The sequence below is a fragment of the Rathayibacter sp. AY1F2 genome (assembly GCF_002930885.1).
Taxonomy (GTDB): Bacteria; Actinomycetota; Actinomycetes; order Actinomycetales; family Microbacteriaceae; genus Rathayibacter.
Genome location: NZ_PSVG01000002.1, coordinates 55,287 through 111,446, shown reverse-complemented (window position 1 = coordinate 111,446; position 56,160 = coordinate 55,287). Strand labels below are relative to the sequence as shown.

Sequence of the window (56,160 nt, the reverse complement as noted above, 5' to 3'; positions counted from 1 at the left end):
GGGACGGATCAGGCGGAGGCGATGCCGTCGCGGAGCTTGTCGCAGAGCGCGGTCAGCTGCTTCAGCTCGTCCTCGTCGAGGACGCCGCCGACCTGCTCCGAGATGGTCCTCATGTGGGTGAGCGCGACGCGGCGGAAGAGCGCGTAGCCCTCGTCGGTGATCGCGATGATCGTGCCGCGGGCGTCCGCCGGATCCTCGCTCTTCTCGACGCAGCCGCGGGCGGCGAGCCGGTCGATCAGCCTGCTGACGCTGGGCTGCGTCAGGAGGACGTGCCGGTTCAGGTCGCGCAGCCGTGCGCGCCGACCGGGCTGCCGGGTGAGGTTGAAGAGCACGTCGTACTCGTTCATCGAGATCTCCCGCGAGGGGAACTCGGTGCTCAGGGTGCGCATCACCTGGACCTGGGCGCGGAAGAGCGACTCCCAGGCGGCGACGGCCTCTCTCGACCCCAATGGTCCTCCTTCACGGCACTCAGGAAGCGGTTCCCTGACATCCAGACGCCGTACAGCCTACGCCGGGGTGCTGGGAGGAGGGGAGTCGGAGGAAGGGGGCCGGGGGAACGACAGAAGGCCGGCCGCTGAGGCGAGCGGCCGGCCTTCATTCCCTTGCACCAAGAGTGTCCTGCAATCACTTCTCGCGCTTCCCGCCACAGCAAACGGTCGACGCACTTGAACTATATAACGACCCGGTAACGACGCAACCCTCTCTTTCCTGAATCCTCCCTGAGCCGCCCCGCCCCGCCCGTCGCCGCGCCCGCCCGCGCTCCGCACGACTCTCTCCTGACCCAGGACGCCCCGTCTGCTGCCTCCGACGTCCGCACCGAACCGCAGCCCATCCCTGACCGTCGACGGACACGACGAGCACCCCCTGCCCTCGTCCCCCGCCGACGCGGCCCGGCCCCGTCGTCCTGCCCCGCGAGGCGCGACCCGCCCCGCCACGGCTTCGACCACGCAGCGGGCCGTCGAGCAGCCCTCCAGGTGTGAGGAGCGGTCGCGCGCATCCGTCGAGGTCGAGAGGACGTCCCGCCCTCAAGGCGAACGCGGGAAACGCGTGTCAGCGTTTCCCGCTAGCCGGTCGCGATCCGCTCTCCGAATCGCGACAACGGGTGAAGCCGACCGCGGCGAGGAGAACGCAAGCGTTCTCCTCGCAATTCAGAACAGATCCGGCGACGGCGTCGACGCGTAGCGGATGGCGACGTCGGCGTGGCGGTCGAAGCGGTAGCCGACTCCGCGGACGGTGCGCACGATCTCCTCGTAGCGGCCGAGCTTGGCGCGGAGGCGGCGGACGTGGACGTCGATGGTGCGCTCGTTCGGCGCGTCGTCGTCCGCGGCGCCCCAGAGCGAGGCGATGAGCTCGGCGCGCTCGATGGTGCGGCCCTCGCGGAGCACGAGGTACTGGAGGAGCTCGAACTCCTTGTAGGTGAGGGGGGTGGTCTCCTCGTCGAGGATGACGCGCTTGCGGGAGATGTCGATGACGACGCCGCCGGGTGCACGGTCGGGATCGGGCTCGGCGTCGGAGCGGCGCTTGGCGACGGCGGCCGGGTCCTGCAGCGCGAGGCGGACCACGTCCACGTCGCGGCCGCCGGCGCCCTGCGGGGCGAGGGCGACGGAGGCGTAGGTCTCGGCGTCGGGGGCGAGCTGCGCCGTGACGCGCTTGAGCTCCTCGACCAGGCGGCCGAGGTCGACTCCGGCGGCACGGGCCTTGGCCTCGTCGATGCCGACGTAGAGGGCGAAGCCGCGGGCCTCGGTGCCCTGGGGGACGGCGCGGAGGCGGGGCGCTGCGGGCGCGGCGTCGGCGACCGGCTGGAGGCGGGGCGCCTCGGTGGGGGTGGTGGCGGTGGCGGTGCGGGTGTGGAGGAGGGTCATGACGAGTCCTTGGCTGGTCGGATCCGGGACGAGTGTCCGAGGGAGCGGATCCGGGTGTGCGCGATCGAGCCGGCCCGCGGTGCGCGGTGGCGGCAGAGACGGATGCGGGGCATCCAGGGGATCGTCCGCGCCTCGGACGCTCAGCCGATCGTGACGATCAGCGGGCGGAGGCGGTGCGGGGATCCGGCGAGGTCAGTTCCTCATGCACACATTCGACAGCACATGACGGGGCCACCGGCCATCATCATGCCGGCATTCCCGATGGCCTCGAGGGAGGTCGGGGCGTGCAGGGTGTCAGTCATGTCCGCCAGTAAAGCGGAGGCCGGTGCACGGCGTCAACACTTCCGTGGGGATGGACGGCGCGTCGGGGGTGGTTCCGGTGCTCGGGAGGAGGCGCGCGCCGTGATTGGGGACCTCGATGCGCCCGCTGCGCGGGCTGCTCGATCCGCAGGATGGGCTTTGCCGGACGGTCGCGGTGGGGGCTGTCGAGACCCTCGCTGCGCCGGCCGACCGGCACGGCTCAGCGGGGCTTCCTGTTCCGGGGCGCGACGGAAGGCCCGCTCGTCCGGGGGCCGGCGGGCTCAGCCCGCGAGGCCGTAGAGGCGGTCGCCCGCGTCGCCGAGGCCGGGGACGATGTAGCCGAGCTCGTTGAGCTTCTCGTCGAGGGAGCCGAGGACGATGGTCACGTCGCGGTCGCCGAAGGCCTTCTCGACGGCGGCCAGGCCCTCGGGGGCGGCGAGCAGGCAGACGGCGGTGACGTCGACCGCTCCCCGGTCGAAGAGGAACTGGATGGCCGCGACGAGCGAGCCGCCGGTCGCGAGCATCGGGTCGAGGACGAAGCACTGGCGGTTCGACAGGTCGTCGGGCAGGCGCTCCGCGTACGTGGTCGGCTCGAGCGTCTCCTCGTTGCGTGCCATGCCCAGGAAGCCGACCTCGGCGGTCGGGATGAGCTTGACCATGCCCTCGAGCATCCCGAGGCCGGCCCGGAGGATCGGGACGACCAGCGGCTGCGGGTCGCTGAGCGCGAGGCCGGTGGTCTGCGTCACGGGGGTCTCGATGGTGACGGTGCGGGTGCGGACGCCGCGGGTGGCCTCGTAGGCGAGGAGCGTCATCAGCTCCTCGGCGAGCTGCCGGAAGGTGGGGGAGGGGGTGCGCTTGTCACGCAGCACGGTGAGCTTGTGGGTGATCAGCGGGTGGTCGGCTACGTGGACGCGCATAAGCTCAATCTACTGGCCGGAGCGGCGCCCCACCGGCCGCAGCGGGCCGCCGCAGGAGGGGGAGCGATGCGCGACAGCGATCTCCGCGTCCCCCGCCGCTCCGAGGAGTGGATGGGCCTGGCGCTCGACGAGGCGCGGCGGGCCGCGGGCTGGGGCGACGTCCCCGTGGGCGCGGTGGTCCTCGACTCGGAGGGTGCGGTGCTCGGGCTGGGGCGCAACGAGCGCGAGCTGCGGCGGGATCCGACGGCGCACGCCGAGGTGGTCGCGATCCGCGCGGCGGCCGAGGCCCGCGGCGACTGGCATCTCGAGGGCTGCACGCTGGTGGTCACGCTCGAGCCGTGCGTGCTCTGCGCCGGAGCGATCCTGGCGGCGCGGATCGACCGCGTCGTCTTCGGTGCGTGGGACGAGAAGGCGGGCGCCTCCGGATCCGTGCACGACCTCCTCCGCGACCGCCGGCACAACCACGTGGTCGAGGTGTACCCCGGGGTCCGCGCCGCGGAGTGCTCGCGGCTCCTGCTCGACTTCTTCGCCGACCGCCGCTGACGCCGACCGCCGCTGACGCCGACCGCCGCCGAACCCTCAGCTCGGAGCGCCCAGCCACTCCGTCAGCGCGAGCCGCGTCGCCGCGTGCATCCGCTCGAAGCGCTCCGCCGCGACGTCGTCGGCGAGCACGGCGGCGTCGTAGCCCGCCGCTCCTGCCCACTCCCCGTCGCCCTCGAGCCACTGCGCGGCCATCGTGCCGGTCAGCTCGGGGTGGAACTGCACGCCGAGGAGCCAGTCCTCCACGGCGAACGCCTGCACCTCGCCCGCCGGCGACGACGCCAGCAGCGCTGCTCCGCTCGGCAGCGCGAAGGTGTCGCCGTGCCACTGCATCACGTCGACGCCGGCGAGGTGCCGGAGCGGGGAGCCGGCGCCCTCCTCCGTGAGCACGACCGGGCGGAAGCCGACCTCGCGGGCCGATCCGGGATGGACGGACTCGCCCAGGGCGGTCGCGATCAGCTGCGCTCCGAAGCAGACGCCGAGCGTGGGACGGCGGTGGTGCATCCGGTCCTGCAGGAGCGCGATCTCGGGGCTGATGAAGGGGTGCCGCGAGGTCTCGTAGACGCCGGCGCTGGAGCCGAGCGTGACGACGAGGTCGGGGGCGAGGATGTCGATCGCGTCGAGGTCCGTCCCTGCGACGGCGTCGACGGCGAACCCCCGCTCGGTCAGCATCGGCTCGAGCGCGCCGAGCCCGGCACCGCGCTCGTTGACGATCGCCAGGGCCCGGCGCATCTCAGGCGCTCCCCTGCGGCGCGGCCGGCGGGGAGGCGGCGGGCGGAGCGGAGGCGGCCGGAGCGGCCGCGGCGGCCGTCCCTTCCGCCTCCGTCACGGCCGGACGGGCCGCCGCCGATCCTGCGCGTCCACGGTCGACGTCGGGCTCGAGGTAGATCGTGGTGGCGGTGGGGACGGCCTCGCGGATCCGCCTCTCCGCCGCGTCGATCCCGGCGGCCACGTGCTCGAGGGTCTCGGCGGCCGGGAAGGCGAGCTTCGCGGCCACGAGGATCTCGTCCGGTCCGAGGTAGAGGGTGCGCATGTGGATGACGCGCTCGACGTCGCGACCAGCCTCGAGCGAGGCGCGGATCGAGGCGGCGTCGGCGGGAGTCGCCCCCTCGCCGACCAGCAGGCTCTTCGTCTCGACGCCCAGCACGATCGCCACCACGATCAGCAGGGTGCCGATCATGATCGTTCCGATCGCGTCGTAGACCGAGTCGCCGGTGATCACGGTCAGCCCGACTCCGAGCAGCGCGAACGTCAGGCCGGTGAGCGCGGCGACGTCCTCGAGGAGCACGACCGGCAGCTCCGGCGCCTTCGCCCGGCGGATGAACTGGAACCAGGACTGCGAGCCGCGGACCCGGTTCGACTCCTTCACTCCGGTGCGCAGCGAGTAGCCCTCGAGGCAGATCGAGATCACGAGGACCAGGATCGGCAGCCAGGCGTTCTCGAGCTCGTGCGGCTCGGCGATCTTCTCGATGCCCTCGTAGAGCGAGAAGACGCCGCCGACGGAGAACAGGATGATCGACACCACGAAGGCGTAGACGTAGCGCTCGCGCCCGTAGCCGAACGGGTGCTCCTCGTCGGCGGCCTTCCGCGACTTGCGGCCGCCGAGCAGCAGGAGCAGCTGATTGCCGGAGTCGGCGAGCGAGTGCACGCCCTCGGCGAGCATGGAGGCGGATCCGGAGAAGAACCAGGCGACGAACTTCGTCAGGGCGATGCCGAGGTTGGCCGCGAGCGCCGCGATGATCGCGGTGCCGCCTCCGGATGCGCTCACGTGGTCTCCTCGGGCTCGCCGCTGGATGGTCGGGCCATCCTACGAGGCGCCGGACCGCACCCGGACCCCCTTGCCGCGGGCTCTTCGTAGGATGAGCGGCGTGACCGATGCGCCCGTCCTGCTCCCGTCCATCGCCGTCCTCGGCCTCGGCTCGATGGGGGGCGCGATCCTCCAGGGCCTGCTGGCTCCCGGCGTGCGCGTCGAGGGGGGCGTGCGGGTGACCAACCGCGACTCCGCGAAGGCCGCCGCGTGGGACGGCCACCCGGTGGTCACCGCCTTCGCCACCGCGGACGACCCGGAGGCCAACCGGCGTGCGGTCGAGGGCGCGGCGATCGTGCTCGTGGCCGTCAAGCCGCACATGGTGCCGGACCTGCTCGACGAGATCGCCGACGCGCTCGCCCCGGGCGCGGTCGTCGTCTCCGTCGCCGCCGGTGTGACCGCGGCCACGTTCGAGCGGCACCTGCCCGCGTCCGTCGCCGTGCTCCGCTCGATGCCGAACACTCCCGCGGTCGTGGGCCGCGCCGTCACCGGCCTCAGCGCGGGCACGCGGTCCGGCGACGAGGACCTGGCGCTCGTGCGCCGCCTGTTCGAGACGGTCGGCGAGGTGGTCGAGGTGCCGGAGTCGCAGCTCGACGCGCTCTCGACGATCTCCGGCTCGGGGCCCGCCTACGTGTTCCTGCTGATCGAGGAGCTCATCGCGGCCGCTGTCGCGAAGGGCTTCACTCCGGAGCAGGCGTCGACGATGGTGGTCGGCACGTTCCGCGGCGCGGCCGAGCTGCTCGCGGACTCCGGCGAGGAGCCCGCGGAGCTGCGCCGGCGGGTCACGAGCCCGAAGGGCACCACCGAGCGGGCCGTCGCGGTCCTGCAGGAGGCCGACCTCGCCGCCCTCTTCACGCGGGCGACCGACGCCGCGCTGGCCCGCGCCCGCGAGCTCGCCGCCTCCTGACTCCGCCCTCCTCTCCGCGAGACGCCGCTCGGGTACGCGACACGCCGGAGCGGGCGTACCGGAGCGGCATCCCGCAGAGGAGGAGGAGGGAGGGGGCGCGGGTCAGGAGCCGAGGGCCGCGAAGCGCTCGATGTCGCTGGGGGTGCCGCTGACCACGATGAGGTCGTGGTTCGAGACGACGGTCTGCTCGGTCGCGTAGGTGAAGGGCTTGCCCGGGCTCTTGACGCCGACGACGGTCACGCGGTGCTTGCGGCGCACGCCCGACTCCGTGAGCGTCAGCCCCCGGATCGGCTTGGGCGGGTACATCTTCGCGAGCACGAAGTCGTCGTCGAACTCGATGAAGTCGAGCATGCGGCCCGAGACCAGGTGCGCGACGCGCTCGCCCGCCTCCGCCTCGGGGTAGATCACGTGGTTCGCGCCGATCCGCTCGAGGATCTTGCCGTGCGAGCGCGAGATCGCCTTCGCCCAGATCTGCGGGATCTTGAGGTCGACGAGGTTCGCGGTGATCAGCACGGACGCCTCGATGGAGGAGCCGACCGCGACGACGGCGACCTGGAAGTCCTGCGCGCCGATCTGCGCGAGGGCGTCGAGCGAGCGGGCGTCGGCCTGCACCGCGTGGGTGACCCGCTCCGACCACTTCTGCACGAGACCGGCGTCGGCGTCGATGGCGAGGACCTCGCGGTCGAGGCGGTCGAGCTGGCCGGCCGTGGCGGCTCCGAAGCGCCCGAGGCCGATCACCAGCACCGGGGCGTCGTACCTGATGCGGTCAACCAACGATGGGCCTCTCTTCCGGTCGTCTGAACAACTGCCTCCGCTGGCTCGCGGCGAGCGCGGCGGCGAGAGTCACGGTACCAACGCGGCCCATGAACATCGTCAGCGCCAGGATGTAGACCCCGGACGGCGGCAGCTCCGCGGTGAGCCCCGTCGAGAGCCCGGAGGTCGCGAAGGCCGAGATCACGTCGAAGAGCACGTGGTCGAGCGAGGCCTTGGTGATGTGCAGGATCAGGACGCTCGACACGGCGACCGTCGTCGCGCCCCACAGCACGACCGAGACGGCCAGGCGCAGGACGTCGTTCGGGATCCGGCGGCCGAACGCCTCCATGTCGTTGTTGCCTCGGGCCTCGGCGAAGGCGGCCAGGAACAGGATCGCGAGGGTCGTGACCTTGATCCCGCCGGCCGTGGAGGCCGATCCTCCGCCGATGAACATCAGCATGTCCGTCACGAGCAGGCTCGAGCCGTTGAGGTCGGGGACCGAGATCGTCGAGAAGCCGCCCGACCGCGTCATCGTCGAGAGGAAGAAGGACTGGAAGACGGTGTCTCCCGCATCGAGGCTGCCGAAGGTCCTCGGATTGTCGAACTCGAGCACGATGTAGAGGACGGCCCCGGCGACGAGCAGGATCACGGAGGTGACCAGCGTCAGCTTCACGTGCACCGACCACTTGCGCGGGCGCCGCCAGCCGCGGGAGAAGGCGTAGATGACGGGGAAGCCGATCGAGCCGAGGAAGACGCCGAGCATCAGGATGCCGAGGAACCAGTAGTCGTCCTCGAACGGGGTGAGTCCCGCGGCGTTCGGGGCGAAGCCGGTGTTCGTGAACGCCATCGCGGAGTAGTAGAAGGAGTGCCAGACGGCCTCGCCGATCGGGATCCCGTCGATCAGCATCCGCGGGAACAGCAGGAGCGCGACGATGATCTCGATCGCGGCGGCGCTGATCGCGACGGTGGCGAGCAGCCCGCCGATCTCGCCCAGGCGCACGGCCTGGCCCTCGGCGACGGGGCCGGAGTGGATCCGCAGAGGGTTCGAGTCGCTGGCGACCATGAGCTTCGCCCGGAGCCCGAGGCGGCGCGAGATCGCCAGGCCCATGATCGAGGCGAGCGTCAGCACTCCCAGAGCGCCGATGTTCACGCCGACGAAGATGATCGAGTGGCCGAACGCCGACCAGTGCGTCGCCATGTCGACCGTCGCGAGGCCGGTCACGCAGATCACCGACATCGCGGTGAAGAAGGCGTCGTGCAGCGGAGTGACGGTGCCCGTGGTGCTCGACACCGGCAGCGAGAACAGCAGGGTGAACACGAGCACGAGCGCCGAGAAGATGAGGATCGCGAAGCGGGACGGCGAGCGTCCGGCGAAGTCGTCGATGAGGTCGCGGGCCCGCTCGAAACCCGACCAGGGGGAGACGGGCGAGACGCCCACGGGGCTGCGGAACTGCTGCCGAACCACCACGGCGGATCCTCCACTCGATCGCGGCCATGCTACCCGCTCGGTGCCGGGCTCCCGGGGCGCTGACTAGCCTGGGCGCATGGCTGACATCTTCGGGGTGATCGCGGACGGGACCCGCCGGGACATCCTCGCCCTGCTGCTCGAGCAGCGGCGGGACGGCTCGGCCGAGGGCATGAGCGTGTCGCGGATCGTGGCGCGCCTCGAGCTGAGCCAGCCGACCGTCTCGAAGCACCTCAAGGTGCTGCGCGAGACCGGCCTCGTCACGGTGCGCGAGAGCGGACAGCACCGCTTCTACGCGCTCGAGTACGCGCCGCTGGCGGAGGTCGAGGACTGGCTGCTGCCCTTCCTCGCCGAGGACGAGGCGGCCGGCGCCCTGCTCGACGCTCCGACCGCGGCCCGGGCGGAGTCGCTGGGTCGGGCGCTCGCCGAGCGCACCCACCAGGTCAGCACCGTGGTGCAGGACATCCAGCGGGGCGTCAGCGAGGGAGCGACGAAGGTGGCGGAGGCGCTGCGCATCCGCAAGTGAGGGGCGCCGAGGAGCCGGAAACGGTGGAGCCCCGGGTCGTGTAAGCTCGCGGGAGCCAGTTTTTCGTAAGCGGCCGCCCGTCGGGCGGTCGACCCCCTGAACGTTGTGAGGTCTTCGTGGGTTCTGTCATCAAGAAGCGTCGCAAGCGTATGGCGAAGAAGAAGCACCGCAAGCTGCTTCGCAAGACTCGCCACCAGCGTCGCAACAAGAAGTAGGCTCGCGCCTCTTCCCACTCGAGCGTCCGCCCTTCCGGGGTCGGGCGCTCGTCTGCGTTCTCGGATCATCCCGGCGGCGCTCGCCGTCTCGGCGCCCGTCGCCGGGGCCGCCGTACACTGACCGCATGGTGGACGTGGAGCTGACGCTCGTGGGCAAGCCGGGCTGTCATCTCTGCGACGACGCGCGGACCGTGGTCGAGCAGGTGGTCGCCGATCTGGGCGGCGAGGCGTCGGTCGCCGTCTCGGAGGTGTCGATCCTCGACGATCCCGAGCTGCACGAGCGCTTCGTCGAGGAGATCCCGGTGGTGCTGATCGACGGGCGCGTGCACACCTTCTGGCGGGTCGATCCCGCGCGGCTCCGGCGGGCCCTCCTCGATCGCGGGTGAGCTTCGACCGGGCCGTCCGGACGGAAGCACGACCGCGACGTCCCTCTGACGGGGGACGGGACGGCTCGCGAAAGCTCGCCTCTCGCCCTTACCCTCGTGAGGGGGGAGTGCGCTCCTCCGTGCGCGGACGCAGATCGTCGCCCGTGGAGGAAGGAACCGCCATGCCGTCATCCCGCCGACTCGCCCTGCCCGCCGCCGCTCTCGCGGCGCTCGTGCTCGGCCTGGCCCTCCCCGGAGCGGCCGTCGCGGCCCCCTCCGCCTCGACGGTCTCGACCACGGTCGAGCAGCCGGCCGCGACGACCATCCCCGGCGTGCCGGAGGATCCCGAGCAGCCGGGCGACGGCGGCTCCGACCCCGTTCCCGGCGTCCCCGAGGAGCCGTCCGTTCCCGGAGTGCCCGAGGAGCCGGCAGAACCCGAGCAGCCCGCTCCCGTCGACCCCGCGCCCGTCGACCCCGCGCCCGTGGACCCCGCGCCGGTCGATCCGGCACCGGTCGACCCCGCGCCCCAGCAGCCGAGCCAGCCCTCCACCGGCGGCGGATCCACCGGCGGCGGCTCGACCGGCGGCGGCTCGACCGGCGGCGGCTCGACCGGCGGCGGCCAGCAGGGCGGCTCCGGCGGCGGTCAGCCCTCCACCGGCGGCGGATCGTCCTCCGGCGGCTCCGGCTCCGGCGGCGGCACCACCGGCGGAGCGACGTCCGGCGGCACCTCCGGCGGCGGCACCACAACCGGCACCACCACGTCCGGCAGCGCCGGCTCCTCCGGTGCGGGCGCCGTCACTCCGGCGGCGTCGGCCCCCGGACGCACCGAGCTCGGCACCTCGACCGAGGGCGCGAAGCCGGCGGCCGGTGCCGCGACCGCGGACGTCTTCCTCACCCGCGAGCTCGCCGTGCAGCCGGAGGCGCTCACCGTCGAGCTCGCCCGCTTCTACGGCGTCGGCTTCTCGTACACCGGCTTCGCCAGCGGCGAGGCCGTCTCCGCGGTCCTCCGCGACCCGAACGGCACCAAGACCCCGCTGACCCTCGAGGCGGGCAGCGGCACCGCGACCGTGCCGACCGCGCTGATCACCAAGTCGGGCGCCTTCACGGTCGACCTCACGGGCGACCAGGGCTCCGCCGCCAAGGTCGTCTTCCGGCTCGCGCCCTCCACCGGCAACGGCCTCCTGCTCGAGCCGCGCGAGCTCGGCGACGGCAGCACCGAGGCGCCCCGCGGCGCCGTCTGGGGCTTCGACGCCGACGAGGAGGTCGCCGTGGGCGCCTTCGAGACCTCCGGGTCCCGCGCCGACCTGGCCGCCGGCGACGTCGCCGTGCAGTCCGACTCCATCGGCTGGGCCGAGCTGGCGCTGGGCGACGCGGTCATCGCCGACCCCGACCCCTCCGTCTACTGCGTCGTCGCCTTCGGCCGCGAGTCGCACCGCACGGCAGCTGTGACCGTCTCCTACCGTGACAGCGACACCACGGCCGCACCGTGGGAGGCGCAGCAGGTCTGCGGCACCGCGATCAGCGCCGCGCGCACCGCCTTCCTCAGCACGGCCGCCTCGGCGGGACCGGCCGGCATCACGCCGACCACCGCGCTGATGATCGGCGGCGGCGCGGTCGCCGCGTCGCTCGTCGCCTGCGCGGCCGTCCTGGTCGTGATGCGCCGCCGGCGCATGAACACGGACCTCTTCATCGGCGGACCGCTGCCGCGCACGCAGAGCGACTGACGCGTCCGGAGGACGAGGGAAGGCCCGCGGGACGCGATCCCGCGGGCCTTCCCTCGTCCTCTCCCGGCGCTCAGCCGGCCGCGGTGAAGCGGAGGAGGATCGTCCGCGCCTCCGGCCGCAGCTGGAAGTCGGGCCACACGTCCGGACCGCACGCGCGGGAGCCCAGGCCGTGCTGGGCGGCGTCGATCACGAGGACCGCGCGCTCCGACTCCGGCAGCTCGTGCGGGTGCGCGGCTGCCGTGATCTCCTGCGGCGTGTGCCGCGCCAGGGTGAAGCCGGGGAGGCGCCCGTGCAGGTCGCGCGCGGCTTCGATGCGGAGCCGGGGCGAGCCCGCCTCCGTCAGCGTCAGCTCGCGCACGCTGCTGCGGTGACCGCTCTCCTGCGGGCGGGCGTACGGAGTCGTCAGCCGGTCCATGTCCGCCGTGAAGCGCCCCACCCGCGCGGCCCGGAGGCTGTCGGGGTAGGACTCGAGCGGGCCGGTGCCGAACCACTCCGCGCCGTCGATCGACGCGGGCATGTCGATCCGGATGCCCAGCCGCGGCCAGACGGAGTCCCAGCCCCGGGTCGGCACGAGGTCGACGCGGAGGACCGTGCTCTCCCCGTCGACGCTCCAGCGCTCCTCCATCAGGAGTCCCGCGTCGAGGTCCGCGGCCGAGAAGCGGGTCACGCGGCGGAGCCCGGCGGAGGCGTCCACCTCCTGCACGCGGCCGACCAGGCGGTCGAGTCCGGCCTCGCGCCAGCGGGCGGCGGAGGAGGGGGCCGGCATCCCGCGGCCGTCGCCGTCGTACGGGTCGCCGGTGACGTAGCCGGGGAAGCCCGCGCCCTCGTCGTTGTCGGTCGGGGCGCGCCAGAGCTCGGCGCGCGGTCCGTCGACGGGCAGGCCGGCGAGGGAGGCGAGCCGGCCGTCGCGGAACCGCGCGACTCCGAGCGCGCCGCCCTCGAGGGGCGGAGCGGCGCGGACGGCGCGGGTCCACGCGGGCACCGCCGACGGCACGGCGAGGAGGTGCTGACCGGTGGAGAGCACGTGGCCCTCCTCCGCCCAGGCGGTCGAGGCGTCGAGGACCGCGTCGACGGTGAGCCAGGTCTCGCCGCCGGGACGCACCTCGAGCGGGGGGAGCTCGACGTGCACGGCGTCGCCGGCCGCGATGACCGGGGCGTCGAGCACTCCCTCCGCGGTGACCCGCCCGTCCCGCTCGACCCGCCACGCGAAGCGCAGATCGGCGGTGGAGGCGTCGTGCCGGCGGTTCTCGATGACGACGCCGTCGCCGCGGACCGTGAGGCGCACCGGAGCGACGATCTGCTTCCACTCGAACAGGCCCGGGCTGGGCGTGCCGTCGGAGAGCACCATGCCGTCCATCACGAAGTTGCCGTCGTGCACCACCTCGCCGAAGTCGCCGCCGTACGCGTAGTACTCGACGCCCTCCGGCGTGCGCGCCCGCAGGCCGTGGTCGCGCCACTCCCAGACGAAGCCGCCGTGCAGCCGCGGGAAGCGGTCGACGAGGTCCTCGTACTGGTCGATCGCTCCCGGGCCGTTGCCCATCGCGTGCACGTACTCGCAGAGCAGGAAGGGCTTGGAGCGCTGCCGAGCGGACTCGCCGGGGGAGCAGCCGAGCAGCGGAGTGAGCGAGCCGTCGGTGCCGATCCGCTCGGTCTCGGGGATCGAGGAGTACATCCGCGAGTACACGTCGGTGTACGCGCCGGTGTAGTCGCCCTCGTAGTGGACGGGGCGCTCGGGGTCGCGGCCGTGCACCCAGGCGGACATCGCGGCGAGGTTCGCGCCGGTGCCCGCCTCGTTGCCGAGGGACCAGAGCACGATGCTCGGGTGGTTCTTGTCGCGCTCGACGGTCCGCTCGATGCGGTCGAGGTAGGCCTCTCGCCAGGCGGGGTCGTCGCTGGGGTTGCCCGCCCAGCCGACCCGCTCGAAGCCGTGGGTCTCGAGATCGCACTCGAGGACCACCCAGAAGCCGAGCTCGTCGGCGAGGTCGAGCAGACGGGGATGCGGCGGGTAGTGGCTGGTGCGGATGGCGTTCACGTTGAAGCGCTTCATCATCGCGAGGTCCTCGCGGGCGGAGTCCTCGTCGAACGCTCGACCGCGGTCGGGGTGCGTCTCGTGGCGGTTGACTCCATGGAAGACGACGCGCTCGCCGTTGACCAGGAAGCGGTCGCCGCGGATCTCGACCGTGCGGAAGCCGAGCCGCAGCGAGACCGTCTCGCCGGCGGAGGCGAGCGTCGCGTCGTAGAGGCGCGGAGCCTCCGCCGACCACGGCTCGACCTCGGGGACCTCGATCGCGGCGATCTCCTCCGCCGAGGCCCAGACCGTCTCGATCCCGAGCCCGGGCACGCGCAGCGTCAGCGGGAACGCGTCGGCCGCGGCGGTCACCTCCGCCTCGATGCGGCCCGCGCCGCCGGCGAAGGAGGAGCGCAGCCACACGTCCTCGATCCCGCCGACGGGGCGCGCGAGCAGGTGCACCGAGCGGAAGATCCCCGGCAGCCACCACTGGTCCTGGTCCTCCACGTAGCTCGAGGCCGACCACTGGTGCACGCGGACCACGACGAGGTTCTCGCCCGGGCGGACGACGCCGGTGACGTCGAACTCCTGCGCGAGCCGGCTGCCGGAGCCGATCCCGATCTCGACGCCGTTGACCCAGACGCGGTAGCGGGACTCGACCCCGTCGAAGCGCAGGACGACCGCCTCGGCGGAGTCCCACTCCTCCGGGACCACGACAGTGCGGCGGTAGTCGCCCGTCGGGTTCGCGTCCGGCACGAACGGCGGCTCGGTCGGGAACGGGAACTGCACGTTCGTGTAGACCGGCAGTCCGTAGCGCCCGTCGCCCTGCAGCACCCAGTGCGAGGGCACCGGCATCAGGTCCCAGCCGGAGTCGTCGAACGACTCGTCCCCGACGGCGTCCACGCCCTCGCCCTCCGGCAGCACGCCGGCGCCGCCCGGGGTCCCCGGAGCGGCGGGGAGCAGGCGGAAGCGCCACTCCCCGTCCAGCGGGAGCGCCGGGGCGTCGGTGTGCAGCCACGAGCGGGGGGCCCGGCGGCGGCCGGAGCCCGGTCCGGTGTCCGTCAGGTAGTGGGAGGTCGTCGGGGGAGTCGTCACTTCACGGAGCCTTCCGTCAGGCCGCCGCGCCAGAAGCGCTGCAGCACGATCATGGCGATGGCGAGCGGGATGATCGACAGCAGGACGCCGCCGGTCGTCAGCTCGTAGAACTCGGGCAGGCGGTCGACCTGTCCGAGCCAGTTGTTCAGTCCCAGTGTGATCGGGAACAGGTTCGTGTCCGAGAGCATCACCAGGGGCAGGAAGTAGTTGTTCCAGATCCCGACCAGCTGGAAGAGGAACACGGTGACCAGCGCGGGAGTCAGGATGCGCAGCCCGAGCGTGTGGAAGATCCGCAGCTCCCCGGCGCCGTCGATGCGCGCCGCCTCGATGATCGCGGTGTCCACGGTCGCCTGAGCGTAGATCCGGCAGAGGAACAGCCCGAACGGCGAGACGAGCGAGGGGATCAGCACGCTCCAGTAGGTGTTCGCGATGCCCATCTGGCTGAAGAGCAGGAACAGCGGCAGAGCGGTCGCGGTGCCCGGCACCAGGACGCCCGCGAGGATCGTCCCGAACACGAGCCTGCTGCCGCGGAACTCGTACTTGGCCAGCGCGTAGCCGCCGGCCGCGGCGAGGTAGGTCGCGAGCAGGGCGCCCACTCCGGCGTAGAGGACGGAGTTGAGGAACCAGCGGACGAAGATGCCGTCGCCGTAGGTCAGCACCTGCGTCAGGTTGTCCCAGAGCGCGAACGTCGGGGCGAACCAGAAGCCGTAGGTGGCGAAGAGGTCCTCGGTCGTCTTGGTCGCCGCGACGACGACCCAGTAGACGGGGATGAGGAAGTAGACCGCCACGACGACGAGGATCGCGGTGACGATGATGGTCGAGGCGCGGTTGCGGCCGGCCGAGCGGTCGGGCCCGCGTCCGGCCTTCACGGGGCGGTCGGCGGTGACGACTCCGGTGGTCGTGGTCGGCGGGGTCTCGGTGCGGCTCATGACGACCTCCTGTTCGAGATCGAGAGGAACGTGAAGGAGAGCAGGAACGCGACCAGCGCGATCAGGACGGCCTGGGCGGCGGCGACGTTGTAGTCGTTGTAGGCGAAGGCCGTGGTGTACGCGCTGAGGTTCGGCGTGTACTGGCTGTCGATCGCCGGAGCGACCGTCTTCAGCACCTGCGCCTCGGCGAACAGCTGGAGCGTTCCGATGATCGAGAAGATCGTCGTCAGCACCAGCGCGGGGCGGATGAGCGGCAGCTGGATGCTGCGGGCGACGCGCCAGGTGGAGGCGCCGTCGACCTTCGCCGCCTCGTAGAGCTCGACCGGGATCGCCTTCAGCTGGGCGACGATGATCAGCATGTTGTAGCCGGTGTAGCTCCAGAGCGAGATGTTCGCGATCGACCAGAGCACCGTGTCCGCACCGAGGAAGTCGGGCTGGAGCCCGACCACGTTCGCCGCGTCGATGAGCGGGCTGAGGCCGGGCACGTAGAGGAACGACCACAGGATCGTCGCGATCACTCCGGGCACTCCGTAGGGGAGGAAGTAGGCCGCCCGGAAGAAGCCGGGGAACTTCGCCGACGCCGACTCGAGCATCAGCGCGAGGACGGTGCAGAGGGCGATCATCACCGGCACCTGGACGATGCCGAAGAGGAACATCCGCCCGATGGAGGCGATGAAGTTGCCGTCGGCGAGGGCCTGCGCGTAGTTGTCGAAGCCCGCGAACCCGCTGGTGACCCCGGCCTCGCCGAAGAGGCCGGAGCGCGTCACCTTCGTGAAGCTGGAGCCGACGGCGACGACGATCGGGACGATGAACGTGAGGACGAACAGGGCCAGGAAGGGGCCGAGGAGGATCCACGGGGCGCGGGCGACCGCGCGGCTGCGCCGGGGCGCGCCCGGCGTCCGCGTGGTGGCCGCGACCGCGGCGGCGGGGGAGGTCGTGGTGGTCATGCGGAGGCCCTCCTGATGCTCAGGCCCTTGTTCTCGAAGACCGTGATGATCTGCTGCTCCGCCTCGGCGACCGCGTCCACGAGCGAGAGCCCGGACGCCTTCTTCCGGAAGCCGTCGCTGAGGATGTTGAAGGACTGCTGCGTGACGGGCCACCAGGACCAGTCCGGGTTCTGCTCCTTCGATGCGGGCACGAGGACGTCCTCGTTGTAGTTCTGCCCGCTGAAGAAGTCGCTCGGACCCTTGCGGGCCGTGCCGATCTCGCCGACCGCGGGAGACCAGCCGATGCCGCTGTTGGCGATCATCGCGTCGATGCCCTCCTGCGTGGTGGTCATCCAGACGGCGAACTCGATCGCCTCCTCCGGGTGCTTGCTGCTCGAGAACACCGCCGCGGTCGATCCGCCGAGGAAGCTCGAGCCGAAGCCGGTGTCGCCCCAGACCGGCATGGGAGCAGCGCGCCACTTGCCCGCGCCTCCGCTGACCCCCTCGATCAGGGCGTCGCCCCAGCTGCCGGTGGCGCAGGAGGCGATCCCGCCCTTCGCCGCGGCCGCGAACCACGCGGGGGAGTACGCGCCGTAACCGGTCTGCACCAGGTCCTGGTCGATGGCCGTGTCGAAGAAGGAGGCGACGCGCGTCGTGGCGTCGTCGGTCATGTCGATGACCCAGCCGTCCTCCTCCGGGCGCAGCCACTGCGCACCGGCCTGCGTCGCGAACGCGGCGAAGACCGAGGCGTCGGCGAGGGGGAAGCAGTCGATGTAGGAGCCGGCTCCGCGCAGCTCCGTCGCCACCGCGGCCCAGTCGTCCCAGGTCGTCGGCGGCTCCGCACCCACCTTCCCGAACACCTCGGGCTGGTAGAAGAGCGCCATCGGGCCGCTGTCCTGCGGGATGCCGTAGACGCCGCCGGTGTAGCTGACTTGGCCCCAGAGCGTGGGGTCGTACAGGTCGCGGTACTGCTCGACGCCGTACCGGGTGAGGTCGACGAGGCCGTTGACGAGCATGAACTCGGGGACGGAGCGGATCTCCACCTGGCCGAGGTCGGGCCCGCCGCCCGCGGCGAGGGCCGAGTAGAGCTTCTGGTACCCGCCCGCGTTGCCGCCGGGGATCCAGACGGCCTCGACCTGGATCTCGGGGTGCGAGGCGTTCCAGACGTCGCAGACCTTCTGCAGGTCCTTCAGCCAGCCCCAGTACTGCAGGCGGACCGGGCCGGTGGCCGGGGCGATCGTCGGCGCCGTGTTGACCGAGACGGTGCCCGGTGTCGCGCAGGCCGTCAGGCTCCCGAGTGCCGCGGTGCCGAGACCGGCGGCGATGAGCTGTCTCCGGGTGAACGGATGCATCTTCCCTCACTTCGTCGTGGTGGAGAGCCGGGGAGTCTCACCCGGCGATGATCGGGACGCTACCACGAATTCGAGTAGGTACTCGAAATTGGCGGCACTGCTCCTCCGCCGCCGCTACGCTGGCCGTTCGAGGGGCACGGCGAGGCGCCTCCAGTGCTGAGGAGGGGTCGATGGCGGAGGCGACGAGGCGACGCGGCCCGTACGCGAAGTCGGCCGAGCGCCGCCGCGCCATCATCGAGGCCGCCCACCAGGTCTTCGCCGCGCGGGGCTACGCCCGCGGCTCCCTCCAGGAGGTCGCCGACCGCGTCGGGCTCAGCCAGACGAGCCTCCTGCACTACTTCCCGTCGAAGACCGACCTGCTCTTCGCGGTCCTCGAGCACCGCGACCTGATCACGGGCGACGGTTCCTCGCCGCCGGACCCGGAGGAGGGGCTGGTCGCCGGCATCCTGCGGCAGACCCGCTACAACGAGACGGCGCCCGGAGTGATCGAGCTGTACGCCGTGCTCTGCGGCGAGTCGACGACGCAGGAGCACCCGGGGCGCGACTTCTTCGCCGCGCGGTTCCGCCGCCTCCGCAGCGAGTACGCGGCCGAGCTGCGCGAGCTCCAGGCCGCCGGGCGCCTGCGCGAGGGGTCCGATCCGGAGCGGGTGGCGGCGTCGATCATCGCGCTCTGGGACGGCGTGCAGCTGCAGTGGCTGCTCGAGCGCGACGCGGTGGACATGGTGGCGTGCCTGGCCGACTACCTCGACCTCGTGGTGCTGCCGGTTCCCTAGCGGCTGGCGCGAGGGAACCCCGGCGCATCGAGGGGGACCCGCCGTCCGCGGCGGTCTCGATGGTCCGGGGTTCCCGCGACCGGGATCCGCGCCTACGGCAGCAGGCGGGTCGGGCCGCGGAACAGGTAGGTGACCTCGCGGAGGTTCGCCTGGTTCAGCATCAGCATGATCACGCGCGAGAGCCCCATGCCGAAGCCGCCGTGCGGCGGGACGCCGTAGCGGAAGAAGTCGAGGTAGAACTCGAGCTCCTCCGGGTCCAGGCCCTTCTCGCGGGCCTGCTCGACGAGGACGTCGACGCGGTGCTCGCGCTGGGCTCCGGTCGAGATCTCGACGCCGTTGTAGATGAGGTCGTAGCTGTTGGTGATCGTCCCGTCGCCCTCGCGGCGCATGTGGTAGAACGGCCGGATGCTTGACGCGTAGTCGGTGAGGAACACGAAGTCGTGCCCGAACTCCTCCTGCACGTAGGCCGCGATGCGGCGCTCGCCCTCGGGGTCCATGTCGTCGTCGGCCCGGGGCACCTCGTAGCCGCGCTCGGCGACGATGCGCTTGGCCTCGGCGAGCGGGATGCGCGGGAACGGCGTGGTCGGGACGGTCAGGTCGATGTCGAAGAGCGCCTTGACCTCGGCGCCGTGCTTCTCGACGACGGCGGTGAGGCCGGCGACCATCAGCTGCTCGTGCAGCTCCATGACGTCCTCGTGCGAGTCGATCCAGGAGACCTCGGCGTCGACGCTCGTGAACTCGGTCGCGTGACGCGAGGTGAAGCTCGGGTCGGCGCGGAAGGCGGGGCCGACCTCGAAGACCTTGCCGAAGCCGGCGGGCTGCGCCATCTGCTTGAAGAACTGGGGGCTCTGCGCCAGGTAGGCCTTCGTCTCGAAGTACTCGACCTCGAAGAGCTCGGCCCGCGACTCCGAGGCGCTCGCCATGAGCTTCGGGGTGTGGATCTCGATGAAGTCGTGCTCGATCCAGTACGTGCGCAGCGCGTGCTCGAACGTGGTCTGCACACGGGCGATGAGGTTCTGCTCGGGACGGCGCAGGTCGAGGAAGCGCCAGTCCATGCGCTTGTCGATGCCGGAGTCGGGCGCGATCGGCGCCTCCGGGATCGACGCGGCGACGACCTCGAGCGTCTCGAGCTTGACCTCGATGCCGCCGAGCTTCACGCGCTCGTCGTGCTTGAGCGAGCCGGTGACGGTGATGAAGGAGCCCTGGGCGAGGCCGGAGATCTCCTCGGTGATCGCGAGGCGCGCAGCCGACGCGTTGTCGCCCTCGACGGCCTCGCGCACGGCCGGGTTCACCAGCTGCACGGCACCCGACTCGTCGCGCAGGACGACGAACTGCACCTTCTTCTGGTCGCGCACGGTCTCGACCCAGCCGGACACGCGGACGGGTCCGTCCTCGAGCGCGGCGAGCTTCTTGACAGTGGTTCGGGGGAGGCGGGTCTCGTCGGTCACGGTAGGGGAGTCTACTCGGGGGCCGCCGGGCGGGCGCGGAGCAGGAGCACGCGCCGGCCCGAGGCCTCCGGCGCAGCACGAAAGGGGGTGCAGTCGGTCCCCCTGCGTGCTCCGGCGTCGGGCTAGCATCGCGGAGCGAGCGCGCGGCTCGAGAGGATCCGAGGGGGATGTGCCATGGCGGGACCGGGATTCGCGGTCATCGACTTCGAGACGACGGGGGTCCGTCCCGAGCGGGGCGACCGCGTCATCGAGGTCGCTGTCGTCCATCTCGATGCGGAGGGGCGCTTCGAGGCGGCGTTCGAGACGCTCGTGAACCCGGACCGCGATCTCGGTGCGCAGAGGATCCACGGCATCTCGGCGCGCGAGATACTCGACGCACCGTCCTTCGCCGCGATCGCCTCCGATCTGCTGACACATCTCGACGGTCGGGTGGTCGTCGCCCACAACGCGAGCTTCGAGCGGCGGTTCCTGACAGCGGAACTGGCCCGACTCGGCGTCGAGACGACACTCTCGAGCGAGATGCTGCTGTGCACGATGCAGCTCGCACGCGAGTTCCTGCCGGGTGCGGGGCGCTCGCTCGCCGACTGCTGCGCCGCTTTCGACATCCCGCTGGAGAACGCTCACCGAGCGGTCGTCGATGCGACCGCCACGGGCCGCCTGCTCGCGGAGTACATCGCCGTCTCCGGTGGTCGCGACCCCTGGGACGATCACCTGAGAGAGGCACTCGCCTACGGCTGGCCTCCCGTTCCGCGGAGGCGCACACTGTGGACGCCCCGACCCGCGACCGCCGTGGCTCCCGCCTCCTTCCTGGAGCGCGTCGTCCAGCGGATGCCCGACCACTCCGGACCCGTAGAGCACGGCGAGTACCTCGCCCTCCTGGACCGCTGCCTCCTGGACCGCGTCATCTCAGCGCACGAGGAGCGCGAACTGGTCACCGCGGCCGACGACCTCGGAATCGGTCGTGCGGTCGTGCGCGTCCTCCACGACCGCTACTTCGACGACCTGACCGCGGTCGCCTGGTCGGACGGCGTCCTCGCCGACGACGAGCTGATGGACCTCGCCACTGTCGCCGAACTGCTCGGCATCGATCACGAGCGGCTCGTCGCCGCCACGGAGCCGCGGAACGCCGTCGAACAGCCCGCGCCCGTCGTCGACCGCTTCTCGCTCGAGCCGGGCGACCTCGTCGTCCTGACCGGGGAGATGCGCCGGACCCGCCAGGAGTGGACGACCGTCCTCGAGGACTGCGGGCTGATCGCTCACCCCGGAGTGACGAAGAAGGTCAAGCTGGTCGTCGCCGCCGATCCCGACTCCCTGTCCGGCAAGGCGAGGAAGGCCCGCGACTACGGGATCCCCGTCGTGAGCGAGGACGGCCTCGCCGCCCTCCTGAGCGCATGAGCACCGCACTGATCACCGGCGCGTCCTCCGGCAGCGGCCTCGCCTTCGCCCGGGCGTTCGCGCGCCGCGGCTGGAGCCTCGTCCTCGTCGCCCGCAGCGAGCAGCGCCTCCAGGAGGCGGCGGCCGGACTGCGCGGCCTCGGCGCCGCGGCGGTCGAGGTCCTGCCCGCGGACCTCGGCGACCGCGAGCAGGTCGAGCGCGTGCGCGCGCGGCTCGTCGATCCGGCTCGTCCGGTCCGCGTCCTCGTCAACAACGCCGGCTTCGGGATCGACGGGACCTTCGCCGAGCCGGACGTCGCCGCCCAGGACCGTGCCTTCGAGGTGATGGTGCGCTCGGTCGCCGTGCTCTCGGGCGCGGCGGCCGAGGCGATGACCTCCCGCGGCCGCGGCGCGATCCTCACGGTCTCGAGCGTCGCGGGCTTCGTGCACCTCGGCCCCTACTCCGCGGTGAAGGCGTGGGCGACCGCCTTCGCGCAGTCGCTGGCCGTCGAGCTGCGCGGCACCGGCGTCCGCTCGGCCGCGCTCTGCCCGGGCTGGGTGCGCACCGAGTTCCACGAGCGGGCGGCGATGGACACCTCCTCCATCCCCTCCTTCCTCTGGCTCGATGCGGACGCAGTGGTCGAGGAGTTCCTCCGCGACGTCGCGCGCGGTTCCGTCGTCTCGGTGCCGTCGGTGCGCTTCGGAGTCCCGATGGCCGTGGTGCGGCACCTGCCCGGACCGCTCGTGCGGCGGCTGTCGGCGGCGGTCTCGGCGCGGCGCTGAGGCTCCGCTCAGGTTCGGCTCAGGCGACCCTTTTCCCGGCGTTCCCCCACGCCGCGTTCCGTACACTTGACGCTCGTGGTTGCCGATCAGATCCATCTCGTGCGGCACGGCGAGGTGTTCAACCCCGACCGGGTCCTCTACGGGCGACTCCCGAACTTCCGGCTCTCGGATCTGGGCCACCGCATGGCCCGCTCCGCCGCCGACGACCTGCTCGAGCGCCGTCGCCACGTCACGGCGCTGATCGCCTCGCCGCTCCAGCGCACGCAGGAGTCCGCGCAGCCGATCTCGCAGGCGTTCGAGCTCGAGATCCGCACCGATGAGCGGGTGATCGAGCCGAGCAACCGCTTCGAGGGGAAGTCCCTCGCCGCGCGCAGCTCCGCCCTGCGGAACCCCAAGCACTGGCCCTGGCTCCGCAACCCCTTCGAGCCCAGCTGGGGCGAGCCGTACCTCTCCATCTCGGCGCGGATGTACGCGGCGATCGAGTCGGCGTGGGAGAGCACGGAGGAGGGCGACGCCGCGATCGTCAGCCACCAGCTCCCCATCTGGACGGTCCACCGCGCCCTCGCCGGCGAGCGCCTCTTCCACGATCCGCGCAAGCGCCGCTGCGCGCTCTCGAGCATCACGACCCTCGAGCGGCGCGGGGACGGCTTCGTCGAGGTCGGCTACTCCGACCCGGCCGCCGGCCTGCAGGGCCTGGCCACCGACGTGGGAGCGGTCTGATGCGCCGGACGGGGCGGCTCCGCGCAGCGGGCGTCCTCGCGCTGGCCGCCGCGCTCGCGCTGACGGGCTGCTCCGAGGATCCGCTCGCCGACCAGTACCGCAACGGCAGCAACAAGGGCTACATCTCGGGGGACGGCACCGTCACCGAGATCGCCGCCGCCGACCGGGACGACCCCATCGTCTTCTCCGGCACCGACGAGACCGGCGCCACCATCGACTCCGCCGACCTCGCCGGGCAGGTCGTCGTCGTCAACTTCTGGTACGCCAGCTGCGCCCCGTGCCGCGCCGAGGCCGCTGACCTCGAGACGGTGAACACGGAGTTCGCCGACAAGGGCGTGTCGTTCGTCGGCGTCAACGTGCGCGACCAGGCCCCCACCGCGGCCGCCTTCGCCGAGACCTTCGGGCTCGGCTACCCCTCCATCGTCGACACCGACTCGTCGGTGCAGCTCGCCTTCACCGGCACCGTCCCGCCGAACGCCGTGCCCACGACGCTCGTCCTCGACAGGGAGGGGCGCGTCGCGTCGCGCATCCTCGGCCAGCTCCAGGAGGCGTCGATCCTCTCGACCCTCGTGGGCGACACGCTCGCCGAGGGGGAGTAGCGGCGTGGGCGACATCGTCGTCAGCGGTCAGCTCCTGCTGGCCGTGCCGATCGCGCTCCTGGCCGGGCTCGTGTCCTTCGCGTCGCCCTGCGTGCTCCCGCTGGTGCCCGGCTACCTCGCCTACGTCGGCGGATTCACCGACGCCGACGAGCGCGCGGCACGCGGACGCCGCCGGGTCGTGCTGGGCGTCCTCCTCTTCGTGCTCGGATTCTCGCTGGTGTTCGTCCTCTACGGTGCGGCGGCGGGCACGGTCGGCTTCTGGCTGCGCCAGTACACCGACCTGATCACCCGCGTCCTCGGGCTCGTCGTGATCGCGATGGGGCTCGTCTTCATCGGCCAGTTCTCGTTCCTCCAGCGCACGCTCCGGCCCGGGATCCGTCCCGCCACCGGGCTGATCGGAGCGCCGCTGCTCGGCATCGTCTTCGGCGTCGGCTGGACGCCCTGCCTCGGCCCGACGCTGAGCTCGATCCTCGCCCTCAGCTACGGCGTGGGCTCGCCCTGGCGCGGCGCCCTCCTCGCCCTGGTCTACTGCCTCGGACTCGGCATCCCCTTCCTCCTCGTCGCCTTCGGCTTCAGCTGGGTGACCAGCACGCTCGCCTTCGTGAAGCGCCACATCCGCGTGGTCAACATCCTCGGCGGCGCCGCCCTCGTCCTGATCGGAGTCCTGATGGTCACGGGCATCTGGAACACCCTCGTCTACGGATCCCTCTCGGCGGTGATCGATGGCTTCCAGCCGGCGATCTGAGCCCGAGGAGAGCACGCGCCGCCCCGACGAGGCCGCGCAGCGGAGGACGGACGCCTCCTTCCGCCCCGCCGACCACTACGACTCCGACGGCACCGTCACGCAGCCGGCGCTCGGGTTCACCGGCTGGCTCCGCTGGATGTGGCGCCAGCTCACCAGCATGCGCACGGCGCTGTTCCTGCTGCTGCTGCTGGCGATCGCGGCGGTCCCCGGATCGCTCGTGCCGCAGCGCTCCTCCGACCCCAACGGCGTGACCCAGTACTTCGTCGACAACCCCGACCTCGCGCCCCTGCTCGACAAGGTGCAGGCGTTCGACACCTACACCTCCGCCTGGTTCTCGAGCATCTACCTGCTGCTGTTCATCTCCCTGATCGGCTGCATCGTCCCGCGCACGCGCCACCACTTCCAGGCGATGCGGTCGCGGCCGCCGCGCACCCCGGCACGCCTGCAGCGCCTCGCCGGCTACACCGTCCGCGAGGTCGAGGGCGCGACGGAGGAGGAGGCCGTCGCCTCCGCCCACTCCGTCCTGCGCCGGGCGGGCTACCGCGTCGAGCGCTACGACGACCCGCGCGGCCGCTGGTCGAGCGTCTCGGCCGAGCGCGGCTACCTCCGCGAGACCGGCAACCTGGTCTTCCACTCCGCCCTGGTCGGCATCCTCGTCGCCGTCGGAGTGGGCGGCGGGTTCGGCTACAGCGGGCAGCGCGTGCTGGTCGAGGGCTCCCAGGGGTTCGCGAACAACCTCGCGGCCTACGACTCCTTCAACCCCGGCCGCTTCTTCGACAGCAGCCAGCTCGACCCGTACCAGCTGACCCTCGACAGCCTCGACGTGAAGTACGAGGAGCAGAACCAGTCGGCGCTCGGCCAGCCCGTCGATTTCACCGCGAACGTCACGACCTCCGAGCGCGGCGGGGGCACCGAGGACCGCACGATCAAGGTCAACGACCCGCTCGCGATCGGCGGCACGAACGTCTACCTCCTCGGCAACGGCTACGCCCCGACGATCACGGTCCGCGACCCCTCCGGCCGGGCGATCTTCACCGACTCGGTGCCGTTCCTCCCGCAGGACGCGAACCTGACCTCCGTCGGCGTCGTGAAGGTGCCGGACGGGCTCTCGGAGCAGCTGGGCCTCACCGGCTTCTTCTACCCGACGCAGGACACGCTGGCCTCCGGGGCGTCGACCTCGATCTTCCCCGACCTGCAGTACCCCGTGCTCTCGCTGAACGTCTTCGCGGGCGACCTCGGCCTCGACGGGGGAGTGCCCACATCCGTCTACGTGCTCAACACCGACTCGCTGACCCGGCTCACCGGCGGCACCACCGGCGTCGCGCCGATCACCCTCAAGCCCGGCGACACGGCCGAGCTCCCGAACGGGCTCGGCAGCGTGACCTTCGACAACACGGGCGCCGACCCGACGCGGATCGGCACCGACAGCGTCAAGCGCTTCGCCTCGTTCGACATCCACCACGACGCGACCCAGGGCTGGGTGCTGCTCTTCGCGATCCTCGTGCTCGCCGGACTCCTCACCTCGCTGTTCGTCCCGCGGCGCCGCGTGTGGGTGAAGGCGACCGCCCAGGACGACGGCGGCCTCCTCCTCGAGTACGCGGGACTCGCCCGCGGCGAGGACCCCCAGCTGGTGCGCGCCGTGCGGACGATCGCCGACCGGCACGCCCCGCTCGACTGACCCGCCTCCCGGACGCCCCGGAGGCCCCTCCACAGGCGTCGCCCGGCTGGGCAGGGGCCGAGTCTGTGCAAGCGCGAAGGGGCGGGCGGGGCGGCGAGCGATTACCCTGAGGAGGTGATCGCGACCCTCTCGCAGTACTCGGTGCTGTGCCTCTCCTCCGCCATGGGCATCTACGCCATGGCGTTCGTCTTCTTCGCGATCGACCTCGCCCGCCGCGCCTCCCTGGCCGACGGCGAGTCGATCGAGGTCGTGCAGGAGGCGGAGCGCGTCGCCTCCGCGGCCGCCGCCGACCGCGCGGCCAGCGGCAAGGCCACCGTCGCCGCCGCCGGCTCCGGACGCACCGCGACGCTCTCCCGCATCGGCAGCCGCGTCGAGGACGAGGTCTACCGCGCCCCCGCCCGCTCGAAGACCATGCGCATCGGGTTCTCGCTCACGCTCCTCGGCTTCGTGCTCCACCTCGGCGCGACCGTCCTCCGCGGCGTCGCCGCCGGCCGCGTCCCCTGGGCGAACATGTACGAGTTCTCGATGACCGGGACGCTCATCATCATCGGCGTCTTCCTCGCCGTCCAGCTGCGCTGGGACCTCCGCTTCCTCGGAGCGTTCATCACCGGCCTCGTCCTGGTGCTCCTCGGCATCGCGACCGTCAACTACTACGTCGCCGTCGTCCCGCTCCCGCCGGCACTCCAGTCCTACTGGCTGGTCATCCACGTGCTCGTCGCGATCCTCGGCACCGCGTTCTTCGCCCTCGGCTTCGCGCTCTCGGTCACCCAACTCCTCCAGGCCCGCCGCGAATCCTCCGGCGACAGCCCCCGCTCGGTCCTCCGCTTCCTGCGCACCCTGCCCAGCTCCCTCACCCTCGAGAACCTCGCTTACCGCGTCACGATCCTCGGCTTCATCCTCTGGACCTTCACGCTCATCGCCGGCGCCGTCTGGGCCGAGAAGGCCTGGGGCCGCTACTGGGGCTGGGACACCAAGGAGGTCTGGACCTTCATCATCTGGACCATCTACGCCGGCTACATCCACGCCCGCGCCACCCGCGGCTGGCGCGGCACCCCCTCCGCCTGGCTCGCCATCGTCGGCTTCGCCGCCGTCATGTTCAACTTCGGCGTCGTCAACGTGTTCTTCAAGGGACTCCATGCCTACTCCGGCCTCGACACCGGCATGTAATCGGGTCGGCGGGGCCTGGTGGGGCCCCTCGCGGCGTTGTCGGCGACGAACGTAGCTCCGCTACGCCCGACCCCTCCGCCTTGCGATCGGGTCGGCGGGGCCTGGCGGGGCCGCTCGCGGCGTTGTCGGCGACGAACGTAGCTCCGCTACGCCCGACGCCTCCGCCTTGCGATCGACCCCACCAGGCCCCGCCGACCGCTTACCAGGACACGAACGAGGACGGCTCCGCTTCGCGGTCGCCGCGGGAGGCCTCCGCTTCGCGGTCGGGTCTGGCCGGGCTCCGCTATGCGGTCGGGTTCGTTGGGCTCCGCTACGCGGTCGAGTTCGTTGGGCTCCGCTTCGCGGTCGGGTCCGGGTGGGCTCCGCTACGCGGCCGGGTTCTGATGAGCTGGGCTTCGCGGGAAGGCCGGGGTAGACGGCGGTCGACGGAACATGCTGATCGGGTAGCGCGCGCAGCGCGCGTATCGAGATCCCATGGCGCGAACGCGGGGAGCGGGCCGGTCGAGTTTCCGCAGATGGACGCGCAGGGGGGGGGCGGTGCCTGCTGGTCGAGTAGTGCGCGGAGCGGGCGTGTCGCGCACAGGGGGCATGGACGGGCTGCGGGCGGATCCGTGCCTGTCGGGTGGCGGTGGTGGACGCCGGGGGCGACGGCGGACGGGTCAGACGGCGGTGACGATGTCGATGAGGTGGGGGGCGAAAGGGGCGTCGAGGGCGAGGACGATGCGGGTGCGGGCGTCGGAGGGATGGACGCCGCGGTAGATGCCGCGGAGGTCGGCGACGGTCTGGCCGCGGCCGGGGCCGTGGGTGGCGTCGACAGTGACGTGGACGCGCGGGGCGGAGGTGAGGGCGACGGCGTCGACAGCGATCGCGGCGGCCATCGGGTCGTGCATGGCAGCGGTGCGCTCGCCGAAGTGGCCGACGTAGAAGTCGAAGTAGAAGTCGAGCGCCTGCCCGATGGCCTGCGCGAGGGGATCGGGCGACGCGAGCAGGACGGCGCGGTCCTCCTCCGTCAGCAGGTGCCGCATGGTCACGTCCAGGGGCACGAGCGTCAGATCCCAGTCGGCCGCGACGACCTCGGCGGCGGCCGCCGGGTCGTGCCAGATGTTGGCCTCCGCCACGGCGGTCACGTTGCCGGGGACCAGCGCGGCTCCGCCCATCACCGTCACCGAGTGGACGAGGGACGCGATCTCCGGGTGCGCACGGAGGGCGAGCGCGAGATTCGTCAGCGGGCCGATCGCGACCAGCCGCAGCTCGCCCTCGTGCTCGCGGGCGAGACGGAGGAGGAGGTCGGCCGGATCCTCGTCGACCGGCTCGCCGCCCTCGGGCAGCGCGACCCCGCCGATGCCGTCGTCGCCGTGCACGTGCGGGGATCCGCCGGCGTAGTCCTCCTCGAGGAAGTGGTGCGCCCCCACGGCGACCGGCACGTCGTCGCGGCCGGCCAGCGCGAGCAGGCCGAGGCTGTTGACGGCGGCCCGGCGGGCGTCGGTGTTGCCGCTGACCGTGCTGATCCCGACGAGGCGGGCCCGGGGCGAGCGGAGGAGGTACGCCAGGGCGAGCGAGTCGTCGATGCCGGTGTCGCAGTCGAGGAAGACGGGGACGGTCGATGCGCTCACGGGGCTCCGATGCTCGAGGGTGGGGGACGCGTCGGGCACCGGCGGCCGACGCTCCCATTCTGCCGCCCCTCCGACACGGCGCCCGCCGCCGACGATCAGAGCAGCGCGTAGGAGTCGCGGAGCCGCGCCCGCCACCAGGCGAGCCGCTCCGGCGACACGGCGTGACGGGAGAGGAGCTCTTCCGAGACCTCCACGCGGCCGACGGGGATGCCGCCGTCGACCGGCCGCAGCGGCCGCTCCGTGACGTCCGCGGCGAGGAGGGACGCGGTGCCGAGTCCGCAGTCGAAGGGCAGCTCGGGGAGCGCCGCGGCCAGGGCGGCGCCCATGGCGAGTCCGACCGAGCTGTCGATCGCGCTCGAGACCACCGCCGGCAGCCCCGCCTCGGCGACGAGGGCCAGCGCCCGGCGCGTCCCGCCGAGCGGCTGGGCCTTCACGACCAGCAGGTCCGCGGCTCCGGCCCGGGCGACGGCGAGCGGATCGGCGGCCTTGCGGACGCTCTCGTCGGCGGCGATCGGGATGCCCATGTACTTCACCCGGTAGCGCAGCTCCGCCAGCTCGTCGACGCTCGCGCACGGCTGCTCGACGTACTCGAGGTCGGACTCCGCGAGGGCGTGGACGGCGTGCTCGGCCTCGTCGAGGTTCCAGCCGCCGTTCGCGTCCACGCGGATCCGGCCCTCCGGACCGAGCAGGCGGCGGACCTCGACGACCCGGGCCACGTCGTCGGCCAGCGTCTGGCCGCGCTCGGCGACCTTCACCTTCGCCGTGCGGCAGCCGTGGTAGCTCGCGAGCACGGCGGCGACCTCGTGCGGTGCCACGGCCGGGATGGTCGCGTTCACCGGGATGCGGTCGCGCAGCGGTGCCGGCTGCTCGCTCCAGCCGTAGTCGATCGCCGCCCGGAGCCACGCCGCCGACTCCTCTGCGCCGTACTCGAGGAAGGGCGAGAACTCGGTCCAGCCCTCGGGGCCGCGCACGAGCGCGATCTCGCGGTGGTCGACGCCGCGGAAGCGGGTGCGGAGCGGCAGAGCGACGACGCGGAGTCCCGCGTCGATCTCGCCGAGGGAGGGGAGCGGGGAGGCGGGCACGACGTCGTCCATCCGGCCATTGTCCACCGGCCGGGGCCACGCGGCGGCCACCCGCGCGCAGGAGGTCGGCGACGCGCGCGCAAGCCCCCGGGGTCCCTCCTCCGAGCGGCCGCCGAGGTGCCAGACTGACGAGGCTGCCGTTGGAGTCCGGAGGAGTGCGATGAGCCAGATGCCGATGAGCCCGCCGCCCGCGCCCGCCCCGGGCCCGACGCAGGGCTCCGTCCCCTCCCACCGCCCGCTCGGCAGGGGCGCCTGGATCGCGCTGGGCACGAGCCTCCTCGTGGGCGTCGTCTACACCGGCGTGCTCGGCACGCTCGTCGCCGTCGGAGTGGGCGGCGCGCTCGACTCCGCCGCCGGCAGCGCGTCGACGAGCGCTCCGTCCGAGCCGTTCGGCGACCCGACGGACGACCCGTTCGGCAGCGGGGACCCGTCCGATCCGCTCTACGACTACCCCGGCTACCAGGACGGCGACGCCGCGACGATCCTCGGCCAGCCGTCCGCGGAGGACGTGCGCGCGAGTGCCGAGAAGGCCGTCGCGGCCGTCGAGGGCGCCGTCCCCGAGGAGTGGACCTCGGCCGACGACGAGTACTACGAGCAGTCGCAGAACGCCTACGGCGGGCCCTCCCTCCTCTACGACTACATCTCGGCGACCGAGTACGCCGCCGCCGACGTCTCGACCGACGCCGATAGGCAGGCGGCGGTCGACCGCTTCACCGCAGCGCTCTCGCCCCTCGGCTTCGACGACGTCGAGGTGGCCGACACCCCCGAGGAGTGGTCGGAGGCGGGCTACGAGCTCGACGGCGACCTCTCGGACGAGGAGGCCTCGGCCGCGCTCTGGATCGTCACCGCCCGCTCCTCCGCCGACCTCGTGCCCGCGATCGAGCTGGGCCTCGTCGACCTCGACGCCGATCCGACCGGCCTGGTCGCCGACATGCTCGACGGAGTCGGCCTCTCGCCGGACCCGCAGGGCGCGTTCCTCGCCGGGTACGCGAACGGGGTCCTGCAGGACGAGGACCGCGGCGAGTTCACCGACCGCCTCGAGGAGTACGGCGGAGTCGCCGCGACCTGACCGGGCGCTACAAGCAAGCCCGTCCGCCCGCAAGCCCGAATCGGCGCACCGCCCGCGCCCTACGGTGAGGGGATGGCTGCACCCCGCTCGACCAGGCCCCTGCGCGACTACGCCGCGATCGGAGACGGTCGCACGGTCGCCCTGATCGCGAAGGACGGCAGCGTCGACTGGATGCCCGTCCCGGACCTCGGCTCCACCCCCGCCTTCGCCGCCCTGATCGACGCCGAGTCCGGCGGCTGCGTCGAGCTCGCCCCCGAGGAGCCCGCCGAGGTCTCGCGCGCCTACATCCGCGACACGAACGTCCTCGAGACCACCTTCACCACCGAGTCGGGCACCGTCCGCGTGACGGACGCGCTCGTCACCGGGATCGCGGGCCGCCTCCCGTGGGCCGAGCTCGCGCGCCGCGTGGACGGTGTCGACGGCGAGGTGCGGATGCGGTGGGCCGTGCGTCCCGGAACGGGACTCGGCCGGTTCTCCCCGTGGATCCAGAACGCCGACGGCCGCTCGCTCATCCGCGCCGGAGACATCACCATCGGCGTCACCGGGCAGGAGCACGGGCCCGACGGCGACGACGCACCCTCCGGCGCCGGCGACGAGCTGACGGGCTCCTTCGTCGTGACCGCGGGGAAGGACGCCGTGCGGCACGTCCTGGTCGTGTCGGCCACGCACGACGAGCCGCTGCACTTCCCGGTCGCGAAGAACGTCGACCGCGGCATCGACCGCACCATCCGCAGCTGGCAGGACTGGTCGGAGGAGTTCTCCTACGACGGCCCGTGGTCCGAGGCCGTCCAGCGCAGCGCCCTCGCGCTCAAGCTGTTGATCTACTCGCCCACAGGAGCCATCGCCGCGGCCGCGACCACGTCGCTCCCGGAGTCGCCCAACGGCGGCAAGAACTGGGACTACCGCTTCGCCTGGGTGCGCGACGCCGCGTACACGATGCACGCGCTGGTGCGCTTCGGCCTGCGCGAGGAGACGCACGCCGCGCTGTCCTGGCTCCTCCGCACGATCAAGGAGCACGGGCCGGACCTGCACATCTTCTACGGACTCGACGGCTCCATGCCGACCGTCCTGGAGGAGTTCGACGTCCCGGGCTACGCCGGCATCGGCCCGGTCGTCGCCGGCAACGCAGCGCAGAGCCAGCTGCAGCTGGGCGTCTTCGGCGACCTCTTCGACATCTGCCGCATCTACGTCGACGAGGGCAACGTCCTCGACATCCAGACCGGTCGGCTCCTCGCCCGCGTCGCCGACACCACCTGCGACCTGTGGCGGAACCGCGATGCAGGAATGTGGGAGCTGGAGGAGGAGCAGCACTACACCTCCTCGAAGATGGGCTGCTGGCAGGCGCTCGACGCGGCCGTGCACCTGGCGGAGCTCGGCCAGGTCGCGGGCAGCCCCGACCGATGGCGCTTCGAGCGCGACCGCATCCGGGAGTGGATCGAGGAGCACTGCTGGTCCGAGGAGCTCGGCTCCTACGTGATGTACCCGGGCAGCGAGGAGCTGGACGCCTCGGTGCTCCTGCACGCGCCCAGCGGCTACGAGCGCGGTGAGCGGATGATCTCCACCATCGACGCCCTGGTGAAGGAGCTCGGCCGCGGCGCGCTGCTGTTCCGCTACTCCGGCATGGAGGGCGAGGAGCACCCGTTCGTGGCCTGCTCGTTCTGGCTCGCCTCCGCCCTGGCCTGCGTCGGTCGGCACGACGAGTCGGTCGCCCTGATGGACGAGCTCGTCGCCACGGTCCCGAACGACGTCGGGATCATGTCCGAGATGATCGCGGTCGACGACCTGGCCTTCTGGGGCAACCTGCCGCAGGGGCTCAGCCACCTCGCGTTGATCAACGCGGCCATCACCATCGAGGAGCTGGCGCCGGAGAAGGTCGGCCGCGCGTAACCCCGCCGACGGCGTCCGCGCAACCCGTTGAGGGCCGGCTCCAAGGGGCGTAGACCGGTACCACCCCCTCGCACCGCACCCACAAGGAGCACCTCAGCATGGATCTCGGGATCACCGGCCGCACCGCCCTCGTCACCGGAGGCGACTCCGGCATCGGCCTGGCCACGGCGCAGCTCCTCCTCGCCGAGGGCGCGACCGTCGTGATCACCGACAAGGACCAGGCGGAGCTCGACCGGGCGGCGGCCGGGCTCGACGCTCCGGAGGGCCGCCTGCACGCCTTCGCCGCCGACGTCATCAGCACGGAGCAGCTCGCCGAGCTGCACCGCCGCGTGGCCGGAGCGGTCGGCGCGATCGACATCCTCGTGCAGTGCGCCGGAGTCACGGGGGCGCAGGGCCTCTTCCACGAGATCGACGACGAGGGCTGGACCAGCACCCTCGAGGTCGACCTGCTCGGTCCCGTGCGGCTCGTGCGCGAGTTCCTCCCCGACCTCCGCACCGGAGGCTGGGGCCGGCTCGTGCTCACCGCCTCCGAGGACGCCGTGCAGCCCTACGACGACGAACTGCCCTACTGCGCCGCGAAGGCGGGCGTCCTCGCCTTCGCCAAGGGACTCTCGCGCTCCTACGCGCAGGAGGGCCTGCTCGTGAACACGGTCTCGCCCGCGTTCATCCGCACTCCGATGACCGACGCGATGATGTCCAAGCGCGCCGAGCAGAGGGGCACCTCGGTCGACGAGGCGATCTCGTCCTTCCTCGACGAGGAGCGGCCGTACATGGAGCTGAAGCGCCGGGGCGAGGCCGAGGAGGTCGCAGCCGTGATCGCCTTCCTCTGCTCCGACCGCGCCTCGTTCGTGAACGGCTCGAACTACCGCGTCGACTCCGGATCCGTCGCCACGATCTGATCCCCGCAACCACGGGCCCCGCCCAGCGCGCGCACCCCGCGCGTGCGGGCGCCGTCCAGCCGAAGAAGCCAGACTCGGGGCGGGACACCGCACCCGGCACTGCAAGAGAAAGGAACGGTCCATGACCACCACCCTCGAACGCCACGTCGAAGCCCCCGCGGGCTCCGGTGCCAAGACCAGCCGCCGTCAGAACGCCGAGAAGGGCTTCAAGGCCTCCAAGGAGCTGCTCGACAGCCTCCAGATCGTCCTCGTCGACCTGATCGAGCTCCACGTCCAGGGCAAGCAGGCCCACTGGAACGTCGTCGGCAAGAACTTCCGCGACCTCCACCTGCAGCTCGACGAGATCATCGAGGCCGCGCGCGAGTTCAGCGACGACATCGCCGAGCGCATGCGCGCCCTCCACGGGATCCCGGACGGCCGCAGCGACACCGTCGCCGCGACCACCACCCTCCCCGAGTACCCGCACGGCGAGATCGACACGGCCGAGACCGTCGACCTGGTCACGATCCGCCTCGAGAACACCGCCGCCACCATGCGCGAGGTCCACGACCAGGTGGACGAGGAGGACCCGACCAGCGCGGATCTCCTCCACGCGATCATCCAGAGCCTCGAGCAGTACGCCTGGATGGTGTCGGCCGAGAACCGCACCACCTCCGCCGCCAAGTAGGGGCGAGCACCGGCAAGGGGACTCCGCGTCAGCGGGGTCCCCTTCCGTCTGCCCGGGCGGTGTCGAGTCGCCGTGCAGTCCAGATCAGTAGGGTCGTGGCATGAGCACGCAGGTCTCCGAACTGTTCGACGCCCACCGCTGGGCGGCCGTCGACGGCTTCGACGCACTCGAGGACATCACCTACCACCACGACCGCTCCGGCCGCATCGCGCGGGTCGCGTTCGACCGGCCCGAGGTCCGCAACGCGTTCCGGCCGCGCACGGTCGACGAGCTGTTCCGCGCCCTCGAGGACGCCCGGACGAACCCGCGCATCGGCGTCGTCATCCTCACCGGCAACGGCCCGAGCCCGCGCGACGGAGGCTGGGCGTTCTGCTCGGGAGGAGACCAGCGGATCCGCGGCCGCGACGGCTACCGGTACTCCGACGGCGAGACCGCCGAGGGCATCGACTCCGCGCGGAACGGCCGCCTGCACATCCTCGAGGTGCAGCGCCTCATCCGCTTCATGCCGAAGGTCGTCATCGCGGCCGTCCCCGGCTGGGCCGCGGGAGGCGGGCACTCGCTGCACGTGGTCTGCGACCTCACCCTCGCCTCCGCTGAGCACGGGCGCTTCAAGCAGACGGACGCCGACGTCGGCTCCTTCGACGCGGGCTACGGCTCCGCGTACTTCGCCCGCCAGATCGGGCAGAAGGCCGCGCGCGAGGTGTTCTTCCTCGCGCGGGAGTACTCCGCGCAGCGCGCCTACGAGATGGGCGCCGTGAACGCGGTCGTCCCGCACGCCGAGCTCGAGACGACCGCGGTGGAGTGGGCCGAGACGATCCTCACCAAGTCGCCCACGGCCATCCGGATGCTGAAGTACGCGTTCAACGCCGTGGACGACGGCCTCGTGGGCCAGCAGCTCTTCGCGGGCGAGACCACGCGCCTCGCCTACGGCACCGACGAGGCCGTCGAGGGACGCGACTCCTTCCTCGAGAAGCGCGAGCCCGACTGGTCGCCGTTCCCGTGGCAGTTCTGAGCCGGAGGGCACGCAGGTGACCCGCCCGCTCGCCGGTGTCGACGCGACGGTCGAGGCCGTCCTCCTCGCTCTGCGCGCGGCCCTGGACGGCAGCGGCCCGGCGATCCGCGTCTCCGCCCCCGGCGCCGCGACCGCCTCCGATGGCGCCGTCGTGCCCCAGCGCGTCGCCGTCGTCGTCGAGACCTCGGGCTCGTCGGGGCCGCCCAAGCGGGTCGCGCTCTCGACAGCGGCCCTGCTCACCAGCGCCTCCGCGACCCTCGCCGAGCTGGGCGGGCCGGGACGCTGGCTGCTCTGCCTGCCGACGCACTACGTCGCGGGACTGCAGGTGCTCGTCCGCTCGCTGACGGCGGAGGCCGACCCGGTCGTCCTCCCGGCCGGCGGCTTCGACGCGGCGGCCTTCCTCGCTCTCGCTCGGACGATGCCGGCGGGGGAGCGGAGGTACTCCTCGCTGGTCCCCGTGCAGCTCGCGAGGCTGCTGGATCTCGCCGAGCGCGATCCGGCCGCGGCCGAGGCGCTCCGCTCGTTCGACGCGCTCCTGATCGGCGGCCAGGCGACGCCGCAGCCGTTGCGGGACCGCGCCGCCGCCCTCGGTGCGCGCATCCGCCTGACCTACGGATCGAGCGAGACGTCCGGCGGCTGCGTCTACGACGGCGTCCCGCTCCACGACGTGCGGATGCGCGTCGAGAACGGGCAGGTGCTGCTCGGCGGCCCGACCCTCGCGGAGGGCTACCTCGACGCCGACGGCGCGATCGACCACGAGCGCAACGCCTCCGCCTTCCTCGAGCTCGACGGGGAGCGCTGGTACCGCACGGGCGACGCGGGGTCGATCGTCGACGGGCGCCTCCGGGTGACCGGTCGGCTCGACCGCGTGATCGTGTCGGGCGGGGAGAAGGTGTCGCTCGACGCCGTCGAGGCCGTGCTCCGCGAGGGGCCCGTCCCCGACGCGGTCGTCGTGCGGCGGGCGGACGAGCAGTGGGGCGAGGTCCCGGTCGTCGTCACGGCGGAGGAGGCTCCCGCGCTCACCGGCCTGCGCACCCTGATCGCCGACCGCCTCGGGCGCGCCGCCGCTCCCGCGGCCGTGCTGCCGGTCGGCCGCATCCCCCTCCTCGCCTCCGGGAAGCCCGACCGCCGCGCCCTCGAGGTGCTCGCCGAGCAGGCCTGACCGGCTCCGAGCGTCGACGGGCCGGTGGGTAGGATTCCCTCCGTGTCGAGTACGAGTCGCAAGAAGAAGTCCTCCAGCGGCCGCCCCGGGGGCAGCCCGCGAGCGGTCGTCGTGAAGCCCGCCGGTCCCCGCGAGTGGATCGCCGGCGCCCGCCTCCGCACCCTCCCGCTGGCCGTCGCCCCCGTGCTCATCGGCACCGGAGCGACCCAGGTCGTCGACGAGGGCTGGCACTGGGTGCGCGCCCTGCTCTGCCTGGCCGTCTCGCTCGCCCTGCAGATCGCCGTCAACTACGCCAACGACTACTCCGACGGCGTGCGCGGCACCGACGCCAACCGCGTCGGACCCTCGCGGCTGACCGGCTCCGGAGCGGCGAAGCCCCGCCAGGTGCTCACCGTCGCCCTGGTCTTCTTCGGGATCGCGGCCGTCGCCGGCCTCGTGCTCACCGCCCTCTCAGGGCAGTGGTGGTTCCTGATCGTCGGCGCGGCGGCGATCGCGGCCGGCTGGTTCTACACCGGCGGACGCCGCCCCTACGGCTACCTCGGGCTCGGCGAGCTCTTCGTCTTCGTGTTCTTCGGCCTGGTCGCCACCGTCGGCACCACGTTCGTGCAGATCGGCCGCACCAACCAGGAGTCGTGGCTCGGCGCCGTGGCGGCGGGCCTGTTCGCCTGCGCCGTGCTCATGGTCAACAACATCCGCGACATCCCGACCGACCGCCTCTCGGGCAAGCGGACCCTCGCGGTGCTCGCAGGACCGGCCGTGTCCCGAGCGATCTACACGGGCTTCGTGCTGATCCCGTTCGGCATCGCGGTGATCCTCGCGCTGTTCTACCCGCTGGCGTGGCTGACGCTCTTCGTGCTTCTGATGATCCTGCCGGCCATCCTGATCACCCTGACGGCGAAGACGGCGAAGGAGCTCATCCTGGCGCTGCAGCTGACCAGCCTGGGCGGGCTCGCCTACGCGGTCATCCTCGGGGCGGCGCTGGCGTTCTAGAGCGGCGGCTCGCACGAGGCGAGCTCGGGTGGGCCGGATTCGGGTGAGATCGGCTGTTGCGTGCCGGGCCTGGTGCGAGCGGGGTCAGCGCGTCCGAGGGGAGCCCTCGCCGGCGGGATCGCCCGGCTCAGCGGTCGTCGCGGGTCGCGTCGACCGCGGCGTCCTCGACGTCGTCGTCGGTCGGAGCGCGCGGGACGTCCTTGCGGCGCTCGTAGATCGCCTCCGCGATGCGCTCGCGGGGCTTCCTCAGCAGGATGTACGAGAGGGACAGGCTCGCGATCGCGGCGACGAAGCCCGCGGTGACCGCTGCCGTCAGCTCCGAGTCGACGAAGGTGCGCGCCGGCAGGTACACCAGCACGAAGACGCCGGCGAACATCGCCAGGCGCAGGAGCGAGTAGACGACGACCGCGCGGCTCAGTTTCACCGGGACAGTGTACGTCGGCCCCTGCACGCGCTTCCGTGAGCACCGTGGGAGCCTCCTGTCCAGCGTCCGTGCAGACCCTCCCCGACGGGGGTGCCGGACGTAGACTCGTGTCCATGATCCGCCTCGTCATCGGCCTGCTCGTGGCCCTCGCCGTCTTCACGGTCTACACCGTGATCGACGTCGCGATGAGCAACCGTCACGCCGTGCGGGCGATCCCGAAGTGGTCCTGGCTCCTGGTGGTGCTGATCCTCCCGGTCATCGGTGCGGGACTGTGGTTCTGGATCGGCCGCCCCCGCAAGCAGCGCGCCGCCGGCCGCCGCTACACCGCTCCGGACGACGACCCCGACTTCCTCGGCACCCTCCGCACCGAGCGCGACCCCGAGGAGGAGCGCCTGCAGGCCGAGCGCATCGCCCAGCTCGAGCGCGACCTCGCCGACATGGACGAGCAGGGCGAGGCCGACGGCCCCGGCCGCCGGGATGCCTGAGCACCGGCCGGTCGCCCCCTCCACCCGATTCGCGGTCGACCTCCTCACCCGCTTCGTCGCGCTCGGCGTCCGCGACGTCGTCGTCGCTCCGGGCTCCCGCTCGCAGGCGCTCGCCCTGGTGGCGGCCGAGCTCGAGACCCGCGGCGACGTCCGGCTGCACGTGCGGATCGACGAGCGCTCGGCGGGGTTCCTGGCGCTGGGCCTGGCCCTCGAATCCCGGATGCCGGCGCTCGTGATCACGACCTCCGGCACGGCGACCGCGAACCTGCACCCGGCCGTGCTCGAGGCGGACGCCTCGGACGTGCCGATGATCGTCCTGACCGCCGACCGGCCCGACGAGCTGCGCGGCATCCGCTCGAACCAGACGGTCGAGCAGCGCGAGCTGTACGGGCGAGCCGTGCGGCTGTTCGAGGACGTCGCTGCTCCGGACGACGCCTCCCGGCCCGAGGACGCGCGGGCGCTCGCCGATCGTGCCGTCACCGCGGCGCGCCGCGGGCCGGTCCACCTGAACCTCTCCTTCCGCGACCCGCTCTCCTCCGCTCTGCCCGACATGGAGGGAATCGAACCGGTCTCGTCGCCCGCTGTCCGATCCGGGATCCCGCGTGCCGTCGTGACCGCCGGTCCCGGTGAGCCGCTCACGGTCGTCATCGCCGGGGACAAGGCGGGCGCCGCGGCCGAGGAGATCGCTCGCGCCGGCGACTGGCCGCTGCTGGCCGAGGTCTCCTCCGGCGCCCGCTTCGGACCGCAGCTCGTCGTCGCCTGGCGGCGCCTGCTCGGCGAGCCCGACTTCGGCGGACGCATCCGCCGGGCGATCGTGCTCGGACACCCGACGCTCTCCCGCGAGGTCCCCGAACTGCTGCGCCGCGAGGACGTCGAGGTGATCGTCGTGGACGCCGTGCGCGATCAGTTCTACAACCCCGGCCGGCGCGCCCGCCGCGTCGGAGGCGTCGACGTGGTCCGCCCCGAGGGGTCGCCGCGTCCTGAGCGCGGCGAGCGCGCCTGGGCCGGATCCTGGGTGTCCGCGAGCCGCGCCCTGACGGTCGACCCCGACGAGCTGGACGAGGTCCCCGACGCGGGGTCGATGTCGGTCGAGGACCGCCGCGGCTACGCGCGCAACGCCCTCGCCGCGATCAGGGCACCGCTCACCCGCGACTTCGTCGTCGCCGCGGTCTGGAAGGTCACCTGGCCGCACGACCGGCTGCTGTTCGGAGCGTCGCGGCTGATCCGCGTCGCCGACGGGACCCTGCCGGGCAAGCGGATATCCGTCCTGGCGAACCGCGGCCTCGCCGGCATCGACGGCACGATCTCGACGGCTCTCGGGATCGCGGTGGCTTCGCAGGCGACCGAGCAGGGAGCCGGCGGAGTCACCCGGGCGGTCCTCGGCGATCTCACTCTGCTCCACGAGGCCGGCGGCCTCCTCCTCCCGCCCGGAGAGCGACGCCCGCGCGTGCAGCTCGTCGTCGTGAACGACGGGGGCGGCACGATCTTCGACGGACTCGAGGTCGCGTCGAGCTCGCATCCTGATGCGTTCGACCGCGTGCAGTTCACCCCGCAGAACGCCGATCTGGAGGCTCTCGCGCGCGGCTACGGGTGGGGCCACCGTCGTGCGGCGACGCGCGGCGAGCTGGAGCAGGCGCTGACCTCGCCGGGTGACGGGCCGGGCATCGTGGAGATCCGGCTCGAGCGCTGAGTCCGCACGGGTCCGGTCGGTCGGTCCTCCACAGGTCGTCGTCGGACGCTGTTCTCCCGGGGACGCCTCGTTCGAGCTCCGCAGCTCGTCTGCTGCTGCTTCGCTGGAGGCATGGCTGATGCGGAGACGGTGCGAGGAGAGGTCCTCGCCCTCGGCGACCGGGCGGCGGCGCTCGCGAGGAGCGCCTCCCCGGTGCTCCTGACCGCGGCGGAGGCGCTGCACGCGGGACACCGCGCGGCGCTGACCTGTCCCGACGCGTTCGCCCGAGGCTCCTCGACGGACAGCAAGGATGCGACGGACCTCGTCGAACGGTCGATCCGAGCGGAGTTCGCCGTCGCCCTCGGGGTCTCCGAGCGCACCGCCGCCAGGGAGCTGCTGCACGCCTCGCTCCTGATGGAGGAGCTGCCGCGGACCCGCTCCGCGCTCGCCGACGCCAGGATGCGCTGGGAGGCCGGCCAGCTCGTCTGCTCCGTCGCGGCGACCCTCCCGGCAGCGGCGCGCGCGGCCTACGACGACCGGGCCGTCGACCTCGCGGAGACGCTGACCCCGGGGCAGCTGCGCCACGCCCTCGCGCGGGTGCGGGAGGAGCTGCACGACGAGCCCCTCGCCGAGCGGCACGCTCGCGCCCGTGAGGACCGCCGGGTGTGGACGACAGCCGGGATCGACGGCATGGCGACGGTGTGCGCGCACGTCCCCGCGCCCGAGGCCGTCGGAGCGCTCGCCCGGCTCGACCGCATCGCGAGGGATCTGCGGGACGGCGCCGAAGGGGACCGCGATCTGCGGACGCTGGCGCAGCTCCGCGCCGACGCGTGGGCCGACCTGCTCTGCCACGGGGACGTGGCGGGGACCACTCCGGAGGGAGCCGCGGCGCCCTCGACCGGGCTGCGGGCCGAGGTGAGAGTCACCGTGGCGGCGAGCACCGCCGCAGGTGACGACGAGGCGGCCGCCGAGCTCGACGGCTACGGGCCGATCCCCGCCGAGGCGGTGCGAGCGCTCATCGACGACGACGCCGCCTTCACTCCCGTGCTGACCGACGAGGAGACCGGCGCGGTCGTCTCCGTCGGGCGCCGCCACCGGCTCCCACCGCCGAGGATGAGGCTGCTGGTCCGCCTCCGCGACCAGACCTGCCGCTTCCCGGGCTGCACCCGGCCGGCGTCCTCGACGGAGACCGACCACAGCGTCGAATGGCGGAACGGGGGAGAGACGACTCCCGACAACCTCGCCTCCCTGTGCGTCGCCCACCACCACGTGCGCCACGGCGACCGGTGGACGTATCTGCTCCATCCGGACGGCACAGCGGACTGGACCACACCGACCGGCCGCCGCGTGACGACCCGGCCGCCGGCGCTGCCCGGGCGACCGCCGGTGGGCGCAGGACGACGGCCGGGGGTTCCCCGGCTCGACGGGGACCGGGCGGGGTAAGCGGCGGGTAGCCGACGGCTTCAACGATTCCCGACGTGCGTCAGGCCAGAGCGTCGGTGATCGGGCGGAACTTCATGCGGGTCTCGGCGAGCTCGGACTCGGGAACGCTGTCGGCCACGATGCCGGCGCCCGCCCAGGCCGTGACCGCGCCCTCGGCCGTGACCTCGGCGCTACGGAGTCCGACGGCCCACTCGCCGTCGCCGTTGCCGTCGATCCAGCCGACGGGTCCTGCGTACCGACCGCGGTCGAAGGGCTCCAGGTGCTCGATGAGCGCAAGGGCGTCGGCGGTCGGAGTGCCGGCCACTGCCGCGGTCGGGTGAAGAGCATCGACGAGATCGAGCGCGGTGGAGGAGTCGCCCAGAATTCCTCGCACGTCCGTCGCGAGGTGCCAGAGATTCGGCAGGCGGAGCGTGAACGGGGCGGCGCCCGCCGTCAGCTCCCGTGTGTGGGGCTCGAGTTCCCGGACCAGACTGGCGAGAGCGAAAGCGTGCTCCGAGCGGTCCTTCGGACTCTCGAGCAGAGCGGCCTCCACGTCCGCGTCGGCGAGGGGATCCTCGCCTCGTGCGGCCGTGCCGGCCAACACCCTCGCCGAGATCTCGCCCCGATCGACCGCGACCAGCGTCTCCGGACTGGCGCCGAGGAATCCGTCCACGGCGAAGCCCCAGCAGTCCGGGTACCGCTCGGTGAGCGCACCCAGCATCCGACGCAGGTCCGCCCCCGGCGGGAGCCGCCCCTGCAGATCGCGCGCGATCACGACCTTGGACAGCTCACCCGCCCGGATCGTCTCCACCGCGGCAGCGACCGCCGCGCGGTACCCGTCCGGCGGCAGCGCACCCGGCGAGAGCGGCACGTGGTACTCCGCCCCCAGCGGCTCCTCGCTCGGCGTATACGGTCTCTCCGCCTCGCCGATCGTGATCCGCGTCAGCCATGACCGGCCGTCGCGCGTCCCGATCACGGTGCGCGGCACGATCAGCACGCTCGTCGCCTCGGATCGGCTCGAGAAAGCGAAGGTCCCGAACGCGACCAGCCCCGTCCCGGGCAGTCCGACCCGGTCCTCCACCGTCGCCGCGTCGCAGAGCCGCCGCCAGGCCGCCGCCGCCTCCCGCAGCCGTTCCGGGCCCGAGAACTCGAGGCGCAGGGCCTCCCCGCGTCCGCTGAGCCCGGCGCCGTCGCGCTGCCAGAGGAGGGGCCGCCTCGGGTCGGAGTGGGAGAGGAGCGACGGCGGAGAGTCCAGTGGAGTCGTCTCCGCACGCAGCAGGGGGGTTCCAGCGCCGATGAGCGTCACCTCAGCAGGGTACGCCCGCGCCAGAGGATGGGACGTCCCATGCCGCGGGGCTCGGGGCGCAGGGCTCCGTTGCTACCGTGATCCGGTCCGGGGCCGCCGCGCGAGGCGGAGCGGGGCGGTCCCGGCGCTTCCCCAGGGGGGAGCGCGCCGACCGGGCGCGGGACGGCGGATGCACAGCCGCCGTCCCTCGTCTCGCCGTAGACTTGCGGATCGTGACGAAGGCAGACCTCACCAAACGGCCCGACGAGGTCGCCTCGATGTTCGACACCGTGGCTCCCGCCTACGACCTGGTGAACGGACTCCTCTCGGTGGGGAACGACCGGCTCTGGCGGATCGCGACGACTCGCGCCGTCAACCCTGCTCCCGGTGAGCGCATTCTCGACATCGCGGCCGGCACCGGAACGTCGAGCGCGTCGCTGGCGCGGTCGGGCGCCCAGGTCGTCGCAGCCGACTTCTCCCCGGGGATGATCGCCGTCGGCCGTCGCCGTCAGGCGGGCAACGACCGGATCGAGTTCGTCCAGGCCGACGCGATGGACCTCCCGTTCGAGGACGAGTCGTTCGACGCCGTGACCATCTCGTTCGGTCTGCGCAACGTGGCCGAGCCGAGGACGGCGCTCGCCGAGTTCCTGCGTGTGCTGAAGCCCGGCGGCCGGGTCGTGATCTGCGAGTTCTCGACTCCGCCGATCGCTCCGCTGGCCGCCGCGTACGACTTCTACCTGTCGACGGTCATGCCCGCCGTCGTGCGCCTCGCGTCGTCGAACAATCCTGCGTACGACTATCTCGGCGATTCCATCCGGGCCTGGCCGGAGCAGAGCGTCGTCGCCGCCTGGCTCCGCGCGGCGGGCTTCGAGCGCGTGGCCTACCGCGATCTGACCGCTGGCATCGTGGCGCTGCACCGCGGCGTCAAGCCGATCGCGGCGACCCGATGACGACCGGGGTCCGCACAGGCCGAGACGTTAGGGTTTCCCTGTGAACGCCACTGCGCCCGTCGCCCGTCGCAGCCCGTCTCTGACGGCGCAGCTCGGCCTCTCCGAGCGCATCTTCTCCTCCTCGTCGGACCGGGCTCTCGCCCGCACGATCGACGCGGGTCTGGAGCAGGTCGAGGAGGGTCTCGTCCGGCAGCTGTCCTTCGCGGACGCTGTGGCCGACGTCTCCACCCGGTACCTCCTCGAGGCGGGCGGCAAGCGCGTGCGCCCGATGCTCACCCTCCTGGCCGCGTCGCTGGGCCGCGGCAACACGCCGCAGGTCCTGCTCGGTGCGCAGGCGATCGAGATCACGCATCTCGCATCGCTCTACCACGACGACGTCATGGACGAGGCGGAGAAGCGCCGCGGCGTCCCGTCGGCGCAGACCGTGTGGGGCAACAACGTGGCCATCCTGACGGGCGATCTGCTCTTCGCCCGCGCGAACCAGCTGATGGTCGAGCTCGGCGACAAGGCGATCCGGCTCCAGGCCGACACGTTCGAGCGGCTCGTCCTCGGGCAGCTGCACGAGACGGTCGGCCCGACCGACGGCGAGGACCCGGTCGAGCACTACCTGTCCGTCCTGGCCGACAAGACCGGGTCCCTGATCGCCGCGGCGGGCCGCACGGGAGTCGCGTTCTCGGAGGCTCCGGAGGAGTACGAGGAGGCCATGCGCGTCTTCGGCGAGAAGATCGGCGTCGCGTTCCAGATCGTCGACGACGTCATCGACCTCTCTCCCCAGCCGGAGGAGACCGGCAAGAACCCCGGCACGGACATCCGCGCCGGCGTGTCGACGCTGCCGATCCTGCGCCTGCGCGAGCGCGCCTCCTCGGACAGGGACGCCGCGGCTCTCCTCGCCCGCATCGAGAGCTATGTGAGCCGCTCGAACGACGCCATCGCGCACACGGAGGAGCAGAGCGCCGACATCTCGGACGCCATCGCTCAGCTGCGCGATCACGACGTCACCGCGCAGACCCTCGCCGAGGCCCACCGGTGGGCCGACGAGGCCGTCGCTGCCCTCGCTCCGCTGCCCGACGGCTCCGTCCGCAAGGCGCTGACGCGCTTCGCCGACACCGTCGTCGAGCGCAACGGCTGACCCCGATCGTCGCGGCGCACCCTGCGCCGCAGGAATGAGACCGGTTGTGCGCTGCGGCGCCCCGGCAGGAGGAACGCAATGACCAAGCTCAGGCTGGCCATCGTCGGCGCGGGTCCCGCGGGCATCTACGCCGCCGACCTCATGATCAAGGCCGAGAAGAAGTACGACGTCTCGATCGATCTGTTCGAGCACCTGCCCGCGCCCTACGGCCTGGTCCGCTACGGCGTCGCGCCCGATCACCCGCGCATCAAGGGGATCATCACCGCGCTGCGGGAGGTGCTCGACCGGGGCGACATCCGCATCTTCGGCAACGTGCACTTCGGGACCGACATCACGCTCGAGGATCTCAAGCGGCACTACCACGCCGTGATCTTCGCGACCGGCGCCGTCCGCGACGCTCCGCTCGACGTCCCGGGTGTCGAGCTCCAGGGCTCCTACGGTGCGGCCGACTTCGTCAGCTGGTTCGACGGCCACCCCGACGTGTCGCGCACCTGGCCGCTGGAGGCGTCCTCCGTCGCCGTCATCGGCAACGGCAACGTGGCGCTCGACGTCTCGCGGATGCTGGCGAAGCACGCCGAGGACCTCCTGCCCACCGAGGTCCCGCCGAACGTCTACGAGGGGCTGAAGGCGTCTCCTGTCACCGACGTGCACGTCTTCGGGCGCCGCGGTCCCGCTCAGGTGAAGTTCACGCCGCTGGAGCTGCGCGAGCTGGGCGAGCTGCGCGACGTCGACATGATCGTCGCCGACGAGGACTTCGACCTCGATCCCGCTTCGGAGGCCGCCATCGCGACCAACAAGCAGGTCATGGTCATCAACCGGGTGCTCAATCAGTGGCGCACCCGCGACGTCGGGAGCGCCTCGCGTCGTCTCCACCTGCACTTCTGGGCGAAGCCGCTCGAGTTCGTGGACGACGGATCCGGTCGGGTCGGCGCGATCCGGTACGAGCGCACCGAGCCGGACGGCGAGGGCGGAGTGCGCGGCACGGGTGAGATCCGCGAGGTCCCGGTCCAGGCCGTGTACCGCGCGGTCGGCTACTTCGGCTCGCCGCTCGACGGCCTCCCGTTCGACGAGATGCGCGGCGTGATCCCGAACCGCGAGGGCCAGGTCCTGGACGACGAGGACCAGCAGGTCCACGGCGTGTACGCGACCGGCTGGATCAAGCGCGGACCGGTGGGCCTCATCGGGCACACCAAGTCCGACGCCATGGAGACCGTCGCGCACGTGCTCAACGACCAGGCGTCCTGGTGGACGCCCGAGCACCCCGAGGAGGCGGCCGTGGTCGCCCTGCTCGAGGAGCGGGAGATCGCCTACACGGATCTCGACGGCTGGCACCGGCTGGACGAGCACGAGATGGCGCTCGGCGAGCCCGAGGGCCGTGCGCGCGTGAAGGTCGTTCCTCGCGAGGACATGATCGCGATCTCGCGGGCGGAGCCGGTCGCGCTCTGACGCGTGCTCTCCGAACGGCCCTCCGGTGCACTCCGGGGGGCCGTTCGTCGTTCCGGCGCGGACGCCGCGCACCTCCTCTAGGATTCGGGCACCGCTCTGGACGGAGACAGCATGACCACGGCCTCGCCCCACGACGTCATCCGGGTGCGCGGTGCGCGCCAGAACAACCTCCGGGGGATCGACGTCGACATCCCGAAGCGGAGGATCACCGTGTTCACCGGGGTCTCGGGCTCCGGCAAGTCGTCGCTCGTCTTCGGCACCATCGCGGCCGAGTCCCAGCGCCTCATCAACGAGACCTACTCCGCCTTCGTGCAGCAGTTCATGGGGTCGCCGGCCCGCCCGGACGTGGAGTCGCTCGACGGACTGTCGGCCACGATCGTCGTCGACCAGGAGCGGATGGGGTCGAACGGCCGGTCCACGGTCGGCACGGCGACCGACGCGTACACGATGCTGCGGATCCTCTTCAGCCGGATCGGCGATCCGCACGCGGGCACGAGCGGTGCGTTCTCCTTCAACCTGCCGGAGGGGATGTGCCCGCGGTGCGAGGGGACGGGCCGGGTGTCGAGCATCGACCTCGACGCGCTGATCGACCGCTCGAAGTCGCTCGAGGGCGGCGCTCTCGACGCGATCCCCAACTTCGTCGTCGGCGGCTGGTACTGGAAGGGCCTCGCCGAGTCGGGCCTCTATCCGGCCGATGTGCCGATCGCCGACTTCACGCCCGAGCAGATGGACGCGTTCCTCCACCGTCCGGCCACGAAGATGGCCATCGCCGGGATGACGATGACCTACGAGGGCCTCCTGGTGAAGGTCACCCGCCTCTACCTGGCGAAGGAGGCGGCGCAGCCGCACATCCGCGCCTTCGCCGAGCGGGTGGCCACCTTCGCCGCCTGTCCCGAGTGCGGAGGCGGCCGGCTCACCCGCGCGGCACTGGAGTCGCGCATCGGGGGCCGGAACATCGCCGAGTGCGCCGCGCTGCAGGCGACCGACCTCGCCGCGTGGCTCCGCGGGCTGCAGGCGCCGTCCGTCGCTCCTATCGTCGAGACCCTCCTCGGGACGCTCGACGCCCTCGTCCAGGTCGGGCTGGGCTACCTGTCGCTCGATCGGGAGTCGGGCACCCTCTCGGGCGGTGAGGCGCAGCGGGTCAAGATGGTGCGGCATCTGGGATCGAGCCTCACGGACGTCACGTACGTCTTCGACGAGCCGACGGCGGGTCTGCATCCGCACGACGTCTCGCGGATGATCGAGCTGCTGCGCCGCCTGCGGGACAAGGGCAACACCGTCCTGGTGGTCGAGCACAAGCCGGAGATCATCGAGATCGCCGATCACGTGGTCGACCTCGGTCCGAGGGCCGGTGCGCACGGCGGCGAGCTGCGGTTCGAGGGGACGGTGGCGCAGCTGCGCACGTCCGACACCCTGACGGGCCGTCATCTCGGTCACCGCGTCCCGCTGAAGGAGGCCGTGCGCCGTCCGACCGGGGCGGTGGAGATCCGCGGGGCCTCCACGCACAACCTCCGCGGCGTCGACGTGGACGTCCCGCTGGGCGTGCTGACCGTCGTCACCGGAGTCGCAGGGTCGGGGAAGTCGTCGCTCCTGCACGGCTCGCTCGCGGGTCGGCCCGGCGTGGTGGTGGCCGACCAGTCGCCGATCCGCGGCTCGCGGCGCAGCAATCCGGCGACCTACACCGGGGTCCTCGACGCGATCCGGGCGGCCTTCGCGAAGGCGAACGGTGTGAGACCGGCGCTCTTCAGCGCGAACTCGGCAGGCGCCTGCCCCGTCTGCAAGGGGGCCGGGATGATCTTCACCGAGCTGGGCCCCGCCGCGACGGTCTCGTCGGTCTGCGAGGAGTGCGACGGCAAGCGGTTCACCGCTGAGGTGCTCGAGTACCGCCTCCGCGGGAGGAACATCCACGAGGTGCTCTCGATGCCGATCGTCGACGCCGCGGAGTTCTTCGCGAGCGGACCGGCGCACACGGTGCTCGCCCGTCTCGTCGACGTCGGTCTCGGCTACCTCACGCTCGGACAGCCGCTGAACACGCTGTCCGGGGGCGAGCGTCAGCGCCTCAAGCTCGCGATCAACATGGCCTCGTCCGGATCCGTCTACCTGCTCGACGAGCCGACCACGGGCCTGCACCTCGCGGACGTCGACACGCTGCTCGGACTGCTCGACCGGCTGGTCGACTCCGGGAACTCGGTCGTGGTGATCGAGCACCACCGCGCCCTGATGGCGCACGCGGACTGGATCATCGACGTGGGGCCCGGAGCCGGGCACGACGGAGGGACGATCGTCTTCGAGGGGACTCCGGTCGGGCTCGCGGCGGCGGACACGCTGACCGGACGCGCCCTCGCCGAGTACGCGCGCTGACGCGTCCGCAGCCGCGACGCTCGCGCGTCAGCGCGAGAACGGGCCGGACAGGGCCGCCCACTGCAGGAGCATGATCGTCTTCGCGTCGACGATCTGCACGCCGATCTGGGTCAGCGCCTCGTCGAACGAGAGCTCGAGGACCTCGATGTCCTCGCCCTCGTCGGCGAGTCCCGCGAACGCTCCGCTGCGGGTGCCCGCGCGGTAGCGGCCGGCGTAGAAGTGCAGCTTCTCGGTGACCGAGCCGGGGCTCATGAACGCGTCGAACACGTGCTCGAGCCGGCCGACCTCGAGTCCGGTCTCCTCGGACGCCTCGCGGCGGGCGCCCTCCTCGGGCCCGTCCTCGTCCAGGAGACCGGCGGGCACTTCGAGGAGCATCCCGTCGAGGTCGCCGTTCACGTACGCGGGGTAGCGGAACTGCCGGATCAGGACGACGGTGCGCGCGTCGGCGTCGTAGAGCAGGACCGCCGCGCCGTTCCCCCGGTCGTACGTCTCGCGCTGCTCGCTCGTCCAGCTGCCGTCGCGGTGCCGGTAGTCGAAGCGGGTGGTGCGGAGGACGTACCAGTCGCTCGAGAGGAGGGTGACCTCCTTCACGACGACGTCGGGGTTCCCGACGAGGTCGAGCCCGTCCCTGTCGAGTCCGGTGCGGCCCCGCCGGTCGGGGTCGTCGATTCCGGCGGTCACGCGCGTGCTCCCGTGTGCGTCATTCCTCAGCGGAAGTTGACGAACTGGAGGTCGAGCTCGAGGTCGGCTCCGCGCAGGAGCGCCATGGTCGCCTGGAGGTCGTCGCGGCTCTTCGAGGAGACGCGGAGCTCGTCGCCCTGGATCTGCGACTTGACCGACTTCGGCGCCTCGTCGCGGATGAGCTTGTTGATCTTCTTCGCGTGCTCCTGGTCGATGCCCTCCTTGAGGGTGGCCTCGATCCGGTACTCCTTGCCGGACGCGAAGGGCTCGCCCGCGTCGAGGCTCTTGAGGCTGATGCCGCGCTTGATCAGCTTCGACTGGAAGACGTCGAGGATGGCGTTCGCCCGCTCCTCGGTGTTGGCCTTGATCAGGATCTTCTCGCCGCTCCAGGCGATCGAGGCGCCGACGTTCTTGAAGTCGTAGCGCTGCTCGACCTCCTTGTGGGCCTGGTTCAGGGCGTTGTCCGCCTCCATCTTGTCGATCTTGCTGACGACGTCGAACGTTGAATCTGCCATGGCTCCGAGTTTAGCTTTCAGGCGTGGCGGAGCCCGGCCCCAGGCGCGGCTGGTACCTCTGAGGGGTGCGCCGCCTCCCCGTTCTCGTCCTCGTCCCGCTCGCCGGCCTCCTCCTGGCCGGCTGCGGCCAGCGGCCGCCCGCGCTGACGGTCGAGGAGGGCCTGTCCACCGTCCCTCCCGCGGCGACCGCTCCCGTCGCGGCCGACCCCGTCGTGCTGGAGGATCCCGAGCAGGCCGCGGCGACGCCGGTGCGACTGCTCGCCGACGAGGCGTGGCTGGGCACGGCGTCCGAGGGGAGCGGCATCCCGCTGCGTGCGCTCACCGCCTACGCGGGCACGGCCCTCCTCACGGCGTCGGTCGACCCCGACTGCCGGTTGGACTGGGCGACCCTGGCCGGCATCGGCTACGTCGAGAGCAGGCACGGCACGATCGACGGCGGCGAGCTGGGCGAGGACGGGCGGCCGACGGAGCCGATCTACGGTCCGCGCCTGGACGGAACGCGCTTCGACCGGGTCCCCGACAACGACGGCGGGGCTCTGGACGGCGACGCCGAGGTCGACCGGGCGATGGGTCCGCTGCAGATCATCCCGGCGACGTGGATGGCGTGGGCGTCGAGCGGATGGGATCCGCAGAACGTGGACCAGCAGGCGGTGACCGCCGCCCGGTACCTCTGCGACGCCGGCGGCGACCTCTCGACGGAGTCGGGATGGCGGGCGGCGATCGCGGCCTACAACCCGGCCGGGAGCTACGCGGGGAAGGTCGCGGAGGCGGCGTCCCGCTACGCGGCGGAGGCGGACTGAGGCCTCGCGGCACCGATTTCCGATCCGCCGGTCGCGTGGGTATCCTTGCTGAGCGCCTCCGGTTGTGAACACGTGGTCGGGTGCGCCACGGCGAGTTACCCTAGCGGCCAAAGGGATCTGACTGTAAATCAGACGGCGTAGCCTTCGGGGGTTCGAATCCCTCACTCGCCACCGAGCAGAAACACCCAGCAGACGCCCCGGCATCACGAGATGCGCGGGGCGTTCCGCATGTCGGGGGATCGCCCTTCCGGCGGAGCGCCTTTCCGGCGGAGCGCCTTTCCGGGGGAGCGCCTTTCCGGGGGAGCACCGGTCCGGCGGATCGCCGGACCCGGCCTCTTCGTCCCGTCGCACCTCGCGCGCCGTCGGCCCGGCCCGCCCCGTCGCCTCAGCCCCGCGCCTCCTGCTCCAGGAACGCTGCGAGGGAGAGCGGCGGCCGTCCGGTCAGCCGCTCGACGTCGGACGAGACGTGCTCCAGCTGTCCGGCGGCGATCGCGGAGTAGGTGCTGACCCAGGCGTCCAGCTGCCAGCCCGGTGCGTTCCAGCGGCGGCGTGACGCGTACGCCTCCTCGAGGGTCTCGTCGACGTACACGGCGGGGCGGCCCGCCGCCGTCAGGGTCGCCGCGACCTCGTCGAGGGTGAGGGCCTCGGGCCCGGTCAGCTCGTAGGCGGCTCCGCGGTGCTCGGAGGGGGAGCGGAGGACAGCCGCGGCCGAGCGGGCCACATCCTCGCGCGCGACGACGGCGGCCCGGCCCGTTCCCGCGGGTCCGCGGATCGCGCCGTCCTCGCCGAGCATCGCGGGCAGGAAGTCGAGGTAGAGGTTGTCGCGGAGTAACGTCCAGCCCATGCCCGAGCGGCGGATCGCGTCCTCGGTGGCCGCGTGGTCTCGGGCGAGGGTGAAGACCGCGTCGGGTGCGGCTCCGGCGAAGGAGGTGTAGACGACGTGCTCGACACCCGCGGCGGCGGCTGCACCGACGAACGCGAGGTGCTCGGCGCGGCGCTCCTCGTTCTCGGAGGCGGAGACCATCAGGAGGAGGCGCACGCCCTCGAGCGAGTCGCCCGCGTCGGCGAAGGAGGAGCGCACCACCTCGGCCCCGGTGAGCTCGGGCGCGCGGGACGGGTCGCGGACCAGCAGGCGGAGGGCGTGACCGGCGTCGGCGAGCTCGCGCGCGACGCGACCGCCCACGGCTCCGGTGGCTCCGGTGAGGGCGATAGGGGTGCTCATCCCCCCATGATGGGCCCGATCCCTAGGCTGGGACCATGAGCGACAACGCCCCCCTCCTCGCCATCGCCCGCTCGATCGCCGTCGAGGCGGCGCACCTCGCCCGCCAGCGGCGGGAGGACGGTGTCGAGATCGCCGCGTCGAAGTCGTCTCCGGAGGACGTGGTGACGGCCGCGGACCGGGAGGTCGAGGAGCTGATCCGCCGGCGCCTGGCCGAGGCGCGTCCGGACGACGGCTTCCTCGGCGAGGAGTCGGGGTCGGGGGGCGGCACGAGCGGGCTGACCTGGGTCGTCGATCCGATCGACGGGACCGTCAACTACCTCTACGGCATCCCCTCCTACGCGGTCAGCATCGCTGTGGTGGAGGGGGAGCCGGATCCCGCGACCTGGACCGCGCTCGCCGGCGCGGTCGTGAACGGAGCGACGGGCGAGGTGACCACGGCCAGCCGAGGCGGGGGAGCCGAGCGGGACGGAGTCGCGCTGCAGGTCTCGGCTCCCTCCTCCCTCTCGCTCGCGCTGGTGGGCACCGGCTTCGGCTACGACGCGGGCCGCCGGATGCGTCAGGGCGCCGTGGTGCAGGAGCTCCTGGGCTCGGTCCGCGACATCCGCCGCATCGGCTCGGCGGCGCTCGACCTGTGCTCGGTGGCCACCGGGCAGCTGAACGCGTACTACGAGCGGGGCCTGAACCCGTGGGACCTCGCTGCGGGCGCCCTCATCGCCGAGGAGGCGGGTGCGCGGGTCGCGGGACTCGACGGCGCACCCTTCGGCTCCGGGCTGCTCATCGCGGCACCGGATCCTCTCTTCGCCGAGCTGGAGGATCTGCTGCGCCGCCTGCGCGCGGACGAGGTGTAACCGCTCTCCCAGGCCGAGCCGACACGGATTCCGTGCGCCGAGAGGCGGATCGGCGCAGGATCCCGCCGGGGCTCGCCGCGCGTCGTGCCCCGATCGCGCCTGTGCGCGGCGGCCTCTGGCCGGATCCCGCCGGCCGTGGTTATCCTTTATGAATTCGTGATGTTCGCACAGGCTGCGCTCACGGAGCCGAGCGTTGCCTCTCCCTGGAGGCCCGCTCGTCCCCTGCCCCCGACGGAAGACATCGATTTCGTGAGCCCCGATTCGCCCGCCCCCGCTGCCCCTGCATCGACCCCCGGCGAATCGACTCCACCCCTCTCCCGTCGCGAGCTCCGCGAGCGCGAGCGCGCTCTGGCCCTCGCCTCCGACGTCTCGCTGGCGAGCGGCTCCGACGACCTCCTCGCGGCTCCCACGGCGGAGCAGCTGCGCGAGGCGGAGCGCCGCGTCGCCTCGGTCCGCAGCGCCCCGGCGCCCGTCCCCGCTCCGCGCGCGACGCCGCTCCGGCCCGTGCGCCGGGCCCGGGTCGGCGGACTCGTCGCCCTCTCCTTCGTCGCGGCCATCGTGGCGGCGACCTCTCTGCCGGCCACATCTCTCCTGACCGCGGAGGACGTGCAGGCGCAGAGCCTCTCGACCCCCTTCGGCGCCGACGCCCGCCGCGGCGCGCAGTCGTTCGTCGCCGGCGAGGTCAGCGCCGAGACGGTCGCCCGCGACGGGTTCGGCGTGCAGGAGCGCAAGACGCAGACCAACGTCGCCGACATCGTCCGCACCTCCGACACCGGCTTCACGAACGACCCGAACGCGTCCATCCAGTGGCCCTTCGCCGTCGGCGTGCCGGTGGGCGACCGCTTCGGCTACCGCAACTGCGCGGGCTGCTCGGTGAACCACGGCGGCACCGACTTCAACCCGGGCGACGGCTCGCCCATCCAGGCGATCGCCGACGGCGTCGTGCGCACGGTCATCGACGGCGAGGGCTCGCTCGGCGTGCACGTGATCGTCGACCACGAGATCGACGGGCAGCTCGTCTCGAGCGTGTACGCGCACATGCAGCACGGCTCGGCGGCCGTCTCCGAGGGCGACCCGGTGAAGGTCGGTCAGCTCCTCGGCCTGGTGGGCACGACCGGCATGTCGACCGGCCCGCACCTGCACTTCGAGATCCGCCTCGACGGAGTGACGAAGGTCGACTCCTACCTCTGGCTCAAGGCCAACGCCGGGCGCTGACCCGGCGGCGGGACGCGGGAGCCGCCGGGCGGACCCCGCGGCCCGCTACTCCGCGTGCAGCCAGACCGTGGTGTCGGCGGGCAGCGCCGGCTCGTGCAGCTCCTCCGAGGACAGCACCACGGAGCCGACGGGCAGCTCGACCGGAGCCTCGCCGAGGTTCGCGATCACCGTGACGGCTCCGTTGCGGAACGCCACGACGTCCTCCGGGTAGCCCTCGAGCCATTCGACGGCGCCGGAGCCCAGGTCCTCGGCGCGGCGCACCGCGAGCAGGGACCGGTACAGCTCGAGCGTCGAGCCCGCGACACCGCGCTGGCGGTCGCGCGCGAGCGGCGCCCAGTCGCCGGGCTGCGGCAGCCAGGAGTCGCCGGTGCCGCTGAAGCCGTACGCGGGTGCGTCCGCCTCCCACGGGATCGGCACCCGGCAACCGTCACGGCCGTAGCGCTCGCCGCCCGTGCGGAACCAGGTCGGGTCCTGACGCGCCGAGTCCGGCAGGTCGATCGCCTCGGGGAGCCCGAGCTCCTCGCCCTGGTAGACGTAGGCGGAGCCGGGGAGCGCGAGCATGAGGGCGGTCGCGGCACGAGCGCGGCGCAGCCCCAGGACGGGGTCGGGGAGTCCCGGCGTGCGCGGGCCGATGCCGTAGCCCTGCGGGTTGTCGGACGTCAGTGCCAGGCGGCTCGCGTGGCGCACGACGTCGTGGTTCGACAGCACCCAGGTCGACGGGGCGCCGACGGCGGCGAAGGCCTCGACGGAGGAGTCGATGATGTCGCGGAGGGCGGGTGCGCTCCACGGGGTCTCGAGGTAGGCGAAGTTGAAGGCCTGGTGCATCTCGTCGGGGCGGACCCAGCGGGCGAGCTTGGAGAGGGGCTGCACCCACGCCTCGGCGCAGAGCACGCGGTCGTCCGGGTACTCGGCGAGCAGGGAGTGCCAGTCGCGGTAGATCTCGTGGACGCCGTCCTGCGCCCAGTAGGGGGCGGTGGCGGGCTGCTCGCCGTCGGCGGGAGCGACTCCGCCCATCGACCCGCTGTCGGCGGGCGGCGTGTAGTCGGGCAGCCCCTCGGCCTTGATCATCCCGTGCGCGACGTCGACGCGGAAGCCGTCGACGCCGCGGTCGAGCCAGAAGCGGAGGACCTCCCGGAAGCGCTCGCGCACCCACTCGTTCGTCCAGTCGAAGTCGGGCTGCGAGGTGTCGAAGAGGTGCAGGTACCACTGGCCGGCCGAGCCGTCGGGCTCCATGACGCGGGTCCACGCGGGGCCGCCGAAGACAGACTCCCAGTTGTTCGGGGGCAGCTCGCCCGACTCGCCCCGGCCGTCGCGGAACAGGTAGCGCGCCCGCTCGGCGCTGCCCGCGGGAGCGGCGAGCGCCTCCTGGAACCAGCGGTGGGCGCTGGAGGAGTGGTTGGGGACGAGGTCGACGATGATCCGGATGCCCAGGGCGTGAGCGCGGGCGAGCATCGCGTCGAAGTCGGCGAGGGTGCCGAAGAGCGGATCGACGTCGCAGTAGTCGGCGACGTCGTAGCCCGCGTCCTTCTGCGGCGAGGTCATGAAGGGCGAGAGCCAGATCGCGTCGACGCCGAGCTCGGCGAGGCTCTCGAGGCGCGAGGCGATGCCGGGCAGGTCGCCGATGCCGTCGCCGTCCGCGTCCGCGAAGGAGCGCGGGTAGATCTGGTAGATGACGGCGGTGCGCCACCACTCGGCTCCCCGGCGGTGCTCGGCCTCGGAGTCGGGGCCGGGGGAGTTCTCGGGCGCGCCGGAGGTAGCGGAGTCCAGGGTCATGCGGTCGAGTTTATCGGGCGGCTCGTGGGCGCCGGGGGCACGCCCCCCGCCGTCCCGTACAGTCGACGGGTGATCGAAGAGACGCCGGACGAGGCCCGAGCCCGACGCCGACGGGCGCTGCTGTGGGTGGTGCCGCTGCTGGTGCTGCTGGTCGGCGGCCTGGTCGCCGTCACCCTCGCGATCGGCGGATTCGCGCTGCGCAGCATGACCGGCGCCTCCGCCGTGCAGCTCGTCCTCGTCGCCTAGGCGGTCGCGGCCGGGCCGTCCTCGTCCTCGGGCGGGGGCGCGGAGGAGGTGCGCGCCCGCTCCTCGGACGCGTGCACGGTCTCGGGCCCGGTCGCGCGGGCCTGCTCGTCGGCGCGGGTGACCGCCTCCGCGAGCTCGTCGGCGACGAGGTACCCGGGAGAGACGGCCTCGGCCCGGTAGGCCGCCCGGCCGACCATGTGCGCCGAGACGGGCACGGTCAGCAGCTGGAAGCCGATCACCAGCACGATGGTCCCCGCGGCGGCGAAGCCGGGGTTCCGGATGGCGACCGCGAGCATCACGCAGATCAGTCCGAGCACCTGCGGCTTCGTGC

53 protein-coding genes and 1 tRNA gene (1 of these 54 cut by a window edge) are annotated in these 56,160 nt (G+C 72.5%); 33 read left to right on the top strand and 21 right to left on the bottom strand.

What is annotated here, in order from left to right; translation table 11 throughout:
* Positions 1-8: 8 nt before the first annotated feature.
* From C5C54_RS02245 to upp, 3 genes are all read right to left on the bottom strand, one after another.
* The gene (locus C5C54_RS02245; RefSeq protein WP_104226067.1) at positions 9-389 is read right to left on the bottom strand and encodes a MarR family winged helix-turn-helix transcriptional regulator; all 381 of its coding nucleotides are present in this window, start codon (positions 387-389) and stop codon (positions 9-11) included.
* Positions 390-1,148: 759 nt separating this feature from the next.
* Entirely contained in the window at positions 1,149-1,862 is a 714-nt protein-coding gene (locus C5C54_RS02240; RefSeq protein WP_104262947.1) for a winged helix-turn-helix domain-containing protein, read from the bottom strand.
* 581 nt (positions 1,863-2,443) lie between these two features.
* A complete protein-coding gene (gene upp / locus C5C54_RS02235; protein WP_104224850.1) occupies positions 2,444-3,079 on the bottom strand; it encodes a uracil phosphoribosyltransferase in 636 nt (211 codons plus the stop codon).
* A gap of 66 nt (positions 3,080-3,145) precedes the next feature.
* Here upp and C5C54_RS02230 point away from each other — a divergent pair, with 66 nt between their 5' ends.
* Positions 3,146-3,622, top strand: coding sequence for a nucleoside deaminase (locus tag C5C54_RS02230; protein ID WP_219812140.1), 477 nt, complete (start codon positions 3,146-3,148; stop codon positions 3,620-3,622).
* A 36-nt stretch (positions 3,623-3,658) separates the two neighbouring features.
* Here the strand turns inward: C5C54_RS02230 and C5C54_RS02225 are convergent, their stop codons facing one another.
* Together C5C54_RS02225 and C5C54_RS02220 are read right to left on the bottom strand one after the other, a co-directional pair.
* The gene (locus C5C54_RS02225; protein WP_104261460.1) at positions 3,659-4,351 is read right to left on the bottom strand and encodes a gamma-glutamyl-gamma-aminobutyrate hydrolase family protein; all 693 of its coding nucleotides are present in this window, start codon (positions 4,349-4,351) and stop codon (positions 3,659-3,661) included.
* Between the two features lies 1 nt (position 4,352).
* Entirely contained in the window at positions 4,353-5,387 is a 1,035-nt protein-coding gene (locus C5C54_RS02220; protein ID WP_104287698.1) for a cation diffusion facilitator family transporter, read from the bottom strand.
* A gap of 154 nt (positions 5,388-5,541) precedes the next feature.
* On the opposite strand from C5C54_RS02220, the gene proC reads away from it, so the two are divergent.
* The gene (proC, locus tag C5C54_RS02215) at positions 5,542-6,333 is read left to right on the top strand and encodes a pyrroline-5-carboxylate reductase (protein ID WP_374953059.1); all 792 of its coding nucleotides are present in this window, start codon (positions 5,542-5,544) and stop codon (positions 6,331-6,333) included.
* 102 nt (positions 6,334-6,435) lie between these two features.
* Here proC and C5C54_RS02210 read toward each other — a convergent pair whose 3' ends face one another.
* Together C5C54_RS02210 and C5C54_RS02205 are read right to left on the bottom strand one after the other, a co-directional pair.
* Positions 6,436-7,107 carry a TrkA family potassium uptake protein gene (locus C5C54_RS02210; RefSeq protein ID WP_068255410.1) on the bottom strand — a complete coding sequence of 224 codons (672 nt, stop codon included), beginning with the start codon at positions 7,105-7,107 and terminating at the stop codon, positions 6,436-6,438.
* A complete protein-coding gene (locus C5C54_RS02205; RefSeq protein ID WP_244229642.1) occupies positions 7,100-8,470 on the bottom strand; it encodes a TrkH family potassium uptake protein in 1,371 nt (456 codons plus the stop codon). Before C5C54_RS02205 ends, C5C54_RS02210 begins: the two co-directional genes overlap by 8 nt.
* A gap of 160 nt (positions 8,471-8,630) precedes the next feature.
* Here C5C54_RS02205 and C5C54_RS02200 point away from each other — a divergent pair, with 160 nt between their 5' ends.
* From C5C54_RS02200 to C5C54_RS17820, 4 genes are all read left to right on the top strand, one after another.
* On the top strand, positions 8,631-9,077 hold the full coding sequence (locus C5C54_RS02200; protein WP_104224854.1) for a helix-turn-helix transcriptional regulator: 447 nt from the start codon (positions 8,631-8,633) through the stop codon (positions 9,075-9,077).
* Between the two features lie 116 nt (positions 9,078-9,193).
* A complete protein-coding gene (locus C5C54_RS02195; protein ID WP_003792170.1) occupies positions 9,194-9,292 on the top strand; it encodes a 30S ribosomal protein bS22 in 99 nt (32 codons plus the stop codon).
* 125 nt (positions 9,293-9,417) lie between these two features.
* Positions 9,418-9,678: a glutaredoxin family protein gene (locus tag C5C54_RS02190; RefSeq protein ID WP_104224855.1), complete on the top strand. Its 261-nt coding sequence runs from the start codon at positions 9,418-9,420 to the stop codon at positions 9,676-9,678.
* 161 nt (positions 9,679-9,839) lie between these two features.
* The gene (locus tag C5C54_RS17820; RefSeq protein WP_181027241.1) at positions 9,840-11,381 is read left to right on the top strand and encodes a hypothetical protein; all 1,542 of its coding nucleotides are present in this window, start codon (positions 9,840-9,842) and stop codon (positions 11,379-11,381) included.
* 70 nt (positions 11,382-11,451) lie between these two features.
* Here the strand turns inward: C5C54_RS17820 and C5C54_RS02175 are convergent, their stop codons facing one another.
* From C5C54_RS02175 to C5C54_RS02160, 4 genes are read right to left on the bottom strand one after another with little or no spacing between them, the layout of a single operon-like run.
* Complete coding sequence (locus tag C5C54_RS02175) at positions 11,452-14,484, bottom strand: glycoside hydrolase family 2 TIM barrel-domain containing protein (protein ID WP_219812139.1); 3,033 nt, start codon at positions 14,482-14,484, stop codon at positions 11,452-11,454.
* Positions 14,481-15,413 (bottom strand): carbohydrate ABC transporter permease, encoded by a 933-nt coding sequence (locus C5C54_RS02170; RefSeq protein WP_104225919.1) that lies wholly within the window; start codon positions 15,411-15,413, stop codon positions 14,481-14,483. The genes C5C54_RS02175 and C5C54_RS02170 overlap by 4 nt, the downstream gene beginning before the upstream one ends.
* Positions 15,410-16,360 (bottom strand): carbohydrate ABC transporter permease, encoded by a 951-nt coding sequence (locus C5C54_RS02165; RefSeq protein ID WP_104287697.1) that lies wholly within the window; start codon positions 16,358-16,360, stop codon positions 15,410-15,412. Before C5C54_RS02165 ends, C5C54_RS02170 begins: the two co-directional genes overlap by 4 nt.
* Positions 16,357-17,691: an ABC transporter substrate-binding protein gene (locus C5C54_RS02160; protein WP_104224859.1), complete on the bottom strand. Its 1,335-nt coding sequence runs from the start codon at positions 17,689-17,691 to the stop codon at positions 16,357-16,359. The genes C5C54_RS02165 and C5C54_RS02160 overlap by 4 nt, the downstream gene beginning before the upstream one ends.
* A gap of 170 nt (positions 17,692-17,861) precedes the next feature.
* On the opposite strand from C5C54_RS02160, the gene C5C54_RS02155 reads away from it, so the two are divergent.
* Entirely contained in the window at positions 17,862-18,464 is a 603-nt protein-coding gene (locus C5C54_RS02155; RefSeq protein WP_258059340.1) for a TetR/AcrR family transcriptional regulator, read from the top strand.
* 92 nt (positions 18,465-18,556) lie between these two features.
* Here the strand turns inward: C5C54_RS02155 and aspS are convergent, their stop codons facing one another.
* Positions 18,557-19,912, bottom strand: coding sequence for an aspartate--tRNA(Asn) ligase (aspS, locus tag C5C54_RS02150; protein ID WP_258063179.1), 1,356 nt, complete (start codon positions 19,910-19,912; stop codon positions 18,557-18,559).
* A gap of 174 nt (positions 19,913-20,086) precedes the next feature.
* Between aspS and C5C54_RS02145 the strand changes: the two genes are divergently transcribed.
* The 7 genes from C5C54_RS02145 (at position 20,087) to ccsB (ending at position 26,977) form a co-directional block, all read left to right on the top strand.
* The gene (locus tag C5C54_RS02145) at positions 20,087-21,307 is read left to right on the top strand and encodes an exonuclease domain-containing protein (protein WP_104287695.1); all 1,221 of its coding nucleotides are present in this window, start codon (positions 20,087-20,089) and stop codon (positions 21,305-21,307) included.
* Positions 21,304-22,068 (top strand): SDR family oxidoreductase, encoded by a 765-nt coding sequence (locus tag C5C54_RS02140; RefSeq protein ID WP_104287694.1) that lies wholly within the window; start codon positions 21,304-21,306, stop codon positions 22,066-22,068. Before C5C54_RS02145 ends, C5C54_RS02140 begins: the two co-directional genes overlap by 4 nt.
* Before the next feature lie 75 nt (positions 22,069-22,143).
* Positions 22,144-22,788, top strand: coding sequence for a histidine phosphatase family protein (locus tag C5C54_RS02135; RefSeq protein ID WP_104224864.1), 645 nt, complete (start codon positions 22,144-22,146; stop codon positions 22,786-22,788).
* Positions 22,788-23,387 (top strand): TlpA disulfide reductase family protein, encoded by a 600-nt coding sequence (locus C5C54_RS02130; RefSeq protein ID WP_104249773.1) that lies wholly within the window; start codon positions 22,788-22,790, stop codon positions 23,385-23,387. Before C5C54_RS02135 ends, C5C54_RS02130 begins: the two co-directional genes overlap by 1 nt.
* 4 nt (positions 23,388-23,391) lie before the next feature.
* On the top strand, positions 23,392-24,132 hold the full coding sequence (locus C5C54_RS02125; RefSeq protein WP_244230512.1) for a cytochrome c biogenesis CcdA family protein: 741 nt from the start codon (positions 23,392-23,394) through the stop codon (positions 24,130-24,132).
* Complete coding sequence (locus tag C5C54_RS02120) at positions 24,110-25,810, top strand: cytochrome c biogenesis protein ResB (RefSeq protein WP_104282433.1); 1,701 nt, start codon at positions 24,110-24,112, stop codon at positions 25,808-25,810. The genes C5C54_RS02125 and C5C54_RS02120 overlap by 23 nt, the downstream gene beginning before the upstream one ends.
* A gap of 162 nt (positions 25,811-25,972) precedes the next feature.
* Complete coding sequence (ccsB, locus tag C5C54_RS02115) at positions 25,973-26,977, top strand: c-type cytochrome biogenesis protein CcsB (protein WP_104224871.1); 1,005 nt, start codon at positions 25,973-25,975, stop codon at positions 26,975-26,977.
* 659 nt (positions 26,978-27,636) lie between these two features.
* Here the strand turns inward: ccsB and C5C54_RS02110 are convergent.
* Positions 27,637-28,590: a nucleoside hydrolase gene (locus C5C54_RS02110; protein WP_104287693.1), complete on the bottom strand. Its 954-nt coding sequence runs from the start codon at positions 28,588-28,590 to the stop codon at positions 27,637-27,639.
* 95 nt (positions 28,591-28,685) lie between these two features.
* Positions 28,686-29,684 (bottom strand): o-succinylbenzoate synthase, encoded by a 999-nt coding sequence (locus C5C54_RS02105; RefSeq protein ID WP_104247928.1) that lies wholly within the window; start codon positions 29,682-29,684, stop codon positions 28,686-28,688.
* 148 nt (positions 29,685-29,832) lie between these two features.
* Between C5C54_RS02105 and C5C54_RS02100 the strand changes: the two genes are divergently transcribed.
* The 7 genes from C5C54_RS02100 (at position 29,833) to C5C54_RS02070 (ending at position 37,358) form a co-directional block, all read left to right on the top strand.
* A complete protein-coding gene (locus tag C5C54_RS02100; protein ID WP_104247929.1) occupies positions 29,833-30,741 on the top strand; it encodes a hypothetical protein in 909 nt (302 codons plus the stop codon).
* A 72-nt stretch (positions 30,742-30,813) separates the two neighbouring features.
* Positions 30,814-32,628 carry a glycoside hydrolase family 15 protein gene (locus tag C5C54_RS02095; protein WP_104247930.1) on the top strand — a complete coding sequence of 605 codons (1,815 nt, stop codon included), beginning with the start codon at positions 30,814-30,816 and terminating at the stop codon, positions 32,626-32,628.
* Positions 32,629-32,726: 98 nt separating this feature from the next.
* Positions 32,727-33,527 (top strand): SDR family NAD(P)-dependent oxidoreductase, encoded by an 801-nt coding sequence (locus C5C54_RS02090; RefSeq protein WP_104287692.1) that lies wholly within the window; start codon positions 32,727-32,729, stop codon positions 33,525-33,527.
* A 121-nt stretch (positions 33,528-33,648) separates the two neighbouring features.
* Positions 33,649-34,194: a Dps family protein gene (locus tag C5C54_RS02085; RefSeq protein WP_104223596.1), complete on the top strand. Its 546-nt coding sequence runs from the start codon at positions 33,649-33,651 to the stop codon at positions 34,192-34,194.
* Between the two features lie 100 nt (positions 34,195-34,294).
* A complete protein-coding gene (locus C5C54_RS02080) occupies positions 34,295-35,206 on the top strand; it encodes a 1,4-dihydroxy-2-naphthoyl-CoA synthase (protein ID WP_068255374.1) in 912 nt (303 codons plus the stop codon).
* Positions 35,207-35,222: 16 nt separating this feature from the next.
* Positions 35,223-36,368: an AMP-binding protein gene (locus C5C54_RS02075; RefSeq protein WP_181127833.1), complete on the top strand. Its 1,146-nt coding sequence runs from the start codon at positions 35,223-35,225 to the stop codon at positions 36,366-36,368.
* A 42-nt stretch (positions 36,369-36,410) separates the two neighbouring features.
* Positions 36,411-37,358: a 1,4-dihydroxy-2-naphthoate polyprenyltransferase gene (locus C5C54_RS02070; RefSeq protein ID WP_374953116.1), complete on the top strand. Its 948-nt coding sequence runs from the start codon at positions 36,411-36,413 to the stop codon at positions 37,356-37,358.
* A gap of 127 nt (positions 37,359-37,485) precedes the next feature.
* Here the strand turns inward: C5C54_RS02070 and C5C54_RS02065 are convergent, their stop codons facing one another.
* On the bottom strand, positions 37,486-37,782 hold the full coding sequence (locus tag C5C54_RS02065; RefSeq protein WP_104239140.1) for a DUF4229 domain-containing protein: 297 nt from the start codon (positions 37,780-37,782) through the stop codon (positions 37,486-37,488).
* A 113-nt stretch (positions 37,783-37,895) separates the two neighbouring features.
* Here C5C54_RS02065 and C5C54_RS02060 point away from each other — a divergent pair, with 113 nt between their 5' ends.
* The 3 genes from C5C54_RS02060 to C5C54_RS02050 all read left to right on the top strand — a co-directional run bounded on the left by C5C54_RS02060 (position 37,896) and on the right by C5C54_RS02050 (position 41,379).
* Complete coding sequence (locus tag C5C54_RS02060; RefSeq protein ID WP_104225908.1) at positions 37,896-38,267, top strand: PLD nuclease N-terminal domain-containing protein; 372 nt, start codon at positions 37,896-37,898, stop codon at positions 38,265-38,267.
* Positions 38,260-39,957: a 2-succinyl-5-enolpyruvyl-6-hydroxy-3-cyclohexene-1-carboxylic-acid synthase gene (menD, locus tag C5C54_RS02055; protein WP_104287691.1), complete on the top strand. Its 1,698-nt coding sequence runs from the start codon at positions 38,260-38,262 to the stop codon at positions 39,955-39,957. The genes C5C54_RS02060 and menD overlap by 8 nt, the downstream gene beginning before the upstream one ends.
* A 111-nt stretch (positions 39,958-40,068) precedes the next feature.
* Positions 40,069-41,379 (top strand): HNH endonuclease signature motif containing protein, encoded by a 1,311-nt coding sequence (locus tag C5C54_RS02050; RefSeq protein ID WP_104287690.1) that lies wholly within the window; start codon positions 40,069-40,071, stop codon positions 41,377-41,379.
* 40 nt (positions 41,380-41,419) lie between these two features.
* Here the strand turns inward: C5C54_RS02050 and C5C54_RS02045 are convergent, their stop codons facing one another.
* Positions 41,420-42,664, bottom strand: coding sequence for an isochorismate synthase MenF (locus tag C5C54_RS02045; RefSeq protein ID WP_374953275.1), 1,245 nt, complete (start codon positions 42,662-42,664; stop codon positions 41,420-41,422).
* A 212-nt stretch (positions 42,665-42,876) separates the two neighbouring features.
* Here C5C54_RS02045 and ubiE point away from each other — a divergent pair, with 212 nt between their 5' ends.
* The 4 genes from ubiE (at position 42,877) to C5C54_RS02025 (ending at position 48,529) form a co-directional block, all read left to right on the top strand.
* Entirely contained in the window at positions 42,877-43,593 is a 717-nt protein-coding gene (ubiE, locus tag C5C54_RS02040) for a bifunctional demethylmenaquinone methyltransferase/2-methoxy-6-polyprenyl-1,4-benzoquinol methylase UbiE (protein WP_104226060.1), read from the top strand.
* A 40-nt stretch (positions 43,594-43,633) separates the two neighbouring features.
* On the top strand, positions 43,634-44,722 hold the full coding sequence (locus C5C54_RS02035; RefSeq protein WP_104233415.1) for a polyprenyl synthetase family protein: 1,089 nt from the start codon (positions 43,634-43,636) through the stop codon (positions 44,720-44,722).
* A gap of 78 nt (positions 44,723-44,800) precedes the next feature.
* The gene (locus C5C54_RS02030) at positions 44,801-46,168 is read left to right on the top strand and encodes an FAD-dependent oxidoreductase (RefSeq protein ID WP_104287689.1); all 1,368 of its coding nucleotides are present in this window, start codon (positions 44,801-44,803) and stop codon (positions 46,166-46,168) included.
* Positions 46,169-46,279: 111 nt separating this feature from the next.
* A complete protein-coding gene (locus tag C5C54_RS02025; RefSeq protein ID WP_104262959.1) occupies positions 46,280-48,529 on the top strand; it encodes an excinuclease ABC subunit UvrA in 2,250 nt (749 codons plus the stop codon).
* Between the two features lie 27 nt (positions 48,530-48,556).
* Here the strand turns inward: C5C54_RS02025 and C5C54_RS02020 are convergent, their stop codons facing one another.
* On the bottom strand, positions 48,557-49,210 hold the full coding sequence (locus C5C54_RS02020; protein WP_104233413.1) for an NUDIX domain-containing protein: 654 nt from the start codon (positions 49,208-49,210) through the stop codon (positions 48,557-48,559).
* A 26-nt stretch (positions 49,211-49,236) separates the two neighbouring features.
* The gene (locus C5C54_RS02015) at positions 49,237-49,725 is read right to left on the bottom strand and encodes a YajQ family cyclic di-GMP-binding protein (RefSeq protein ID WP_104223606.1); all 489 of its coding nucleotides are present in this window, start codon (positions 49,723-49,725) and stop codon (positions 49,237-49,239) included.
* A gap of 65 nt (positions 49,726-49,790) precedes the next feature.
* Here C5C54_RS02015 and C5C54_RS02010 point away from each other — a divergent pair, with 65 nt between their 5' ends.
* On the top strand, positions 49,791-50,525 hold the full coding sequence (locus C5C54_RS02010) for a hypothetical protein (RefSeq protein WP_104247936.1): 735 nt from the start codon (positions 49,791-49,793) through the stop codon (positions 50,523-50,525).
* An 89-nt stretch (positions 50,526-50,614) separates the two neighbouring features.
* A tRNA-Tyr gene (locus tag C5C54_RS02005) sits at positions 50,615-50,696 on the top strand.
* A 214-nt stretch (positions 50,697-50,910) separates the two neighbouring features.
* On the opposite strand, the gene C5C54_RS02000 is transcribed toward C5C54_RS02005, so the two are convergent.
* Positions 50,911-51,747 (bottom strand): SDR family oxidoreductase, encoded by an 837-nt coding sequence (locus C5C54_RS02000; protein WP_104272791.1) that lies wholly within the window; start codon positions 51,745-51,747, stop codon positions 50,911-50,913.
* A 35-nt stretch (positions 51,748-51,782) separates the two neighbouring features.
* Here C5C54_RS02000 and C5C54_RS01995 point away from each other — a divergent pair, with 35 nt between their 5' ends.
* Together C5C54_RS01995 and C5C54_RS01990 are read left to right on the top strand one after the other, a co-directional pair.
* Positions 51,783-52,595, top strand: coding sequence for an inositol monophosphatase family protein (locus tag C5C54_RS01995; protein ID WP_104233409.1), 813 nt, complete (start codon positions 51,783-51,785; stop codon positions 52,593-52,595).
* Between the two features lie 249 nt (positions 52,596-52,844).
* A complete protein-coding gene (locus C5C54_RS01990; protein ID WP_104266745.1) occupies positions 52,845-53,810 on the top strand; it encodes a M23 family metallopeptidase in 966 nt (321 codons plus the stop codon).
* Positions 53,811-53,855: 45 nt separating this feature from the next.
* On the opposite strand, the gene C5C54_RS01985 is transcribed toward C5C54_RS01990, so the two are convergent.
* A complete protein-coding gene (locus tag C5C54_RS01985) occupies positions 53,856-55,583 on the bottom strand; it encodes a glycoside hydrolase family 13 protein (RefSeq protein WP_104287688.1) in 1,728 nt (575 codons plus the stop codon).
* Between the two features lie 69 nt (positions 55,584-55,652).
* On the opposite strand from C5C54_RS01985, the gene C5C54_RS17815 reads away from it, so the two are divergent.
* Complete coding sequence (locus C5C54_RS17815; protein WP_181067860.1) at positions 55,653-55,829, top strand: hypothetical protein; 177 nt, start codon at positions 55,653-55,655, stop codon at positions 55,827-55,829.
* Here the strand turns inward: C5C54_RS17815 and mnhG are convergent.
* Positions 55,826-56,160, bottom strand: the 3' portion of a protein-coding gene (mnhG, locus tag C5C54_RS01980; RefSeq protein WP_219812138.1) for a monovalent cation/H(+) antiporter subunit G. Its footprint extends 118 nt past the window's final position; the window shows 335 of its 453 coding nt (coding positions 119-453); the start codon falls outside the window, past its right edge; it ends in the stop codon at positions 55,826-55,828. The two genes, C5C54_RS17815 and mnhG, sit on opposite strands and share 4 nt — an antisense overlap.

Bases quoted from the DNA above. Each gene is read 5' to 3' on its own strand.
- C5C54_RS02245 (WP_104226067.1), bottom strand. From the start codon at position 389: ATGCGCACCCTGAGCACCGAGTTCCCCTCGCGGGAGATCTCGATGAAC.
- C5C54_RS02240 (WP_104262947.1), bottom strand. From the start codon at position 1,862: ATGACCCTCCTCCACACCCGCACCGCCACCGCCACCACCCCCACCGAG.
- upp (WP_104224850.1), bottom strand. From the start codon at position 3,079: ATGCGCGTCCACGTAGCCGACCACCCGCTGATCACCCACAAGCTCACC.
- C5C54_RS02230 (WP_219812140.1), top strand. From the start codon at position 3,146: ATGCGCGACAGCGATCTCCGCGTCCCCCGCCGCTCCGAGGAGTGGATG.
- C5C54_RS02225 (WP_104261460.1), bottom strand. From the start codon at position 4,351: ATGCGCCGGGCCCTGGCGATCGTCAACGAGCGCGGTGCCGGGCTCGGC.
- proC (WP_374953059.1), top strand. From the start codon at position 5,542: ATGGGGGGCGCGATCCTCCAGGGCCTGCTGGCTCCCGGCGTGCGCGTC.
- C5C54_RS02200 (WP_104224854.1), top strand. From the start codon at position 8,631: ATGGCTGACATCTTCGGGGTGATCGCGGACGGGACCCGCCGGGACATC.
- C5C54_RS02190 (WP_104224855.1), top strand. From the start codon at position 9,418: ATGGTGGACGTGGAGCTGACGCTCGTGGGCAAGCCGGGCTGTCATCTC.
- C5C54_RS17820 (WP_181027241.1), top strand. From the start codon at position 9,840: ATGCCGTCATCCCGCCGACTCGCCCTGCCCGCCGCCGCTCTCGCGGCG.
- C5C54_RS02170 (WP_104225919.1), bottom strand. From the start codon at position 15,413: ATGAGCCGCACCGAGACCCCGCCGACCACGACCACCGGAGTCGTCACC.
- C5C54_RS02165 (WP_104287697.1), bottom strand. From the start codon at position 16,360: ATGACCACCACGACCTCCCCCGCCGCCGCGGTCGCGGCCACCACGCGG.
- C5C54_RS02160 (WP_104224859.1), bottom strand. From the start codon at position 17,691: ATGCATCCGTTCACCCGGAGACAGCTCATCGCCGCCGGTCTCGGCACC.
- C5C54_RS02155 (WP_258059340.1), top strand. From the start codon at position 17,862: ATGGCGGAGGCGACGAGGCGACGCGGCCCGTACGCGAAGTCGGCCGAG.
- C5C54_RS02145 (WP_104287695.1), top strand. From the start codon at position 20,087: ATGGCGGGACCGGGATTCGCGGTCATCGACTTCGAGACGACGGGGGTC.
- C5C54_RS02140 (WP_104287694.1), top strand. From the start codon at position 21,304: ATGAGCACCGCACTGATCACCGGCGCGTCCTCCGGCAGCGGCCTCGCC.
- C5C54_RS02130 (WP_104249773.1), top strand. From the start codon at position 22,788: ATGCGCCGGACGGGGCGGCTCCGCGCAGCGGGCGTCCTCGCGCTGGCC.
- C5C54_RS02120 (WP_104282433.1), top strand. From the start codon at position 24,110: ATGGCTTCCAGCCGGCGATCTGAGCCCGAGGAGAGCACGCGCCGCCCC.
- ccsB (WP_104224871.1), top strand. From the start codon at position 25,973: ATGGGCATCTACGCCATGGCGTTCGTCTTCTTCGCGATCGACCTCGCC.
- C5C54_RS02105 (WP_104247928.1), bottom strand. From the start codon at position 29,684: ATGGACGACGTCGTGCCCGCCTCCCCGCTCCCCTCCCTCGGCGAGATC.
- C5C54_RS02100 (WP_104247929.1), top strand. From the start codon at position 29,833: ATGAGCCAGATGCCGATGAGCCCGCCGCCCGCGCCCGCCCCGGGCCCG.
- C5C54_RS02095 (WP_104247930.1), top strand. From the start codon at position 30,814: ATGGCTGCACCCCGCTCGACCAGGCCCCTGCGCGACTACGCCGCGATC.
- C5C54_RS02090 (WP_104287692.1), top strand. From the start codon at position 32,727: ATGGATCTCGGGATCACCGGCCGCACCGCCCTCGTCACCGGAGGCGAC.
- C5C54_RS02085 (WP_104223596.1), top strand. From the start codon at position 33,649: ATGACCACCACCCTCGAACGCCACGTCGAAGCCCCCGCGGGCTCCGGT.
- C5C54_RS02080 (WP_068255374.1), top strand. From the start codon at position 34,295: ATGAGCACGCAGGTCTCCGAACTGTTCGACGCCCACCGCTGGGCGGCC.
- C5C54_RS02060 (WP_104225908.1), top strand. From the start codon at position 37,896: ATGATCCGCCTCGTCATCGGCCTGCTCGTGGCCCTCGCCGTCTTCACG.
- menD (WP_104287691.1), top strand. From the start codon at position 38,260: ATGCCTGAGCACCGGCCGGTCGCCCCCTCCACCCGATTCGCGGTCGAC.
- C5C54_RS02050 (WP_104287690.1), top strand. From the start codon at position 40,069: ATGGCTGATGCGGAGACGGTGCGAGGAGAGGTCCTCGCCCTCGGCGAC.
- C5C54_RS02030 (WP_104287689.1), top strand. From the start codon at position 44,801: ATGACCAAGCTCAGGCTGGCCATCGTCGGCGCGGGTCCCGCGGGCATC.
- C5C54_RS02025 (WP_104262959.1), top strand. From the start codon at position 46,280: ATGACCACGGCCTCGCCCCACGACGTCATCCGGGTGCGCGGTGCGCGC.
- C5C54_RS02015 (WP_104223606.1), bottom strand. From the start codon at position 49,725: ATGGCAGATTCAACGTTCGACGTCGTCAGCAAGATCGACAAGATGGAG.
- C5C54_RS02000 (WP_104272791.1), bottom strand. From the start codon at position 51,747: ATGAGCACCCCTATCGCCCTCACCGGAGCCACCGGAGCCGTGGGCGGT.
- C5C54_RS01995 (WP_104233409.1), top strand. From the start codon at position 51,783: ATGAGCGACAACGCCCCCCTCCTCGCCATCGCCCGCTCGATCGCCGTC.
- C5C54_RS01985 (WP_104287688.1), bottom strand. From the start codon at position 55,583: ATGACCCTGGACTCCGCTACCTCCGGCGCGCCCGAGAACTCCCCCGGC.